The following is a 57671-nucleotide window of genomic DNA, read 5'->3' as shown; positions in this document are numbered from 1 at the left end:
GTTACCGATGTTGTTGCTGTGCGGTGATACCTTTATTACCCGATTGCCGGACCCGGTGTTGCAGCAGATGGAGAACTTTGGGGATCCGACCTTTGGCGTGAATGATGCGTTCAAACCTGTCGTGCGCTATTGGGATCGCATTACCCATCCGGCACAGGTGATCCAGTCGCTGCCCGCTGCCATTGCCACCATGCTAGACCCAGCTGATTGTGGCCCGGCGTTTCTGGGCCTGCCGCAGGATGTGCAAGGGTGGACCTACGACTATCCGGCTGTGTTCTTTGAGAAAAAGGTTCACCGCATCCGCCGAATTAGCCCTGATGCAGACGAGGTTGCCGATGCTGCCGCGCTGTTAAAAACGGCCAAGCGCCCGATGATCATAGCAGGTGGCGGGGTGCAGTATTCGCGAGCGGTGTCTGAGCTGACTGAATTTGCAGAGAAACATCAGATCCCGGTGGTTGAGACCATAGCGGGACGGGCCAATATGCTGGCCACTCATCCTTTGAATATCGGGCCGATTGGAGTCACCGGGTCAAACAGCGCCAATGAGATCGCTGCGAAAGCGGATGTGATCGTAGCTGTGGGGACGCGGTTGCAGGACTTTACCACCGGATCCTGGACGGCATTTGCCAAAGACGCTCGGTTCATTTCCATCAACGCGGCCCGCCATGATGCGGGTAAACATATGTCGCTACCCGTTGTCGGGGATGCCGAGGTATCGCTGGGTGCGCTGGCTGCGGCTGTTGCGGATTATGAAACGCCGAGAGACTGGAGCTCGTTGGCTCAGAAGCACCGCAGGGCATGGGATGCCTACGTCGCTGAAAACGTGGCACATGGAAATCGCCCAGCTTCTTATGCACAGGCGATTGGCGTTGTGAATGATCTGTGTGATCCACGCGACCGAGTGGTTGCAGCGGCAGGGGGGCTGCCTGCCGAGGTCACAGCCAACTGGCGCACGCTGGATATCGGCACTGTGGATGTCGAGTTTGGCTTTTCTTGCATGGGCTATGAAATCGCTGGTGCCTGGGGCGCACGGATCGCGCAAATGCAGCAGGATCCAGATCAGGATACCATCGTGTTTGTCGGAGACGGATCCTACATGATGCTGAATTCAGACATCTATTCTTCGGTTCTCAGTCAGAAGAAATTGATCATCCTGGTGCTGGATAACGGTGGATTTGCCGTCATCAATAAACTGCAGAACAACACTGGCAACGAAAGCTTCAATAACCTGCTGTCGGACTGCCCGACAATTACCGCTCCCTTTTCGGTGGATTTTGAGGCGCACTCGGCCTCGCAAGGCGCTATCGCGGAAGCCGTGTCGAACCCGGCTGAGCTGGGTGAGGCGTTCAAGCGGGCAAAAGCCAGCGACAAAACTCATGTCATTGTTATGAAAGTCGATCCCTACGAAGGCTGGACCGCGGAGGGGCACGCTTGGTGGGAGGTCGGCACGCCGCACATCACCAACAGCGACCGTGTGCGTGAGGCGCATGTTGATTGGGAAACGAGCCGTGATTTGCAGCGAAAGGGCGTATAATGAAACGATTTACCGCAAAAACAGCTGATCCAGCTGAAATTATCCAAGAGTTGCTGCATGGCGGCGGTGCGGTTGGGATCTCTGGCTTGTTCAGTCCCGAGGAGATTGCCGAGGCAAGGGCCATTGTCATGGCTCATTCGGAGCAGTCGACGGAAAAGGCCACCCATTTCCAAGGAGCGGCAGAGCAAGAGGGAAAGCTGAACCTGCAGCGTCGGGTTTGGAATCTGTTGGCCAAAGGTGAGGTGTTCTCGCGCATGGCAACACATCCTGTGCTGATGGAGATCTTGCGGGGGTTTCTGGGAACCGAATTCATCATGGGGTCGATTGCGGCCAATCGCATTCTGCCCGGAGGGCCGGGGCAAGAGCCGCATGTGGATTATCCCTATTGGGATTTCCATCAACCTGAAACGCATCCGGTTGGGTTCAACGGCTCGTTTCCAATGAATGCGCAAGTGTCTGTCCTGTTGGATCCTTTCACCATAGAAAGTGGGGCCACAGGGTATGTGCCGGGTAGCCAACGAGAGCTGCGATACCCAACTGGCGAGGATGATTTCCATGGTCGCTGTGAGCGTATGACCGGCGAGCCGGGTGATGTTGCATTGTTTTACGGCGTGACCTGGCACTGCGCGATGCCAAACAATGCAGACCATGATCGCAGCGCGATCCTGATCCAGTATCTGCCCAAATGGGTGAAACCAATGGAGGACATGCCTGCTGCGCTACCTCAGTCTTTTGTGGATGATGCCAGCCCGGACCTGCGCCAATTGCTGGGGCTGAATTATCCCTATCCAGAAGTTCTGGACGCGGCCAAAGCGGGCAATACGGAGGGGCGAAAGTGATCCTGGAGGGTATCAATAAGCGCAACTTTCTGGTTGTTGGGCGGGTGGGCATGGACTTGTCACCTGATCCGGCAGGGACCAGCATTCAAGATGCCAGTAATATGGCTGTTGGTATGGGGGGAAGCAGCGCCAATATCGCGGCTGGATTGGTGAAACTAGGCTGCAAGTCGGCGCTGGTCACTTCGGTGTCCGATGATGCGGTGGGCTGGTATTGTGAAGGGCAGTTGGATCACTACGGCGTCGATAGGCGTTATGTGAAGCGTATTAGTGGCGAATACCGAACCTCTTTGGCGGTCTATGAAACGCGTGTTGATAACCACCAAAGCGTCATTTACCGCAACAATGCAGCGGATTTTCAGATGACCGTCGAAGATGTCGAGGCCGTGGATTACAGCCAGTTTGGCGCGTTGATCACTGCTGGCACTGTGTTTGCCGCTGAACCGTCCAGATCAGCAGCTTTCCGTGCCTTTGAATTGGCACGTGAAGCTGGTTTGCCGATCATCTTTGATGTGGACTATCGCCCCTATAGCTGGCCATCGGCGCAGGTCGCCGAAGAGGTGTTGTCACGTGCTGGCGCCATGTCAGATGTGATTGTCGGCAATGACGAGGAATTTGGCTTTATGGCCGGGGACATCAGTCGTGGGCTGGGCAAGGCGCGAGCGCTTGCCAATTCCAGCGCTGCAATTGTTGTCTACAAAATGGGTCCCGAAGGTGCGGTGACCTTTGCAAATCAGCAGGAAATTCGCACTGGCATCTTTCCTGTCACAGCTTTGAAACCAACCGGTGCCGGTGACAGCTTTATGGCTGGGTTCCTCGCTGCGCTCGCCGAGGGCCGCGAAATGCGGGACGCCGTTTTGCGGGGGTCTGCCTGCGCATCACTTGTGGTGGCGCGCCCGGGGTGCGCCCCAGCCATGCCTGTTACCGCCGAGCTTGAGGACTTCCTGTCTTCACACCCCGGCCCAACAGAATTCTTATAAAGGACCGGACCATGCATATCGCCCCTCATAATAACAACAATCAGCCTATTGTTGACGTGGATAACCCGACTGTTCCGTTGAACTATTTCAATATCGTCAAACTGAAAAAGGGCGACGCGTTTGAATATCAGGTGCCGGGCTATGAGACATGTGTCGCCCCAGCGACAGGTTCGGTGGATGTCGATGTTGAGGGCGTAAGCTACCCCTGTTTGGGCAGTCGGGGCATTGATGTCTGGGATGGTGAACCCGAAGGCGTCTATGTCCCGGTGGGGGCCAAGGTCACCATTGTGTGCGTTTCAGAAAAGACCGAAGTTTTCATCGCCGGTGCCCGATACGACAAGGTTCTGGATCCGTTTGACGTGCGTGCAGATGACATTGATCTGGTGCAATACGGCAGTGACGACACCAAGACCCACCGCAAGATCAAGCACATTCTGGGGCAAAAGCAGCACGACAAAGTCGGGCGCCTGCTGGTCAGCGAGTTGTATACAGTGGGGCAGGGTGGTTGGTCGGGCTTCCCGTCGCACAAGCACGACACGGATCGTCTGCCGGATGAAACCCGCCACGATGAAACCTACAACTTTCGCTTTCGTCCCAATCACGGGTCCGGCCTGCAGATGCTTCAGCGCGAAGATAACAAGCCGGGTGATGCCTATCACATCATGGATGGGTCAACGATCATGATCGACAAGGGATATCACCCCTGCGCCGTGCTTCCGGGGTATGAGATGTATTACTTCACCATTCTGGGCGGGCTGAGCCAACGGTCGCTGGTTCAGTACTTCCAGCCAACTCATGCTGCCCAGATTGAGACAATTCCCGGCATCAAAGACATGATTGCGAAGTTCAAATGACGCTGGCCACCCTTGCCGAGGTTTTGCAGCCTGCTTTGAAAGGTAACTATGCTGTTGCTGGTCTGGTGACCCTGGGTTGGGAGGACATGCGCGCCTATGTAGCCGCCGCCGAAGCTGAGAATGTGCCAGTTATTTTGCAGGCCGGGCCGTCCTGTCGCGACCATACCCCGTTGCCTGTGTTGGGTAAGATGTTCCGGTATCTGGCAGAGCAGGCGTCTGTTCCAGTGGTCGCACATTTGGATCATGGCTACACCGCCGAGGACTGCCGGTTGGCGATTGATAGTGGGTTCACGTCGGTCATGTTTGACGGGTCTCGCACTCCGTTGGCTCAGAATATCGAAAATACAGCAGCTATCGTCGAAATGGCGCATGCGGCTGGTGTATCCTGCGAAGGTGAAATCGGTTTTGTTGGGTATTCCGGCGGTGCAGGATCTGCCGGAACGGATCCCGATGAAGCAGCCATATTTGCGCGCGACACCGGTATTGATGCCATGGCGATCTCGGTTGGGAATATTCACCTGCAACAGGACAAAGAAGGCGGATTAGACGAAAATCGTATTCGCGCCATCGAAGCCGTTACATCAGTTCCGCTGGTGATCCACGGCGGGTCAGGTGTCCCTGTTTCTCAGCGTAGGATGTTGGCGCAGGGATCTAAGGTCTGCAAATTCAACATCGGCACTGAGCTACGCATGGCTTTTGGCGCTGCCATGCGTGACGCAGTGAACCGAGATACGTCGCGGTTTGATCGGGTCGCAATATTGAAAGAGACACACGACCCGCTGGTTGTCGCCACTCGACGCGTCTTGCAGGGGTTCAAGGGGGCATGAACCTATGAAACTAGTGCACGCCGCTCTTTCCTAGTGCCATCAGCTTTGCTCAGCAATGGCCCCAGATTTTGCAGCACGTTGAGATCAGTTTGAATAGACCTGACCATTCTATGGAACTGGGAAGGGGCGAACCTCGCAGTTCTGCATGTCGAATCCTGCTAGTGACCGGAACGTATTGCCATGGCCGACAATCGCTAACGGCCTGTTTGTGTGTTGAACAAGGGAATCCCGGAATTTCTGGATGCGTTGGTCAAACATCTCCACGGGTTCCTCGGGTACTCCATATTTATTCTGTGGGCCGGTGTGCCACCAAATATCATCTAGGTGGTCAAACGTGAGTTCGGGAAAGTCGCTCGCCAATTCGGCCGGTGCGCGCCCAATGTCACAGGCGTGGTCCAATCGTTCCCGGTGCGCGGGGGTGACCTGAATTGGTGCAATTCCATCGAAAATCAGCTTGGCGGTTTGAATCGCGCGGGTCAGGGGGGACGCCAGCACAGTTTGTATGCCAAGGTCTTGGATCTGTTCACGGGCCGCAAGCGCCTGCTGCTTGCCCAAATCAGTTAGCCGGGCATCGATGATCATGGGGTCTGGGGCTCCAGGCTCTAGATTCAAGGCATTAAACTCAGATTGTCCGTGCCGAATGAGATAGATGGTCATAAACACTTCCCGCAGTTTGATTTTTTGTTGGATTTTCCATGCACACGATTGCAAAGTGAGGATGGCTTTACTAGGCTCAATGTTTGTAAGCTAACAAAAAGTCAATTTTGACATCTGGGAGGATGGTTATGTTGAAGGTGCGTTCAAAGTTATTGTTGGGAGCTCTGTCTTTGGTGGCGTCGGGAACGATGGCTCAGGCAGATGGGAAATTGTCACTGTACTGTAGTGCGCAAGAAGACTGGTGCCAGTTGATGGCGCGCAGCTTTGAGGATGCGACAGGCATTGACGTGAACATGTCACGCAAAAGCTCGGGCGAGACATTCGCGCAGGTCAAAGCGGAATCAGTCAATCCAAAGGGCGATGTATGGTGGGGTGGTACTGGTGATCCACACCTGCAGGCCGCCGAGGAAAACCTGACCGAAGCCTATGTATCGCCGATGCGCGATCAGTTGCATGACTGGGCGATTTCACAGGCGACTTCGGCCAATGATAAGACCATTGGTATCTATTCCGGTGCTCTGGGCTATGGCTATAATGCCGACATTCTGGCCGCAAATAACCTGCCAGCTCCGGCTTGCTGGAAGGACTTGTTGAAGCCTGAGTACAAAGGTCACGTGCAGATGGCGAACCCAAATTCGTCAGGTACAGCCTACACCACTCTGGCAACCATGGTTCAGTTGTTTGGTGAGGACGACGGCTTTGACTTCATGAAGGGTCTGCACACCAATGTGAACCAATACACCAAGTCCGGTTCTGCTCCGATCAAGGCTGCGGCACGTGGGGAGAACACCATTGGTATCGTGTTCATGCATGACGCAGTGAAACAGGCTGTTTCGGGCTTCCCGATCACTGTTGTCGCCCCATGTGAAGGCACTGGATACGAGATCGGTTCGATGTCGATCATCTCGGGTGCGCGCAACATGGAGAACGCCAAAAAGTTCTATGACTGGGCGCTGTCCGCTGAAGCACAGAACCTAGCGTTGGAAGTGAATGCGTTCCAAGTTCCGTCGAATAAAGGTGCTAATACCTCCGAGTCAGCACCGGATATGTCTTCTATCACTCTGATTGATTATGACTTCTCCAAGTTCGGCTCAAGTGATGAGCGTAAGCGACTGCTGCAGAAGTGGGACAACGACGTCTCTGTGTTGCCTCAGTAAGAACAGGCACCAAATAAATTGAAAATTTCGAGCAGTGAAAACAAGACCCTCCCGGTATTGATCTTTTGGATCCTCGCCGGGTGGGTGGGGTTTGCCGTCCTGCCCTGGTATGGGGTAGAAGACGGTTTCTTTTCGTTTGACTGGGTGTTTGATGGCTATCCGATGGATCGCGATTATGCCCCAGCAGCGTTTCTATTGGCACAAGGTAAGAACCTGTGGCTGGCGCCGATGGTGTTTGCCTTGTTGGCCCCACTTCTGGTTCTGCGGCTTAAAAAGTCCGACCCGCGCTATGGCGCAATATTGTTGGCAGTTGGTGCCGCCGGATTGGCATGGCTGATGGCCCAAGGGCTGGCAATCGGCATCCGGGGCTGGACCACTGACTGGCTGGGTTTGGCGTTTGGACCGTTAGATAGCCGCCAATATGGCATGGGCTATGGTGCGTTGCTGACCGCCTCGGCGTTTCTGTTCCTGTTCACACAGGGGTTGGCTGCGCGCGGGGCAATCAACGGCGATGTCTTTGTTGTCAGCGCAATCACCGGTGTGATTGCCATTGTAGCAATCTTTGTATTTTTTCCAATTGCCAAGCTAATGACTGCCGCCTTCATCGGTGACGATGGCAGCATTTCCATACTGTCGTTCCTTGCCAAGTTTGGGGATAGACGGATTTGGGGGCTGGGATGCTTTAGCGGCGGACGCTGCGGTGCGGCCTGGAATTCGTTCTTTCTGGCCATCATCGTTGCAACGATCACCACGACCATGGGCCTTGTCTTTGCATTGGTAGTGACGCGATCAGGCTTCAAGTATAAACGGCTTTTGCGGGCGTTGACCGTTTTGCCAATCATCACGCCTCCCTTTGTAATTGGTCTGGCCATCATATTGTTGTTTGGGCTTTCGGGTTCGATCACGGGCTTTTTTGCAGATGTTTTTGGCGTTCAACCTACGCGTTGGGTTTATGGTCTGCCGGGAATCGTCATCGCGCAATCTCTAGCCTATACGCCGATCGCCTTTCTGGTTCTGATTGGTGTGGTCGAGGGCGTGAGCCCCTCGATGGAAGAGGCTGCGCAAACCTTGCGGGCCAGTCGTTGGGAAGTGTTCAAAACCGTTTCGCTGCCGCTGATGCGCCCCGGTTTAGCTAATGCGTTTTTGCTGGGCTTCATCGAAAGCATGGCTGATTTTGGAAACCCGCTGGTTCTGGGCGGCAATTACGATGTGCTGTCGACCGAGATCTTCTTTGCCATTGTTGGCGCTCAGTATGACCAAGGTCGTGCGGCCATTTTGGCGATTGTTCTGCTGTCGTTCACATTGGGAGCATTCTATGCCCAGCGGTTCTGGTTAGGGCGCAAGTCCTATACAACCGTGTCTGGGAAAGGCGACTCTGGCGTCCACCCGGCGATGCCTCGTGGCTTGGCTATCCCGACATTTGCGATTGCAACGATCTGGGGCCTGTTCACAGTCGTCATCTATGGCATGATCTTCTACGGCAGCGTTGTCGAAGTCTGGGGCATGAACCATGAGCTCACTTTCAAGCACTATGTCACAGCATTCTCGTTCCGGTTCGAAGACAGCGGAATCCGGTGGAGCGGCTCGGCTTGGGATAGTTTCTGGACCACGATCAAGATTGCTACCATTGCCGCGCCATTGACCGCTGCCATTGGGTTGATCACTGCCTATCTGCTGACGCGACAGAATTTTGCCGGGCGCAACGCTTTTGAATTTGGCACCATGCTAAGTTTTGCCATTCCTGGCACGGTAATCGGCGTTAGCTACATTCTGGCGTTCAACGTGCCTCCGGTTGAAATCACCGGAACGGGCGTGATCCTGGTGGTCTGTTTCATCTTCCGCAACATGCCGGTTGGTGTGCGTGCGGGGATTGCATCGATGTCACAGCTCGACAAATCGCTTGATGAAAGCTCGCTCACCCTAGGGGCAAACAGCTGGCAGACCTTCCGTGGTGTGGTTCTACCATTGCTGCGGCCGGCCATTTTGGCGGCGCTTGTCTATAGTTTTGTGCGTGCGATGACAGCGATTTCGGCGGTGATTTTCCTAGTGAGTGCCGAATACGACATGGCGACCAGCTACATCATCGGACGTGTTGAAAACAACGATTACGGCCTGGCCATTGCCTATTCGACAACCTTGATTTTCGTAATGCTGTCGGCGGTTCTGCTGCTGCAGTTGCTGGTTGGCAAAATACGGATTGGGCGTCGCGGCGCTGGACGAGAGAAAGAATGACTATGACTGAAACCATGAATAATAAAGCGGCTTCGGTGAGCTTTCGAAACGTCACCAAGGTCTATGGCAAGGACGTTGTTGCCGTAGACAATATCGATCTTGAGATCGAGCCGGGAAAACTTGTGACGCTGCTGGGGCCTTCGGGCTGCGGCAAGACCACGACGCTGCGGATGATTGCCGGGCTGGAAATGTCCACCAAGGGCTCAATCACCATTGGTGGCGTGGATGTCACCCGGTTGCCAGCCACAGACCGGGACGTTTCGATGGTGTTCCAGTCTTATGCGCTGTTTCCGCATATGACGGTGATCGAGAACGTGTCCTATGGCCTGAAGTTCTCTGGGCACCCAAAATCCGACATCCGCAATGCTGCGCTTGAGGGATTGGGGCTGGTTGGGCTGGCTGATTTCGCAGACCGTTTGCCCAGCGAGCTGTCCGGCGGGCAGCAGCAGCGGGTCGCCGTAGCGCGGGCGCTAGTGCTAAAGCCGCAGGTGTTGTTGTTTGACGAACCGCTGTCGAACCTTGATGCCAAGTTGCGCCGACAGGTTCGCGAGGAAATTCGGGAAATTCAACAGAACCTTGGTCTGACGGTGGTTTACGTGACCCACGATCAGGAAGAGGCACTGGCTGTTTCGGATACCATCGTGGTGATGCGCAACGCGGGGATTGCCCAGATCGGTACCCCACGCGAACTCTATGATGCACCAGCCGATCGGTTTGTCGCAGATTTCATTGGCGAGGCCAATCTGGTGGAATGTGCCATTACTTCGGTTGAGGGCGATACGGCGGAGGTGGATATCGCTGGCTATCGCTACCGGCTGGACACACGCGGGCTGGATGTAGGGCCTGCTACTATGGCCGTTCGTCCTGGCCGCATTGTGCTCAACCGGGATGCCGCGGGCGACGGTCTTGAGGTGACAGTGTCCAAGGCAACCTATGTCGGCTCGCGGATGGAATACACGCTGGCAACCCCGGTAGGAGAGCTGTTTGCGGTGATGGATGATGTCTATGACCCGCTGGACGTAGGGCAGGTAGTACAGCTGCAATTTGCTGATATTGGGCCTGTGTTACTGCCCGAGGCGTAATAGTCTGAGGCCCGGCTAATGCCGGGCCGCGCCTGACCTTCCCCCCGGGAAGGCGCGATTGACTTTACTTATTTATCTTGATGCTCGCCCCTGATGCAACAGATGCTTCTGCTGCCTCCGCAATGGCCAGTGCTGCCAGCCCATCTGCCCCTGAGGGAGAGGGCGCCTTGCTGTTTTTCACCACTTCAATGAATTCCGCAATTTCAGCTGCATAGGCGGCGACATAGCGGGTCATGAAAAAGTCGTGCAAGGGCGGGGCGGTGTAGCCAGCGCTTGTGGCAACTTCGATATTCACTGGGCGCTCGTTTTGGGCCGAAACCGATCCCTTAGAGCCGTGCACCTCGACCCGCTGGTCATAGCCATAGGTGGCGCGGCGCGAGTTGTTGATGATCGCCTGCTTGCCGCTGGCGGTGGTCAGAATCGCGGCGGCGGTGTCGAAATCGCCAAGCTCTTTGACCTTGGGATCCACTAGGCAGGATCCAGTCGCCATGACAGTTTCGACCTCTTCGCCCAGCAGGAACCGGGCCATGTCAAAATCGTGGATGGTCATGTCGCGGAAGATGCCGCCTGAAACAGGGATGTAGTCGTAAGGCGGCAGGCCCGGATCGCGGGATGTGATGACAACCTGTTCTACATCTCCAATAGTTCCGGCCTCGATCTCAGCCTTGAGCGCGGCAAAGCTGGGGTCAAAACGGCGGTTAAATCCGACCATCAAGGCGGTGCCATTTGTCGCGACGGTTTGCAGGCAGGCCTTCACCCTTTCTACATTCAGATCGATGGGCTTTTCGCAAAAGATCGCCTTGCCTGCGTTTGAATACTTCTGGATCAGATCTGCGTGGGTATCGGTTGGCGTGCAGATGATCACGGCGTCGATGTCACTGGCCGCGGCAATCTCGTCCAGAGAGGCAACACGGGCACCATATTGTTGTGCCACTGCATTGGCAGCGTCGGCCATGGCGTCAGTTACGGCGACTAGCTGCGCGTCGGGATTTGAGGTCACAGCCTTGGCATGGACTTTACCGATACGGCCTGCGCCGAGCAGTGCGAATTTCACGGACATGTGGATCTCCAAGGCTGAGGTGAAACAAGAATCTGCTTCACTATGGAATTTATATTCCATACGTTAGTGTAAATGGAACGTGGTCATGTCAAGGGCGCAGCGCGCAATGAGTGAAAAAACAGCACCAGCTTCGATCGAAGAATTTGACGCGCGGTTGCGTGAGATATCCGGCACATTGCCCAAGCGGCTTCAGCAATGTGCCGAGTTTGTCTCGGCCAATACCGATCGCATCGCAGTGTCAACCGTGGCCGAGCTTGCAGCCGCTGCCGATGTGCAGCCGTCAGCCCTTATGCGGTTTTGCAAGATGCTAGGGTTCAAAGGGTATTCAGGTCTGCAACGATTGTTCCGGGATGCCTATTCGCAGCAATGGCCGGATTATTCGACACGGCTTGCCACGCTACGCGCCCAGTCTGACAGTGCGCCATCCGCTTTGTTGGCTGAGTTTGTGGAAACAGGGCGGCTTGCGCTAGAGGACCTTGTTGGCAATGTGGACCCAGCGGTATTGGATCAGGCTGTAGCGGTGCTGGCGAAGGCACGTCTGGTACATGTGGCGGGGTACAGACGGGCGTTTCCAGTGGCCAGTTACCTGTCCTATGCTTTTGAAAAGATGGAATGCCCGTCGATGCTGCATGACGGGACGGGGCAGTTGAACCAACGCCATAGCATCAGTCCTGATGATGCAGTTATCGCGGTTTCCTTTGCACCTTATACGGCTCAGACTGTGTCTTTGGTCGATCATGCAAATGACTTGGGGTGCCCGGTTGTTGTGTTGACAGACACGGCCATGAGCCCATTCGACGGCGACAATGTCAGTGTCATCACGGTCAAAGATGCAGACGTGGCGGGGTTTAGGTCGCTGACGTCTACAATGTCTTTGGCGATGACAATTGCTGTGTCCGTGGGCAGAATGCGCGGGGTGTGAAAGAAAAATATTGAATATGTCGAAAATGGAATTAATATTCCATTGTGCGCCGCGGATTCTCCCGTGATAGGCGTGCCTAAGCGACGGATGATGAAGCGATGAAAACCCTAGATCTTATCACAATCGGCCGATCCTCGGTGGATCTGTACGGCGCGCAAGTGGGGGGACGGCTTGAAGATATGCGGTCGTTCGACAAGTATATCGGCGGCTCTCCAACCAATATCGCGGCAGGCACTGCGCGTTTGGGGTTGAAATCAGCGCTGATCACCCGGGTTGGCGATGAGCACATGGGGCGGTTCATTCGCGAAGAGCTACAGCGCGAGAATGTTGATGTTACTGCAGTCAAAACTGACCCCGAGCGTCTGACTGCGCTGGTTCTACTGGGCATCCGCGACAAAGAGCAATTTCCGCTGATCTTCTATCGTGAGAACTGCGCCGACATGGCGATTGCCGAAGACGACATTGATCCTGATTTTATCGCCTCGGCGCGGTGTGTCTGTGCAACGGGAACGCATCTGAGCAACCCAAAAGTCGAAGCCGCCACCAAGAAGGCCATTCACTTGGCCCGTGAAAACGGCGCGCTAACAGCGTTGGATATTGATTACCGGCCCAATCTGTGGGGTGTTGCTGGGCACGGAGAGGGCGAAAGCCGCTTTGTGGAATCCGAAGCAGTGACCGCCAAGCTGCAGTCGACGGTGGGCCTGTTTGATCTGATCGTTGGCACCGAAGAAGAGTTTCATATCGCAGGCGGCACAACCGATACCCTTGCAGCCCTGCGCGCCGTGCGGGCAGTGAGCGACGCTGTGTTGGTTTGCAAACGTGGCCCGATGGGTGCGGTTGCCTTTGAAGGGGATATTCCTGATGCGCTGGACGATGGTCTATCAGGCGAAGGCTTTCCGATTGAAGTATTCAACGTGCTAGGTGCGGGTGATGGGTTCATGTCAGGCCTCCTCAAGGGCTGGCTGACAGGTGAAGACTGGCCCACATCGCTGAAATTCGCCAATGCCTGCGGCGCCTTTGCAGTCAGTCGCCATGGCTGTACACCCGCCTATCCCAGCGAGGCAGAGCTGGAATTTTTCCTGCAGCGCGGCGTGGATACACCAGCGCTGCGCAAAGATGCCGAGCTGAACCAGATCCATTGGGCCACCACCCGTCATGGTCAGCGTGATGACATGAAGGTCTTTGCCTTTGACCACCGGATCCAACTAGAGGACATGGCAGATGCAGCTGGAGTTGATCATGCCAAGATTGGAGCGTTCAAAACGCTGTGTCTGAAGGCGGCAACGCAGGTTGCGGATGGGCGTGATGGCTATGGCATTCTGTGTGACAGACGACTTGGACAAGATGCACTGTTTCAGGCCGTAGGGCAGGGGCTGTGGATTGGTCGGCCGGTAGAACTTCCCGGGTCGCGCCCCTTGCGGACCGAGGCTGAGATTGGTCCAGACTTTGGTGGCCTATCCGAATGGCCTTCCGATCATGTAGTCAAGGTCCTGTGCTTTTATCACCCGGATGATACCGATGCTGTACGGGCTGATCAGGAAGACACCGTGCGCCGCTTGTTCCATGCCTGCCGTCGCAACCGACTGGAGTTTTTGCTAGAGGTGATCCCATCCAAAGCGGGTGAGGTTTCAGATCAGACAACGGCAGATGTGATCCAGCGGTTCTATGATCTTGGCGTTTATCCTGACTGGTGGAAGCTGGAACCTCTCAAGACACCAAAGGCTTGGGACCTGACGGTTTCCGCTATTGAAGGCAATGATCCGCACTGCCGGGGTGTTGTGGTGCTGGGGCTGGATGCGCCGTCGGCCGAGCTGGCAGCGAGTTTTGAATTGGCGGCTCGGCATGATCTTGTCAAAGGGTTCGCCGTGGGCCGCACAATATTTGGCGATACCGCGCGCAGTTGGCTTGCTGATCAGGTTACTGACCAGCAGGCGGTAGACCAGATGGCACGGAACTATGCTGCCCTGTGCGAGGTGTGGGACCACGCACGCGGTAATACAAAGGGATCTGAGGTATGAGTACCATTCGACTGACCGCCGCGCAGGCCATGGTCAAATACATCGAAAACCAGCTGAACGAAGATGGTGACCGGTTTATCGAAGGCATCTGGGCGATCTTTGGTCACGGCAATGTCGCTGGATTGGGTGAGGCCCTGCAAGAGGCTAAAGACCGCCTGCCAACCTATCGTGGCCATAATGAACAGACGATGGCCCACACCGCGATTGCCTATGCAAAACAGTTGCGGCGTCGGCGTGCTATGGCTGTGACCTCGTCCATTGGGCCTGGGGCTACAAATTTACTGACGGCGGCCGCTCTGGCCCACGTGAACCGGTTGCCGGTTTTACTAGTACCTGGCGATGTGTTTGCCAGCCGTGGGCCAGATCCGGTTCTGCAGCAGATCGAAAGCTTTGAGGACGGGACGGTATCGGCCAATGACGGGTTCCGTCCTTACAGCCGCTATTTTGATCGGATCACGCGCCCCGAGCAGCTGCTGACGGCTCTGCCGCGTGCGTTTCGAGCAATGACCGATCCAGCGGATTGCGGTCCGGCGACCTTGTCGTTCTGTCAGGACGTGCAGGCCGAAGCCTATGATTGGCCAGTGTCATTCTTTGAGCCGAAGACCTGGACTATACGACGACCGGTGATTGATCATATCGAATTGGACGCAGCGGTTACGGCCATTCAACAGGCCAAGAACCCGGTGATCATCGCGGGTGGTGGCGTTCATTACTCTGGTGCCTGCGAGGCGCTGCGGGCATTTGCCAATATCCACAACATTCCCGTCGTGGAAACGCAGGCCGGAAAATCGGCGTTGGCTTGGGATGATCCCATGGCCTATGGCGCGGTGGGTGTGACTGGCGCGGGTTGTGCGAATGCACTGTGCGAAGCTGCGGACGTGGTGATTGGCGTTGGTACAAGGTTTCAGGACTTTACCACCGGCAGCTGGGCTTTGTTCAAGAACCCCGATTGCAAGCTGCTGGCGCTGAACATTCAGCCTTATGACACGATCAAACATGGAGCCCTGTCCTTGGTGGGCGATGCTCTCTTTGGCCTTGTGGCGCTGTCAGAAGGTTTGGGAGAATACGGCGGTCCTGAACTTGCAACTTCACTGAAGGATGATTGGTATCGAGGTGTTGACCAGGTGACTGGTGCGCCCCTATCCAGCGATAGCCTGCCCACAGACATGCAGGTGATTGGAGCGGTGCAGCGGGCCTCAAACGACAATACGACGGTCATGAGCGCGGCCGGCACCATGCCCGGAGAGCTGCACAAGCTTTGGAAGGCCTCAGGCCCCGGGGCCTATCATATGGAATATGGCTATTCCTGCATGGGGTACGAAGTTGCCGGCGCTATGGGCATCAAGCTGGCCGACGCCTCGCGTGATGTGATCTGCATGGTAGGGGATGGGTCTTATATGATGGCCAACTCTGAATTGGCGACGGCCGTGTCCATGGGCGTTGATTTCACCATCGTACTAACCGACAATCGTGGCTTTGGCTGCATCAACCGGTTGCAGATGGGCACCGGTGGGGCCGAGTTCAACAACATGCTAGACCACACCCGGCATCAGGTTCCGTCAGCCATCGACTTTGTCAAACACGCTGACTCCATGGGAGGCAAAGCGCAAAAGGTCGGCACCATTGCTGAGCTTGAAGCGGCATTGGCCGAACGAGATCAACCAGGGGTCAAGGTGATTGTCATCGATACAGATCCATACCCATCGACCCAAGAGGGCGGTTATTGGTGGGATGTTGCGGTGCCCGAGGTGTCGCAGCGAGAAGAGGTCAACGCGGCCCGTGCGAGCTATGAGGCAGCGATTATGGAAAGAAACGAGCAATGATAAAATTTGGCACTAACCCAATTGCCTGGTCCAATGATGATGACCAGACGCTGGGAGCAGACATCTCGTTGGAACAATGCCTAAGCGAGACTGCCGAGATCGGGTTTGACGGGATCGAAAAGGGGCACAAGCTGCCAACAGATCATGCTGTTCTTAAGGGCACTCTGTCAGACAAGGGGCTTGTTCTGGTTTCGGGCTGGCACTCGCTGAACCTGCTGACACATTCGGTCGAGGACGAAAAGCGCGCGATCCAGCCACATCTGAACTTGCTAAAGTCGCAGGGCTGCCAGGTGGTGATCGTCTGTGAAACCTCAAACGCCATTCATGGCGATGAAGATACGCCGATTTCAAAAAGCCCGGTTTTGGCGGATGAGGCTTGGCAGAAGTTTGGCTCGGATGTCGAAGAGATCGCCGAGTTCTGCGCCGCGCAGGGTCTGACGTTGGTCTATCATCACCATATGGGCACCATCGTGGAAACGCCCGATGAAATTGACCGTTTCATGGAAGTCACCGGTCCAGCGACCAAGCTTTTGTTTGATACCGGGCATTGCTACTTTGGAGGTGGCAACCCGGACAAGGTGATGGCCAAACATGTCGACAGGGTAGCGCATATCCATGCCAAGAACGTCCGTCCGGCCGTCATGGTAGACGTCAAGGTTGAGGGGCTATCCTTCTTAGAAGGCGTGCGCCGTGGCGTGTTTACTGTTCCCGGAGATGATGAGGGCGGCGTAGAGTTTGTGCCGGTCCTGAAATCTGCCGCTCAGGTTGGATACGAAGGCTGGCTGGTGATTGAAGCAGAGCAAGATCCGGCGGTTCGCAACCCGTTTGAGTATCAGTCTTTGGGGCTGAAGTCGTTGAAGGAAATGGCTGTGGAAGCCGGGTTTGGAGGAGAGACTAATGGCTGATCTGTTACGTAAGCCAGTTGCTACGACTGGCAAAGTGCACGATATCTCTCCTGAAGATGCGGGTTGGACTTATGTCGGGTTCCAACTTCACCGCATGAAAGCTGGCGACAAAGTGTCCGAGGTTACGGGCGGTCGCGAGGCAATTCTGGTGCTGGTGGAAGGCAAGGCTGCGATCACGGCTTCGGGCCAGGATTTCGGTGAGATGGGCGATCGGATGTCTGTGTTTGAACGCACGCCACCTCATTGCCTGTATGTGCCAAATGACAGTGACTGGTCTGCAACTGCCACGACCGAGTGCACCCTTGCTGTGTGTACCGCACCGGGGGCAGGCAATCATCAGGCTCAAAAACTCGGCCCCGAGGGGATTGAAACCACTCCACGCGGCAAGGGTGCAAACACACGCTACATCAACAACATCGCCATGGAAGGCCGTGATGTGGCCGACAGCTTGCTGGTCACCGAGGTGTTCACACCGCAGGGGAACTGGTCATCATATCCGTCGCATCGCCATGACGAAGATAACTTCCCTGAAATGACCTATCTGGAAGAGACCTATTACCACCGCCTGAACCCAGAAAGCGGGTTTGGGGTGCAGCGTGTCTATACCGAGGATGGTGAGCTGGATGAGACCATGGCGGTGAAAAATGGTGATGTGGTTTTGGTGCCCAAGGGGCATCACCCCTGCGGTGCACCATATGGCTATGAAATGTATTATCTCAATGTGATGGCAGGCCCGCTACGGAAGTGGCGATTCCAAAACGACCCTGATCACGATTGGATTTATCAGCGTGATGCAACCTAACATAGAACGTTAGGAGTGAATTCAGCTGGTGCAACGCTGTGCACCAGCGCGCTTGTATGAAGATCGTGGAACTGAGTTTCGTTTATTTTTGAGGTTATGACAAAGAATATAGAAGTGCGTCTAATGTTGCACAGGTGTGCAAAAATTCTTGACACAAAGTCAAGCACAAGGCGAAGATGGATAAACCGGCCCAGCAGCACCGAATCTGGTCTGTTGGCGCAAACGGGAGGGGCGCAGGTGCAAAGTGCCTGTGTGAGGGAGTGAATGATAAAAGAGCAAGTATCACCCGAAGAAGTAGGGCGCTGGATGCGTCTGCGCTACCGGCTTAAGATTGGCTGGCGCGAGCCGACGGCAGCGATTGGCTTATTCCTAGTTCTGCTGTTCGGTTATCTGATCGTCGTGCCTATCGCGAGTCTACTGTTTGACTCGGTACAGGTTCAATTTGGTGATGTCCGCCGCGCAAAGGCTGATCTGGGCGAGCTGACCTGGTACTATTTTGACCGAGCGCTGTTCTCACCGGTGTCAAAAATCCTGTTCTGGGAACCTCTGCGTCATACGCTGAGCGTTTCATTCGGCGCTATCCTGGTGTCGCTGTCAGTCGGGGGGGTATTGGCCTGGCTACTTAGCCGGACTGATATGTTCGGGCGTCGCTGGTTTGCGACAGCCCTGATCGTTCCCTACATGCTGCCCTCGTGGACCTTTGCGCTGGCTTGGCGCACCTTGTTCAAGAACCGTACTGTTGGCGGACAAGCTGGCTGGTTCGAAAACATGGGCTGGACGCCCCCAGATTGGTTGGCCTACGGGCAATTGCCAATCACCATCATTCTGGCACTGCACTATACGCCCTTTGTTATTTTGTTGTTCGGCAATGCGCTGCGCCGCTTTGACTCGCAGTTAGAGGATTCTGCCCGAATCCTTGGGGCAGGGCCTCGTACCGTTGCGTGGCAAATCATACTGCCACTGATGCTGCCTGCGCTGATGTCGGCCACAGTTCTGATTTTTGCTAAATGTCTGGGTGAATTCGGCGTGTCTTATGTGCTGGGCTTGCCGGTGAACTATGATGTGCTTGCCACTTCGCTGTATCGCAGTATTGCCTCGCGGCAAACCGGCGTGGCGGCGGTTCTGGCTGGCGCAATCATGTTGATTGGTATTGTCTCCCTGTTGATTGACGCCCGTTTGGTTCGAGAGTCCCGCAAGTTTGTCACCGTTGGTGGCAAAGGATCCATGAACCGCCAGACGGCACTCGGGAAGTTCCGGATGCCAGCAACTGCGCTGGCTGGCCTGATCTTCTTCCTGAGCGTTGGCCTGCCGCTGATGACCCTGCTGTTGTCGACAATCATGCAAGTGCCCGGTCAGTTTGCCCTGTCAAACTTCACGCTGGACTACTGGATTGGCTCTAACCTTGAAACCGTCGGCCTGAGTAGCGGCATCTTGCTATCGTCAGAACTTTGGTCTGCCATGTGGAACACGCTGCGCATTGTCGGTTTTGCCTCGATCTGCTCGGGCATCATGGGAATTCTGGTCGGCTATGTCGTAGTGCGTTCACCCATCAAGGGGGTGTCAATCTTCCTGCGCCAGGTGACGTTCTTTCCCTACCTAGTTCCGGGCATCGCCTTCGCCGCCGCCTATCTGTCGTTGTTCGCGGTAGAACGCGGACCGATCCCGGCACTGTATGGAACTGCGGCGATCCTGATCTTGGCGCTTATGGCGGACCAGATGCCCTATGCCTCGCGCGCCGGTATCTCTGCTATGATGCAACTGGGTAAAGACCCGGAGGAGGCTGCGCAGGTGGCTGGGGCAGGATGGTTCCGCCGTATGGTGACCATTGTGATCCCGATCCAAAAGGGTGCGCTGGTGGCCGGTGTGCTGTTGCCCTTCATCTCGGGCATTCGCGGGCTCAGTCTGTTTGTTATCCTTGCGATCCCAAGCACTGATGTTCTGACGACCTTCTCGCTGCGCTTGCTCGACTACAACTACACCCAAGCTGCAAACGCCGTTGTTCTAATGATCTCGGCCATAGCCTACTTCGGCACCCTAGCTGCCCAAAGGCTGACCAAAACAAACCTCGCTGATGGATTGGGAGGCTGACATGCCAAATATCACGCTGAAACACGTCAACAAAAGCTATGACAAGAACGCCACCAACGCGGTGTCAGACCTGAACCTGGAAATCGGGGATGGAGAGTTCATGTGCCTGCTGGGGCCTTCTGGCTGCGGCAAGACCACGACACTGCGGATGATTGCAGGGTTGGAGAACCTGACCGGCGGTGAGATCGCGGTTGGTGACCGCGTCATCGATTCCATCGGTAAGGGCGTGTTTGTACCGCCAGAACAGCGAGGCATGGGATTGGTGTTCCAGTCCTACGCGTTGTGGCCGCACCTGACGATCGAGAAGAACACCGACTTTGGTCTGCGTCTGCGCAAGGTTCCCAAGGCGGAGCGCGAAGAGCGGGTCAACCTTGTGATGAAAAAGCTGGGGATCGAGCAATATCGCGACCGTTATCCGTCGCAACTGTCCGGGGGGCAGCAACAACGTGTGGCGCTGGCCCGAATGTTGGCGGTGAACCCAGAGGTGTTGTTGCTGGACGAACCTCTGTCCAATCTAGATGCGCGCCTGCGCTTGGAAATGCGGACCGAGCTAAAGCGTATTCACGGTGAGTTTGGCACCACAATTGTCTTTGTAACCCACGACCAGTGGGAGGCGATGACGCTGGCGACCAGCATTGCGGTGATGCATGACGGCACCCTGCAACAGGTCGGCACGCCCAATGATATCTACGACCGCCCCGCCAACCGTTTTGTGGCTGAATTTGTTGGTAGTCCGCCGATCAACATCATTGACCAGTCGCCTGGCAATTCGCGTATTACAGATGCTTCACGGCAGTATCTAAAAGAGTATTTCCCTGCGATTTCCGGTGCAGATTCACTCGGCCTTCGCCCCGAGAACATCAAGCTTGCCAGTCAAATCTCGGACGTTCCGGCAGATCATTTTGCCGAAGAGGCGTTTGTAGCTGCCATCCTGCCAACTGGCGGCAGCTGGATCATCGAAGTGATGGTCGATGATCACAAGCTGTTCCTGACAGTAAACGAACCCCCGCAGGTAAGCGTGGGCCAACAGGTCTGGTTCCATACCTCGCCTGCATTCATGCATTTGTTCGATAGCGATGACCAACGGTTGACCGCTGCGGATGATGTTATCGCTGAATTCTGTGCAGCAGGGGAGAGCTGCGCGCCTTCAGCGGCAAAAGCGTCATAACCAAAGGTGATGACGACTAAAAAACAGTGGAGGAGACTGAAATGACACTATCAATTAAAATCCCGTCATGGGCGAGTAAGGCCAAGGCGACCTGTGCGGCGGCGGGACTTGTTGTCGGTGGTGCAATGTCGCCAGCGATGGCAGAAGATTTCGACCTTGAGGCGCTGATTGCAGCCGCCAAAGGCGAGGGTCCAATCACGATCTACGCCAGCACCGGCAAAATCAAGAAAGCCGCTAAGGCCTTTACCGAGATGTATGGCATTGAGGCTGTTGGCAGCAAGGTTAAGGGCGCTGCTCAGATCGACCTGGTGGTGCGCGAAGCACAGTCTGGTAACACAGTGGGTGACGTGATCATTTCCAGCGACGCTGGCGCGACTTTGGCGCAGCTACTGGGATCGGATATGGTCAGCAGCTGGACACCGCCAGATTTGGCCGGTGACATTGATGAACTGTCTCAGGATCCGCTGGTAGTTTGGCGTGACCCATCGGTCTGGAGCTTTAACAGCGAAAACACTGATACTTGCCCAGTCGCCAATATTTGGGAACTGACCGGTGATGACTGGAACCGCCGCGTTGCCATGCCGGATCCGTTGCACAAGCCTTCCATTCCTGACTGGTTCAACCAGATGGAAATGCATTTTGATGATGACGTTGCCGCAGCCTACAAGGCGCATTTTGGCAGCGATCTTGATACCAGCAGCAAGTCTGCAACCGCCCAATGGGTCGAAGCCCTTGCTGGCAACGCTCCGCTGTTGACCGACAGCGACGGGGATGTGGCTGATGCCGTTGGCACGCCGGGTCAGGCTGAACCATTCTTTGGCATCATGTCGTCAGCCAAGTACCGCGATACGGTTGATGGTGGTCTGACCATGTCGATCTGTCAGGATATCCAGCCTTACATGGGCTTTTACAAGCCGGGCTTTGGCCTGATCTCAAACGGTAGCAAAAGCCCAAATGCTGCCAAGCTGTTCCTGCACTTCATGATGACCGAAGCGGGCGTTGGACCGATGGTTCGTGACGGTAAAATGTCAGGCAACAGCGCGATTGCTCCACACCCCGAGGAGCCATCGGGTGTTGTTCAGCTGCGTGATCGTCTGACACCACACGTGGCTGAAACAGGCGCTGACGATTTTGACATGCGTCAGGATTGGCAGGACCTGTGGCGTATCAGCTATAACCGCTAACTTACTTGGCCCGGGAGTGTCCCGGGCCAAAACACTCTCTCGAAGAAAAGTACCATAATGTCAGCACCCCAAGTTGATCCCAAGTATTCGACGCATTTGCGCAGCATCGCGCAAAAGGTGGCCCATTCTGTTCATGAACCGCTGATCAAGGCGTTTCGGTCCAGCATGGACCTGTCCTACAAGGCAGATCGCCGCGATATCGTGACCGAGCATGACAAAGCCGCCGAAGTGGTTATTGTCGATCAGTTGCTGACGATGGTGCCGGACTCGCAAGTGGTCGGTGAAGAGGGCGGAGCGCAGGGGCAAGGTGACCTAAAGTGGTTTGTTGACCCGATAGATGGCACCGCCAATTTTGCCTGCGGGCTACCATCATGGTGTGTGTCCATTGGCGCGGTTCTGGATGATGAAATCATCGCGGGCGCGATCTGGGACCCGATGGGCGGCAACATGTTCAGCGCCGACACCTCGGGGGCCTATCTGGGTGATAATCTTCTGAAAACCCAAGCTATGCCGGATCAGGCCGACGCCACTTTGCTGGCCAGTTACCCATCGGCACGCGACTTAGCGGCCGATGGTAAAGACGTGGCTCTGGACCGGTTTGGGCGCCTGATGGAGGACTTCTCAGGTGTGCGCCGCAATGGCAGCGCTGCACTGGGAATTGCTCATGTAGCTGTGGGCTGGGCAGACGGGGCGATTGGGGTTGGTATCAACCCCTGGGACGTTGCGGCGGCGATAATGATCTTGGAGAAATCCGGAGGCATATACCACCCCATTAATTGGGACGCTGAAAAACGCTCCCGCCCAGCATTTGAAGCCCCTGGCTATGCTGCGATTGGTGCCGGTGGGAATTACCCGACGCTTTTGACCATCGCGGACGAAATTGAAAACAATCGATCAAGCGCTAAACGCTGATCGACTAAGATAATAGGTTTTAGAATGAAGAGTTCCGCCCAAGTTCGTATGTCAGATGTCGATCTAGATGCGCGCGCCGAAGCCTGCCGTAAGTTGATAAAAGCGGCGGGAGCGCTTGCTGGTAAGGCGTTCGATGAGCGACCGGCCGGCGCCTTTGAAATGAAGGGCCCACAGGATTTTCTGACCGAAACTGATCTGGCTGTTGAAAAACTCATTCGAAGCGAGATTGAAGCTCAGTTTCCATCTGATGGTTTCTTAGGTGAGGAAACCGGCGGTGTGGTTGAAGGCGACTATTGGGTTGTCGATCCAATAGACGGCACTGCTAATTTTGCACGCGGTATTCCTCATTACTGTGTGGCAATTGCCTTTGTGTCAGCTGGCGAAGTTCAGATCGGCGCGATCTATAACCCCTCGTTTGACGAGTTATATTTTGCGCGTAAAGGCCAGGGTGCCTACCGCAATGAAAGCAAAATCTCGGTTTCTCGGATTGCCCGGGCCGATGAATCCAGCATAGAAATTGGTTGGTCTAACCGTCTGCCAAACCAGCAGTACTATGACATCATCCATCAGCTGTTCGATGACGGTGCAAATGTGCGCAGGGCCTCATCTGGGGCGCTGGGTTTGGCCTATGTCGCCGAAGGTCGGTCTGACGGTTATGCCGAATTGCATATGAATGCCTGGGATTGTCTCGCCGGATTTTTGCTGGTGCAGGAAGCAGGTGGCGTAATCGGTGGGTTTCCGGAAACAGCCGAATTGTACCAGGGGGGCAAGGTTTTAGCCGCAACGCCAGGAATTTCTGACTTGCTGGCCAAGGCCAGCGGTATCCCGGTCATTAAATAACTAGGGTTTGGCCCCCATCCGTACCGACTGACGCCAAACCGGTTCAGTCGGAAAGCGGGTGGGTCCTTCGCCCAAGTCGGGGTCAAGTCGAGAACTAAGCAGGTCGCGAATGTGGACCGCAATATCCTCAACCGGTTGGCGGAAGGTCGTCAAATTATATGAAGACCAGCTAGACTGATCAATGTCATCAAAGCCAATCACACAAAGGTCTTCGGGAATGCGGCGCCCAAATTCATGACGTGCGACATCCATGAAGCCACAGGCCAGAAGATCGGTTAGACAAAAGGCTCCATCCGGGGGATTGCTGCCACTGAATAACTGGCGTGCTGTTTCGGCGCCAGTTTCATAGGATGTCATACCTACGGTTTTTAGGGTGGCTTCAATGCCGTGGTCTTTTGCTTCTTGCAGGAACGCCTGTTCGCGCGCGACCAGACTGGGTGTTCCTGCCTTGGAGGACACGGCTACAATATTGTGACAGCCTGCGCGATGCAGCATGTGAAACGCCTCGCGGGCGGCAACGCGGTTGGTCACAACGATGCTTTCGACACCGGATTGCATTTTGTCGCGATTAACAACGATGACCCGCTGCCCATTGTTCAGACATGTTTGGATAAGCGCGTCATCAGGTTGCCCCGACAGGACAAGGGTGGCATCCGCGCGATAGCGTATGGTCTGCGCCAGCGCATCGCGCACCTCACTATCACCCGATGAGTTCACCACCATCGTCACCTTGTGGATAGCCTGAAGCTCGCGGGTTAGGGCATCGATAAATCGCGATTGATAGGGGGTGTAGATATCGGCCCCAACGATACAGACAATATTGCTCTGCTCGTTTATCAATCCGCGTGCCAGTTCGTTGACGTGATACCCAAGACTATCTGCGGCTTTGATGACTTTGCTACGGGTGGTCGGCGAAACCGATGCGCCCTTGGTGAAAGTGCGTGACACAGCCGAACGAGAAACCCCAGCCAGATCAGCGACTTGTTGAGCGCTAACAAATGACGTCCCGGTTTTCTTTTTCATTCGCCTGCCTTTCACGAGGTTCTACATGGTATGCTGCGGGAAGAGTTTTTATTCAACAAATTTAGAATGATCCGTTGATACCTGCGGTATAATTTCATCAAAAATCGGTTACGTAAAAGCATCATTGCACACCTGTGCAAAAAATGAAACACTCACTGAAAGCTATATCCCAGGCGCGAGTGACCAATAGGGAAAATAAAAGGATGCATGATGACTAAGAAGACTCCTGTATATGATCGGCCGGATATCAGCCTGATTGCCGAAGGCGTCGGCCCGGACAAGGTTGCCCTATATATCGGTGGCGCCGATGGAGCGCGCAATGTCGACTTGTTGGCGAAAACCGGCATCACCACAGTCGTCAATTGTGCAGTCAATTTGGATATCAACTATGTCTCTGACCCGTTGTTGGCCGAAGAGGGCGCCAAATGCGCATCAGGCCCAGCACCGGTGCGCACCTATAAGATCGGCATGGTCGATGGCGCAGGTAATCCGGAAAAACTGATCCTAGCCGGATACTACATTTTAGAGGGTGCATTGGAGCAGACCTGGCCCGATAAACCGTCGTACCCACGTCGCGAGCGGGGCAATATCTTGGTGCATTGTAGGGGAGGGCGGAGCCGTTCGGTTGCTGTTGTCGCGTTGTATTTGCACCAAAACCACCCCGAAACCTATCCAACACTCTATGATGCGATCCGCGTAATTCGTGATAGGCGCGAGTTGCGTCCGGACGAGTGGCACGAAACGCCAAAACCCATGCTCACCGAAGCCGCATTGCGTGCCTCTAAGGCCATTGAGCTACTGGATGCTGCCAAGGCGGATATTGCTGCGGTGACCTACGATGCCGCCCAAGATGTGTAGCGATAGATTTAGGGCGGGTATCAATTCAGATGCCCGCCTTTTCGCCGACTTCGCCGTTTGACGCCAACGTTGTTCCAAGTTGGTTCCTGCATTCGCTAGGTAATGTCAAAGCGGTGGTGAATCCCAGTCAAATTACATTAGAAATCAAGTCGGACTACCTGTTGAGGGCTTTCCAACCCTTTTAGCTCAAGCTCTGCGGTATTCTCGTTATCACAATCAAGCTTGGCTTCAGACGCGGCTTCGATGCTAACCAAGGCTTGTCCGGCGTCTGCAGCGGCAGACAATCGAGCGACGAGATTTACATTCTGGCCAAAAACACCGACGCCTTGCATATTTCCACCGGCTGCCGTCACCGTGCATATGTAAACCGACCCTGTATGCACCCCAATCCCAACGGAGAGTGTTTGATCCGTGCCCACGATCTTTAGGGATTGTTTCAGAATTTCGCGCGCCGTTGCTATGCCTTTTTCAGCGTGGTCTTGCCCCGTGAACCCCGGCGGGAAAACCGCAACAACTGAATCGCCTTGGAACTCGAGGATGAAACCGTTGTTTGCCGCGATGATCTCGCTGGTGATTTCACGCATCTGATTGACAGTATCGGCGTACAGCTTTGGTGAAATCTTGCCCGACAGGTCAACCGAACCCCGAATGTCGAGGATGAGCACGGTCATAAGAACCTCAGCCCCGCCGGGAAATGCCTGCAGGAATGAATCGCATTTGTTGCAATAATGGGGGTTGCGATCCGAAGGCATGGTGCCTGAAAGGCGCACAAAGAAGCCGCCGAAACCAGCAAATGGTGCATAGCACAATTTGCAGCGGGGGTCGTTTGGCCAACTCAGGAAGCGTCTCTGCTTCTTGACAAGAACTGGGTGTCCTTCGCCGAACACCTGTTTCCAAAGCTCTTCATGCCCTGTCTGTTTGTCTGCATCATTCATCCTTGAACCCGTCCTTTATATTCGAGGATAGCCTCGCATCTGCCCAGTATTCCTTGGGGGTGGCTGGCATGAACATCATTTGGTCAGGACTGTTCGACGTGGTCACTGACGGATCGAGTTCTGGTATCGTCGATGGGCTGCTAGCGACTTGTGGGCCAAAGACATATGTGTACCCAGCTACGACCTCATAGGGCTGTCCTATTCCGCGATACAGGACTTCGATCTTGCCATCATGTTTGAAAGGGCGGACCTGTGGTATATCTGGCTTTTTCTTCTTTGTTGCATTTCGCAACTTGATTGCCGGAACGCTCACTGAGACGCCGGCCTTCAGCAACGGCGCATCCAGCCAGTTTGGGGCGTGTTTGAGCGTCATAATATGATCATAGTCGGGACCAAATGCAGGAGCGTCAAACGGGCCACTTGCCAGATGCGCGGTTTGCCAATGTGTCATATGCGCTTCATTGCCGTCTCCCCAGACATAGTAATTGGCAAATTTCGGCAAAATTTCCTGGTGGTTGAATGGGCGAAATTGAACGACACGTTTGACTGTCACCTCAAATTCAACGTCATTTAGGGGTTTGACAATCGAAGGAGCCCAGGGAAAGAAATGTTCGTTCTCTTCCTCCTCTGGTAACAATTTGTCCAACGGGAACAGGCCCATGAATATATTCGCCCGAAAACTGGCTATCGACCCGCCGCCGATCTCGGGCACCATAAATAAATCGGACTCAGCATTGCACAGAACAAATGCCATCTCGGGCCAGGTTTGTCTCAGATCACGATAGATCTTCCTCACCTCTTCAGGAAGCTCCAGCTCCAAAATCATCTGATATTTGTGTTCTTCATGATGATATTGCGTCATATGGACGCCAAAAATCGTGTCACGTCCAACCAAAACCAGAGCGTGCTGGTGGCGCATGTTGGTCACAAATTTTGGCTTGTTCAAATTGAGCGCAGTGTTTGAATAGTCATCATTCTCGTGACAGGCCCCATGCTCCATGAACTCACTCCTTTTTCAGCGCAGAAACAAACTTATCCAGGTTCGCCCAGTCCGTGACGCCTGATTACCTTTTGGGCGGCTTTCTCAGCGGCCCGAGATAGTACTTTCATCAATTCTGGCAGCATGTTTCCGTTCTCGGATTTTTTGTTGTGCATGGTTTCGGTCAGCCATGGATTCTGCGTTGTTGAAATCAGATAGACCAAACCCATTCCTTTGCTAGGTGTGACGCCACAACGCTGTGCGTAGTGATCAACAAAATCCTGGCCAAACGTGTCGGGAGAAAACTCTGATGACGTTACAAACATCTCTGCGTTGGGAACATGTCCGCCGTTATAGGACTGTATGCTAAGTTGCTGAAATATATCCAGGTTCATGTCATTCATCAGCTGCAAGTCAGAATTTTCACCTTCGGCAGTTCTGAAATTGAACGCATAGGTCACGATACTCTGATCTGACCCGGACTCGCGGAATAGTTCGAACACCTCTGGACGGCTTTCGAAAACACTCAGCAGTTGCGAATTGGATCGTGGCGCGACAGATCTAGCAAGGATGTGTTTTTGTTCTTCGATCTCAAACGGCGTACCGCCAGCCTTTTCCGCCGGCAGTCTTTGCAGCGGAGTGACCGTAACAGTTGGATGCTCAGCCGCGAGCTGAAAGAGTGAGGCGTACAGCCGTTTACTGTTGAAAATGCAACGTCCCAACAGCCGACCATATCCCGATTGATCAGTGCGGATGACACTATGGGACAACCAGACAGCCGCCGCAGCAGCCCCTGGTTTCGATCCTTCAATGCCATAGACACCAGTCGTTGGGTCTACCCCGCCGTGATAAACTACAGGTGCGGTGAACGCGATGAGATCTCTAGTTGCGCCATTCCTATAGCACAGCGCACCGGCTGGGTATGGGATGAAACCAGCCTTGTGAGGGTCAACAGTGATGGTATCAGCGTGTTGCAAGGCTCTGTACTGGCGTCGCACATAGTCACTCATGTGCATCCCCACTGCCAGCCCGTCATAGGTAAACAAGTCTTGCTTTGCATCCGATCCAGCGGGGACAAGGTTCGTTAGATTGTGACTTGATGGCGAACCCGCAGAGTCTTCAGGATTGGCCAAGGGTTCGCGCAACATCGAAGCGAAATACCCGCCCCAAGCCGCATCCGCATGAACCGAAAATTCCATCCCTAGCTGACGATACTCTTCCCGGATTTTCAGGATGTCATGCAGCGGGTCAACGGCACTTTCCTCGGTGGTGCCGATGACAGCAACAACTTGCATGACTGGTTGTCGTTCAGCCAAGCATTTGTCCAACTGCCTGCGTAGCGCAACCATATCCATCCGGGCATCCAGATCCACCGCGACAACCCGCATCGACTGACGCCCCAGACCAACCAAGGCCATGCCCTTGGGCCAGGAATAATGCGCAGGTGAGGGGGCCATGATGACGGGGGCGGGGACGTCCGGCAAAAATCTGCGGTGGAATTCCACCAATCCAAGTGACTGCACCGAATAGTTGCCAAGGACCTCTGTCAGAGCCTCCGGGCTGATGCCCATTGTTTTGCATATCCGAGGCGCAAGGCCGACAACTTCGTCAAGTGGTAGGTTCAGCAACTGCCAGTTATCCAGCGCCAGAAACCGGCTGCGTTTGCCATCAAGGAGTTGAACGGTAAGGTTCGATGCACACGCCAGTGAAGGCTCGTTGCGCAGGGCTTCTGCGAATGCAATGGGCAAGTACTTGGCATTTCGCGCCGCCCAGATGCTTTCTGCGTTGGCAACTGATCCATCACAGCAGATATGGCCCCATGGCTTCAGCGCACCATCGGCCACTTCATCCTGCGTTGGAAGAGAATAACCAAGCATGCGACACAGGTCGTCACAGACCTTGATCTCCAGCATCGTGGTAACCGGCGAAGCTTCTGCCGCGACATTGTTTTGGTTAAAGAGCAATGCCGCGATGTACCCAATCACGCCCGGAAGAGACACGTCCCAGTACATGTGTGATTGGTTTCGATAACTGGCCAACGGGATAGAGCCCTTGAGGTGACCCAGTAACTCATTCAGGCGGTTCTCCAAAAGCGCCTGTGACTGATCAAACGCTTCTCTTTTCTCGCCAGCCATTTCGTTAAGGTCGAAAATAGGCGGGTCATTTTTGGCATATTCTTGGCGGTAGGAGTAATTGCCATGCAGCGCCATTTCCACCAATCGGGACATCCATGTGCTGTTCTCAGCATTTGGTCCCAGAAACCAGGTTTCCGGTACATTTGACCCAGGTCGGTTCAAACCTAGTTCCCCGGACCTGTCACGAAGGTGAAACTGTCCTAATTCCTTTAAAAGAGCATCATTCAAGGGGGCGCGGGTCATAAAACTCTACCAGAAGTATAGTTAAAACAAGTAGCGCGGATGACGGTAGTGAAATTATTACGACTTGTCTAGGTCGTTAGAATACCATCAAAAAGCGACTTGGTTTTGAATGACAATCCTCCTTTAAATCAATGATAATACTCTAGTTTCCCAAAATTAAAACCCGTCATTGTCAATGGTGAAGGGCGTGGAGCAACCCTATCTTGTCCAGCCCAGGACTGCACCCAATGCGACCAAACACAGACCGCAGCTTAAATCGGCGCGGCTTTTCATCTGAGGCTTCGCCAGCAGGAAGTGGGCAAAGCCAGCAAGAAAAGCGTAGCCGACAAGGCAAGCTATGCCGACACAAGCTGCCGTAACCATCAGGACGGATGACTGCGCAAACAGGCTCCTGTCAGGATCAATAAAGCTTGGCAGCAAAGCGACATAAAAGGCCATTGCTTTAGGGTTGCTTAGACCTGTTGCAAACCCCAATGCAGCGGCGCGATCTGGCCGGGCCGCTTTCGGGTCGGCCGATGTAAAAGAGATCGCAATTTTCTGCAGGCCCAAGGCAAAAACGCAAACCACCCCGGTCCACTTCAACACAGAAAACGTCTGCGGATAGCTCGCCAAGAGCAAGGATATCCCGAACATAGAGCCGACAAGCAATATGGTGTCGCCGGCAACGTCACCAAGCGCGCACTTAATTGCTGCAGGGCGCCCATTGGTCAATGCCTGAGAGGTCACCATGAACACACTGGGGCCGGGGATAACAGTTATCGCAAAGTAGGTGGCAACAAAGGAGATCCATATATCGAAGGGCATAGTTTGGTCCAATCAGGGGAAGCAGGTGCAACCTGCACGTCTGAACGAACTATGAATGGCGCCCGGCACCGGATATGTAATCTACTTTACAAAGCCCCCCATTCGGTTTCATAGGCCACTTTTTTTATACCCTCGTGGTCCAGTATTCTGATGTGTCCTCGGCCAGTCTCAATCAGCCCGCGGCTTTTCCAAACAGCCAGAATATTTGCCACCGCCTCGCGGGTCGCACCAGAATGTTCAGCTAATTCCACCTGACTAAAGAACAGTCTGTCACGTTGATCTGGCAGTTTTCCGGACAGATGAAGAATGCGCCTAGCCAAGCGCATGTTGAGGGGAAGAAAAGTAAATGTTTCCAACTGCGAACTGACCCACTGAAACCGCTTGATCGCCAGCTTCATAAGCTCAATTGCCACGTCAGGCTTCCGGCGCATCAAATCAAATAGATCTTCGGTTTGAAATTTCGCAATAACGCTGCTTTCAAGCGCTGAGACTGAAGCGGTGCGCAGACCGCCATCGCTCAGGGCGTTCTCACCAAACAGCTCGCCAGGGCGCAGAATATTGAGTGACAGTTTCTTGCCCGCTTCGGACACGGCACTGACCTCGAGCGTACCTGCCTGGACAACGTAAACCGCGTTGGCCTCATCTCCTTGGTGAAAAAGGAACTGGTTGGCCTTGAGGCAAACCTCTGTTTGGACCTCTGCGAGTTCATGCTGCACTTGGTTTGAGAGACTGGTGAAAAAACCGCCTTGCTCCGGTGCTTGCTTTACGTCCGGGTCGAACATCTAGCACTTCCCGCCAAATGAATGAGAAATGACCCAATAGTTCCACATAGTTCTTCCACTCCGTTTTCGTTCATACTCTGCCCCGTTTATTTTGTACTGTGTAATCTATTTTACATACCGCGCCTCTCAGATGGCAAATATCAACGTTACATTTGCTTGGTCGTTCCTGATGAGGCTTGGGCAAATGGGTCTTGGTTTGGCGCACATGCAGGGGTTTCCCAGTTGAATAGGTTGTATTTGTTGGCACCTACATGCGGTCAGGCCAAGACCAGAATTCAAAAAGACAAATGCGATATGCGGCGTTGAAGAAGCCATTGTATGGGCGCTGCGATTGCGTTGCCAAAATTTGGGCCACAACTGATGCTGGAAATATCCCCACTCAATACTTCGCTACTTGTTCACGCAGGGTTGGCTTTCTACATCGTTGGGTTAATCACCCGAGATGATCTCTGGCTTAGGATTTACATACTGGTCGGATCTGGGTGCTATATTGTCTACTATTTTCTGATTAGCTCTGGGCCGTTGTGGGATGCAATCGCTGCCACTTCAGTTATTGCAGCTGTTAACATCGTAATGATCTTTAGGCTTCTTTGGGAAAGATCACTATTTGGCCTCTCCCCAAAATATGTGGTGAGCATGGAGGATTTCCCCAGCCTTAATCCTGGCCAAGTACGCGCCCTTATCAGATTGGCCGTACAAAAAGAGGCGGCTGAAGATCTGCATCTGACGATTAAGAACGAAGTTCCCAAACATCTGTTTTATTTGCTTTCCGGGGAAACTGTCCTTTCGGTTGAAGAGGGGGAATATGCTCTCGAAGCTCGCAAGTTTGTTGGTGAAATTTCTTTTCTACGTGATCAGCCTGCGTCGGCAGACGTTATCTCAAGGAAGGGTAGTATCTACTTGTCTTGGGATCGAGCCAGCCTAAAGAAAGCACTCAATAAATCCCCACGTTTATCGAATTCACTGATTGCCCATTTTAATGCCGAAATGGCCGAAAAACTTGCCAGGGCTGTTCCAGAGGCCAGCAGTCTCCGCAACAGGTAGAAAAGACCGCCCTGCGACTATGGTGGGCAAAGCCAACGAGTAAATGATGATTGGGTGGGTGCGCCGTTGATGCGCAAGACGTGCTTTCGATGCCTTGACGTGAAATAAATTTCACCATTTGATATTTTTTGAACAGTTCGTTGACCGAACTTATTTTGCCTCCTACCAATCAGGTGTGAAGTTTCTTGCGGTATCTGAAATAAATACCGCAACCCGGCACATTCGTGCCATTGTGAAAAGGATCTTCAATTCAGATGCTCTAGGGAGGAGTAAGAAGATGAAGCATAAAGTTACTGGAATTCTGGCGTCTCTCGCCATGACGGCCTCGGTTATTTCCGTTTCTTCGGCACAGGCCGAAGGCGGACTGCGCTGTGAACCGGGAGAGACATATATCATGAACGTGATGGTCTCGGGTCACCCATATTGGGTTCCGGTCTATCAGGGGTTCAAACAGGCGGCCGAGGCCTTTGGCTGCGAGACTGTGTTCTCAGGTACTCCGGATTACGACATCACCAAACAAATCGCCTCGTTTGAGCAGGATATGGTCAAACAGCCGGCTGGCATTTTGGTTCACCCAATGCAGTCGGACCCGTTTATCGAACCGATTGACCGCGCAATCGACAATGGTACCGAAGTGGCAACATTTGCTGCGGATTCACCCAAGTCAAAGCGGACAGCCTATATCACGTCGGACAACCTGGCCGAGGCCAAGTTCGCCGCTGAAGAGATCGTAAGCCAGATTGGCGACAGTGCTGAATTTGCGGTTTTGGAAAATCCGGGTCAGTCGAACCACGATCTGCGCGTTACTGCGCTGCTGTCCTATATGGAAAAGCACTATCCAAACATGAAGCTGGTCGGTCGTCAGGCCACCAATCAGGATAGCACCGCTGCCTACCGCGCCACCGCATCTATCTTGCAAGCCAACCCAAATCTGGGCGCTTTGTGGATCCCCGAGGCAGGCTCGGCTGAAGGTGCGGTTGCCGCTATTCTGGAAGCCAAGGCAGATGTGTTGGTGATGCATGCGGATATTACGCCAACCACGCTGGAGCATATCAAGGCGGGCAACATCCATATGGCGTTGAACCCGAACCAAGCCATGCAGGGGTTCATGGGTTTCATGTCCACTTTCCTGGCAGCGCATTCCGAAGTCTTTGATCCGTTCAATGACTATAAAGTTTCGGGTTACAACCCGATGCAGATCCCCTTTGTTGACAACGGCTTCTCCGTCATCACCAAAGCAAATGCAGACAGCTTTGACCTGAATGTCTACATGGACGGTCGCGATCCTAGCTGATTGCCACTCTGACCATCCTTGGCGGGCCGCTTGCCCAAATATGCTGCGGCCTGCCAATTTCTGCAACCCAACCAGACTGAACCCCGACCATGCCAGATGACGTGATCCTCAGAATTTCAAATGTCAGCAAATCCTTCGGCGCCATTCGCGCGCTTAGGGGTGTTGATTTTGAACTGCGTCGTGGTGAGATCCATGCATTGGCCGGTGAAAATGGGGCAGGGAAGTCCACCCTGATGAATGTCATCGACGGCATTCTAAAACCGGACAGCGGAGAGATTGTCTGGGATGGGAAACCTGTCCGGATCAGTTCTCCGACCAAGGCGCAGAAGCTGGGCATCGGATTTGTGCATCAAGAGATTGCGCTATGCCCGGATGTGTCTGTGGCCGAAAACATATACATGTCGACCACCAATATTAGTCGGTCGTTCCTGATGGATTACAAAGGTCTGGAAGCCAAGGCACGCAATGTGTTCCGGCAGTTGAGCGACATTGATCCATCTGTTCTGGTGCGAGACCTGTCGATTTCGAACCAGCAGTTGGTTGAGATCGCCAAGGCGCTGACGCTGGATTGTAAGGTTTTGATCCTTGATGAGCCCACTGCGGCGCTGACCGAGAAAGAGGCGCAGGTGCTGTTTGGTATCATGCGGCGGCTGGCCGACAGTGGCATAGCTATCATCTACATCTCGCACCGTATGGTCGAGATTTTTGACAACTGTGATCGGGTAACGGTGTTCCGCGATGGTCAGTACATCACCACGTGCAATGTCGATGAAATTGAACCCGCCGATGTGGTGAACGCCATGGTTGGCCGGGTGATCGAGAACCTGTACCCGGACAAGCAGGCGCTGGCAGATAAATCAGAAGACATAATCCTCGATGTGCAGGGGCTGACGGATAACAAACGATTCAGCGATGTCTCGTTCCAGCTGAAAAAGGGTGAGATCCTCGGCATTGCCGGGTTGATCGGCTCTGGGCGCAGCGAGATCGTCAAAGGCATTTGCCGGTTGGACGGGGATGTTTCCGGAGACGTTAGCCTGAATGGCGAGCCGCTTGATCTGAAACATTATCAAGACAGTATTGCCGCTGGGATGGTCTATCTGTCCGAAGATCGCAAAGGCGATGGTATCTTTCTGGATATGCCGATCTCTAACAATGTGTCCGCCCTGAAACTGGAACAGGTGGCCAGTCCGTTGGGGCTGATCAATCGCGAGTTAGAGGACGGGCAAGCCGAAAGACTGGGCAACAAGCTGAACCTGAAATGCGGTCAGCTGTCAGACTCAGTTTCGTCGCTGTCGGGTGGCAATCAGCAAAAGGTCGCAATTGCCAAGATGCTGTCGGTGAACCCCAAACTCATCTTTTTGGATGAACCCACGCGCGGCGTTGACGTCGGCGCCAAGGCTGAAATCCACCGCATCCTGCGCGATCTGGCCCGTAGTGGCGTGGGCATCGTGGTGATCTCGTCTGAACTGCCTGAACTGATCGGGGTTAGCGACCGGGTATTGGTGGTCCGCGAGGGACGCATCGGCGGGGTGGTCGAGGGCGACATGATTACCGAAGAAAACATTATGCATCTGGCTTCGGGCCTGGATGCCCAAGAACTGATGGCCTGAGGGAGAGCAAGGTGGACAACTCGATGGAAATAGCAGCTCCGGCACCCGCAGAGCCAACGACCAGTACGTTGCACAAACTGCTGCGGATGCGCGAAACCGGGTTGATTGCGATCATTCTGGTGATGTTTGTGATTATGTCCTTTGCATCGCCCTATTTCCTGACCTGGGTGAATATGCGGGCCATGGTTATGGCCTTTGCGGTCGAGGGCATTGTGGTGGTTGGTATGACCATCTTGCTGATTTCGGGTGGGATCGATCTGTCAGTTGGATCTGTCACAGCGCTGTCGATGGTGATCGCCGGTTGGCTGTTCTTGCAGGGGATTGACCCCTGGGTGGCCTCGGCCATCGCGATAGCCGCCTGTACAGCCATTGGGGCCTTTATGGGGTTCTTTGTCACCCGGGTTGGGCTGCATCACTTCATTGTATCGTTAGCGATCATGGTGATCGCACGGGGGGCCTGTTTGCTGGGCACTGGCGGACGACCGCTGGGGCTGTACACGCTGCCGCCAGAATTCAAATTCATTGGTCAGGGCACAATCGGACCAATCCCGCTGGTGATTATCATCTTCCTGGTGGTGGTTCTGGTGTTTGATTTCATGCTGCGCCGCACCACTGTATTTCGCAAAGTTTTCTATACCGGCAGCAATGAAAAGGCGGCAGCCTATTCAGGTATCCGCACCAAAAAGGTGATCTTTCTGACCACCACCCTGTGTTCGGCATTAGCTGGGTTTGCGGGCATCATTTACATGGCGCGGTTTGGGTCAGCGCAGCCCACCTTTGGGTTGGGGATGGAACTGAACGTGATCGCTGCAGCGGTAATTGGCGGCGCCAGCCTGACCGGCGGCTCCGGCACCATCTTTGGCGCCATCCTCGGCGTGGTGCTGCTCTCGGTGGTGTCCAGCTCGCTCGCACTGTTGGATGTGTCGGTCTACTGGCAGGACATCATTCGCGGTTCAATCTTATTAGCGGCGGTGTCGGTTGACCACTACCTGCACAAGAAACGCGGATAGGGGAGGGCAGAGGCATGTCAGAACGTATCCCAGATTTCGAACTCTCGCGGCAGATCCACACTGTATTGGTGTTGCATTTCGTAGAAGGCCTAAAGCAGTCAGAGATTGCAAAACGGCTGAACTTGTCAACGTCCAAGGTGAACCGGTTGATTGCGCAGGGGCGCAAGCAGGGCATGGTCAAGATCGATGTCACAAGCCCGTTTCAGCGGTTGGCAGATCTGGAAAACCGCTTGGTTGGGGCAACTGCGCTTAATGGCGCGATGGTGACACCAACAGTGTCGGGCAATCCGAACACCACGCTTCAGCAAGTTGGTCGGGCGGCTGCAAACATGCTGCTTGAAACCATCCGTGATGGGGATGTTATTGCGATCACCGGCGGCAAGGCGGTGAGTGCTGTGGTTGAAAACCTGTCACCTGAGAACAAGATAGACGTGACTGTCGTGCCGCTGACCGGCGGGGTGCAGGGTAAATTTTATACGGATGTGAACCATCTCGCGACGCAGATGGCCGAACGGCTGGGCGGTACGCCGATGCTGATCCACGCGCCGCTGTTTGCCGAAAGCCGCAATCAGCGCGACATGCTGAAAAGCATGGCCTCGACCAAAGAGGTGTTCGACCTGGCGCGCCGCGCCAATGTGGCGCTGGTTGGGGTTGGGTCGGTCGAACCACGCGGGTCCAGTTACTACGATCTGAACCCAGTACCCGAGGCAGACCGCAAGATGCTGGTCGGCATGGGCGTCGCGGCTGAATTCATGGCGCATCTGATCGGCGAAAACGGGCGTCTTGCTGAGTATGAGCTGAACTCGCGTCTGGTGGCACTGGACCCGAGCGAGCTGGAAGCCTGCCGCACCGTGATCGGCATTGCCGCCGGGGAACAGAAAACACGGCCCATACGGGCAGTCCTGAACGGAAATTTCCTGGATTCACTGGTCCTGGACGAAGAGACCGTCAACGCGGTGCTAGAGACTATGGAAAGGTCAAAACATGTCGCATGAAATGCTAACACGCCCAATTGGGGCATCCGGGATCGAAGCCTCGGTGATTGGTCTGGGCACATGGGCCATTGGCGGCTGGATGTGGGGCGGCACTGACGAAGCGCAGTCGATTGAGGCTATTCAAACGGCCGTAGATGAAGGTGTCACCCTGATCGACACTGCGCCTGCTTATGGTCAGGGACTGGCCGAAGAGATCGTCGGCAAGGCCTTGGTTGGGCGTCGAGACAAGGTCGTTTTGGCGACTAAATGTGGGCTGGTCTGGCATAGTCAAAAGGGCAACCATTTCTTTGACTATGACGGTCAACCAGTGCACCGCTATCTGGGCAAGGATGCGATTATCTATGAAGTCGAGCAAAGCCTTACACGGCTGAAAACCGATTATATCGATCACTACATCACCCACTGGCAGGACCCGACCACGCCCATCGCCGAAACGATGGAGGCGCTGGAAACGCTAAAGCAACAGGGCAAAATCCGCTCGATTGGGGCCAGCAACACCAGTGCTGATGATGTTGCTGCCTATGTGGCGGCGGGACAGCTGGATGCCATCCAAGAAGAATACAGCATGGTCAAACGCGACATCGAAACCTCGCTGTTGCCGCTTTGTGCGGAACACGGTGTTTCGGCGCTAAGCTACTCGTCTCTGGCACTGGGGCTGCTAAGTGGCAAGGTTGGGCCAGACAGGGAATTCTCGGGCGATGATCAGCGCAAGGACAACCCGCGATTTTCAATGGCAAACCGGCAAAAGATTGCGGCACTGATGGTGGAAATCGCACCTGTTGCCGATGCCCATAACGCAACCTTGGCGCAGACGGTGATTGCCTGGACTGTCCAGCAACCTGGTATCACCTTTTCGCTCTGCGGTGCCCGCAACGCGGACCAAGCCCGCGAGAATGCCGCCGCTGGTCGCATCAGACTTTCACAACAGGACATCGAGCTTATTACTACCGCCGCCGGGATACATTTGACCAACCTCGACGGCTAACCAGAACTAAAAATCGACAACAAGAAGGCGTCAGAGGACAACTCTGGCGAACGGAGAAGTTATGTCTGCGCAACGACACAACAGCTTTCAGCGCATCCGCGATAACGGTGCCTTTGACGTCATCGTCATTGGCGGCGGTATCAATGGGCTGGGCGTCTACCGCGAGCTGGCCCTACAAGGGCTGCGGGTGCTGCTGGTCGAGCGCAACGATTTCTGTTCAGGCTGTAGCGCGGCCCCGTCGCGAATGATCCACGGCGGGCTGCGGTATCTGGAAAATGGTGAATTTGATCTGGTACGCGAGTCGCTGGCGGAACGGGACGCACTGTTGCGCAACGCGCCGCATATGGTGCGGCCGCTGCCAACCACGATCCCGATCACTTCGTTGTTTTCTGGGTTGTTTAATGCGGCGACCAGCTTTTTTGGCGGCTCGGGCAAACCCTCGAACCGTGGCGCATTGCCGATCAAGGCCGGTTTGACCCTATATGATTTGGTGACCCGAAAACGCCGGATCTTGCCCAAACATAAGTTTCGCAGCGCTAAATCAACCTGGAGGCAGTGGCCAAACCTGACACGCAAGCTGTTGTTCTCGGCGACCTATTACGACGCCTGGATTTCACATCCCGAGCGGCTAGGAGTGGAGTTGATCACAGACACCGAAACTCTAGCTCCAGAGTCAGTTGCGATAAACTACGCTGAAATGAATTCGCAGGATGGCGAATTTTTGGTAACCGATCGCGAAACAGATGAACAATTCCCGGTGACAACGCGGGCGGTGGTGAATGCCTCGGGTGCGTGGCTGGACGAGGTGATTGCGCAGCTATCCCCAGAGGAAGCCAAACCAACACCGCTGGTGTCCGGCACTAAGGGGTCGCATCTGATCTTGGACAACCCGGCGCTGCTAAAGGCGCTGGATGGCCACATGATGTATTTCGAAAATACCGATGGCCGAGTTTGTATTGTGTTCCCCTATCTGGGCAAGGTGCTGGCCGGCTCAACTGATATCCGGGTGACTGCTGCATCACGGACCCGCTGCGAGCCCGAGGAAATGGACTATATCCTGACGTCACTGCGTTTGGTCTTTCCTAATTTGCCGGTAAGCGAGGACGAGGTTGTGTTTAGCTACAGTGGTATTCGACCACTACCGTCGAGTGATCATGATTTCACCGGTCGCATTTCGCGCGGGCACTTTACCCAAAAGATCGAAGGCACTGTGCCGCAGTTCTGTATGGTGGGGGGCAAGTGGACGACCTTTCGCGCCTTTGCGCAACAGACAACGGACGAGGTGCTGGCTGAGTTGGGTAAGCCTCGCAAGCGGGATACAATTGACCTGTCCATCGGCGGTGGGGCTGATTACCCGGCAGGCGATGGCGCGATGGTGCGGGCGCTGATGCATGAGTTTTCGCTGACGGCAGACCGGGCCGAGCATCTGGTGCAGGCTTATGGAACCCGATCACGTGAGCTTATGCGGGTTAGCGTTGCCGGTGGGGATGATCAGACGCTGGCGCCGGATTGCCCCTATACAGCCGCAGAAATCAGGTTTCTGGTACAACGGGAACATGTTGTGCACCTGTCTGACATCGTGCTTCGGCGCACCGATCTGGCCATTACGGGCCGGTTAAGCCTGCCACTGATTGATGTCATCGCTGACCTGATGGCGCAGGAACTGGACTGGAGCCAAGATCAGTTTGTGGCCGAACGGACATCATTGTTGAATGAGTTGGAAAAATTCCACGGTGTCTTGCTGTCAGAGCAAGAGCCGAATGCAAAATCAAGGAGAATGGAATGCGTGTAAGCACCAAAGCCCGCATGAATCGGATGTTCACCAATGGTGGCTGTCTGGATGTCGCGATTGATCACGGGGTCTGTAATGAACCCAGCTTTATGGTCGGGCTAGAAGACATGGGCGGTGTTGTGAACACCCTGATCGACGCTCGCCCTGATGCAATTCAGATGGCCTATGGTCAGGCTGATTTGCTGCAAGCCCGGCCCGAGAAAGATAAACCGGCGCTGGTGATGCGGATCGACATGGGCAATCCCTATAACGACCAACGCCATCGGGTGATGTGGTCGCTGCTGCAAAACGCGGAAGAGCCGATTATCGGCGCGTTGGAAATGGATGCGGCTGCGGTGGTGGTCAACCTGTTCATGCTGCCGGACGAGCCCGAGCTGTTCCGCCAATGTGTCGAGAACATCTCAAAGGTGCGGGCTGCCTGTGAAAAATACGGCATGCCGTTGATGATCGAGCCACTGGTGATGCTGCCCAATGACATTCGTGGTGGCTATCAGGTGGATGGCAACGCCGACAAGATTGTCACGCTGACCCGGCTGGCCAGTGAAATGGGTGCGGACATCATTAAGGCGGATCCAACCGAACACGCAGAGGATTTCCATCGCGTGGTCGAGGCTGCCCGGGTGCCGGTCCTGGTACGGGGCGGCGGCAAGGAAAACCTGAAGACTGTGCTGATGAAATCAGCGGCACTGATGGGGCAGGGCGCCAAGGGCATGGTCTATGGTCGCAATATCTATCAGCATGACAACCCAAAGGCCGTGGTCGCGGCATTGATGGCGATGATCCACAATGGCGCCAGCGGCGAAGAAGCATGGGATATTTACAATCGTGAGTGATCAACAGACATATCTGCTGGGGCTGGATGCGGGCAACACTGTGATCAAGGCAGTGTTGTTTGATCTGCAGGGACGTCAGGTGGCGATGCATGCGTTGGATGGGCAATCCTCGACGCCGCAGCCGGGATATGTCGAGCGTGACCTGAACGAGTTGTGGGCCAATGCCAAAACAGCAATCCGTAACTGTATTGATGCGGCTGGTATCGCACCAAGCCAGATTGCGGCGGTTGGCTGTGCCGGTCATGGCAACGGGCTGTATCTGGTGGATCGCGATGGTGAGCCGCTGATTGGCATTCAGTCACTGGATACCCGTGCGGCGGATCTGGCGGCGGAACTGGCCGAGGCACACGGTGACGCAATGCATGAGATTTGCCTGCAAAAACCCTGGCCTTCGCAAACGCCTGTGTTGCTGGCATGGATCAAACGGCACCGCCCAGAAATCTATGCGCAGGTTGGATCTGTGATGTTGTGCAAGGACTTCATCAACTTCAAACTGACAGGTCTTCGCACAAGCGACATTTCGGACATGTCAGGTTGTGGGCTGCTGCGGATGCCAGATTGCATTTATGATGATGAGTTGCTGGCGCTCTATGGGCTTGAGGACGCCCGGGGTATGTTACCTTGGTTGTTTGATCCCGCGGATGTTGCGGGCACAATTAGCGCCCAATCTGCCGAGGCCACAGGATTGGCCGATGGTACACCTGTGGTGGGTGGGTATTTTGACGTAGTCTCTAGTGCGATGGGATCCGGCGTGGTTGAGGCAGGACAGGCCTCGATCATCTGTGGCACCTGGAGCATCAATCAGGTGTTTTCATCCACACCTGTGGTTGATCCGGGCGTGTTCATGGTTGCCGGTTTTGGCCGTGCCCGATTTGTGAATATTGAGGCCAGCGCCACCTCGGCAGCCAATTTGGAGTGGTACGTCCGAGAGTTCATAGAACGCGGCGAACACCATGACGACCCGTTTGGATACTGCAACGGAAGGGTGGCAGAGGTCACACCTGCGGCAGACGATCCGTATTTCCACCCTTTCCTATATGGATCGGGGCAGGGGGCAGAATATCGCGCTGGTTTCTATGGCATTGCCGGTTGGCATGGCGAAAGTCACATGCTGCGCGCACTGTATGAGGGCGTGATGTTCGAGCATCGCCGCCATATTGAAGTGCTGCGCAGTGCTGGCGTTGAATTCAACTCGGCGGTGCTGTCCGGCGGTGGGTCCCGCAGTCCGGTCTGGCCACAGATGTTTGCCGACGGGCTGGGTGTGCCTGTGACCGTTGCCGAAGCACAAGAGACCGGTGCCCTAGGGGCTGCCATCGGCGCGGGTTTGGGGGCTGGGCTGTTTGCTGACTACGAGGCCGGCATCGCGGCAATGACCCGTAGTCGTGCCTCGTTCACGCCGGATACCGAGATGCAGTCCCATTATGACAAACGCTACAGCCGCTATCTGCAGTTGAGCGAAGCCATGAGACCACTGTGGGCCCAGCACTGACACTAACCAGTCCTGATACCAAGTTTTACAAATAAGGAGTACAGCCATGCGCGCTGTTGGATTTTTGAATTCGCTACCAATCGAAGAAGCCGAAAGCCTGTTCGATGTGGAACTACCGGACCCTAAACCAGAGGTGAATGATCTGCTGGTCGAGATTGAGGCTGTCTCGGTCAATCCAGCAGATGCCAAACGGCGCATTCGCACCGCTGTAGACACTCCACACGAGACCCCGTTTATCCTTGGCTATGATGCGGTGGGCATCGTGGTTGAATGCGGAGCTAACGTGACCGGTTTCAAGCCGGGCGACCGGGTGTGGTACGCAGGTGATGCCAATCGACCCGGTTCCTACGCGTCGTTACAATGTGTCGATCACCGCATCGCCGCCCATGCCCCGAAAAATGTATCGCCCGAGGCGGCAGCGTCCTTGCCACTGGTTTCGCTAACCGCGTGGGAAATCCTGTTTGAACGGTTGCAGGTGCCGCAGGGCGAAACTCCGTTTTCACTGCTGATCATTGGCGGTGCTGGCGGTGTTGGATCAATCACCGCGCAGATCGCCCGCAAATTGACCAATGCAACAGTGATCGCCACAGCCTCGCGGCCTGAAACGGCCAAGTGGTGCCGTCAGATGGGCGCCCATCATGTGGTAAACCACCGCGATCTGGTAAAGGATATGAAGCAGGCCGGGCTTCATCAAGCAGACTATATCGTGCAATACGCCGACACCGCCCAGCACTGGGATGCCATGTGCGAGTTGATCGCGCCTCAGGGCCGGATCGGGACCATTGTCGAGACTTCGGAAAAGCTGGATATTTCGGCGCTGCAAGGAAAATCAGCTGCCCTGATGTGGGAGCTGATGTTCACACGCTCGCTGTTTGGGACGCCGGACATGTACAAGCAAGGCCATATCCTGGCGCACATGGCGCGGATGGTTGATGATGGGACTATTGCCACAACTGAGACCAAGGTTCTGCATGGGTTGTCTTCGGACACCTTGAAAGAGGCCCATCAGATCATCGAAGGTGCTGCTATGATCGGCAAACTCGTGATCAAATACTAACCTCAAGACTCGGATCAATGGCTATGGCGCAGGCGCAGCCCCTTGATGGGGAATATGACTATATTATCGTAGGGGCTGGCACTGCTGGCTGCGTGTTGGCCAACCGGCTAAGCGAAGATCCCACCACTCGGGTTCTGTTGCTAGAGGCTGGGGGCAAGGATAACTACCACTGGGTGCATATCCCGGTGGGGTATCTGTACTGCATTGGCAACCCGCGCACCGACTGGATGATGAAAACGGCGCCTGAACCGGGGTTGAACGGTCGCAGCTTGGTTTATCCGCGTGGCAAGGTGCTGGGCGGCTGTTCGTCTGTGAACGGCATGATCTATATGCGCGGTCAGTCCACGGATTATGACCATTGGCGTCAGCTGGGGAATGTTGGCTGGGCCTGGGACGACGTGCTGCCCTATTTCCTTAAGTCCGAGGATCACCACGGCGGCAGCACTGATCTGCACAGGTCTGGTGGGGAATGGAAGGTTTCAAAGCAGCGGCTTGAGTGGGACATTTTGCGGGCGGTGCAAGAGGGGGCTCAGGAATTTGGTGTCATGCCGCGAGAAGATTTCAACGACGGCAGCAACGAGGGCAGCGGCTTTTTTGAGGTCAACCAAAACAATGGCGTGCGCTGGAATACCGCCAAAGGGTTTCTGCGTCCGGCAATGAACCGGCCTAACCTACGTGTGATCACCAAGGCCGAGACTGAGCGGCTGGTGATCGAAAATCGCCGCGTAACTGGCGTTCTTTTCCGCCACAAGGGCAAATTGCAGCAAGCCAACGCCAGTGTTGAGGTGTTGTTGGCCGCTGGTGCAATCAATTCGCCCAAGATATTGGAACTGTCAGGTATCGGAAACCCGGAACTGCTACGGGGGCTGGGGCTGGATGTGGAACATAACTTGCCCGCGGTCGGAGAGAACCTGCAAGACCATCTGCAAATTCGGACCGTGTTCAAGGTGAAGAACGCCAAGACGTTGAACACCATGGCCAACAGTCTGTTTGGCAAGGCGAAGATTGCGATGCAATACGCGCTGAACCAAAGTGGGCCAATGTCGATGGCGCCCAGCCAGTTTGGTATGTTCACCAAATCAGATCCGTCGCTAGAGATGCCGGATCTAGAATACCACGTCCAACCGCTGTCCACCGATAGGTTAGGTGACCCGTTGCATCCGTTTCCGGCAATTACAGTATCTGTGTGTAATCTGCGCCCTGAAAGCGTCGGCGACTGTCATATTAACAGCGCCGAAAGTAGCAAGCAGCCAAATATCCGTCTGAACTACCTGTCAGCAGAAAAAGACCGGCGCATAGCGGTGCAGTCGATCAAGCAAGCGCGTCAAATTATGACGGCCAAGGCGCTAAGCCCTCACATGCCACAAGAGATCCTGCCCGGCCCAGAGACCCAGACAGACGAGGAAATTCTGCAGCAAGCAGGAAATATCGCCACCACCATTTTCCACCCTGTTGGCACCTGCAGAATGGGCAGTGATGAGCAGTCTGTGGTTGACCCGCAGTTGCGCCTGCGTGGGCTTGAAGGGCTACGAGTTGTTGATGCTTCTGTGATGCCTAAAATCGTTTCGGGCAATACGGCGTCACCCGTGGTGATGATCGCCGAAAAAGCCGCTGATATGATCCGAAGGGGTGCGCACTGAACGGATTCAGGAGCGGATCTGTACATCGGTGAGGTCAGGGTGTTCCTGCTCAAGGGGGGCGGGGCGGTTGCTGATTAAGCGCGAATTCGCAACGTGTTCTTGTTGCCATTTTTTTGATGGAAGTTAAATGGCCCGGTTAAATTCGTCTTTATTTTCAGTTTTTTAATACGCGGCGCTGTTCTGCTTTGGGGGGCGCTATGGTCAAAAGGGTTTGCCTGTCTTGACTGTCAGACCTATATGGTTGGGCGTGTTTGCGTCTAATCCGCTGAACTCAAACGAAAAACACTTGGATTTTTGCCGAGGTGTTGACGCAGTTAAGGCGTGTCTGGATGCCTGGCGAAAATGCTCGCCACCTGGTCAATCGTAAAATTATGTTGCTGTTCCAATGGGAAACAGCCGAAGTAGTCGACAAGTCATATTTGAAATTGTAAATTTCACAGACACATTTTGATAGTGGTTTGTACGGAGCAGGCGAAATCATGGGCGTCTTCAATAGGCAGAACCTAAGACTTAGTCTGAGCCAGATTATGTGGTTGCTGTTCTTTGCGATGTTCGTCCCGCTTGTCGTGCTTATCTTGAATGTTGAGCGGGCCACCAGCCGTAGTCTGGAACAGGCGCGGCAGGTGCGGGACGATGATGTTCCAGGCGCGATTTTATACCTTCAGATCCTGGACGAGATCGGAGATCTTCAAGCCAACGTTCTTGATTATTTGTCTGGTGAGAGTGACGAACTTGCGGATTTTGAAGCAAACCTCGAAGAATTTAAGGGGTTTCTTGGGTCGCTGAAACCATTGGAAACACGCCCGGTTGAGCTCTCTCAGCTGACCCAGGTTGAGGCGTTGGTCTATGAATATGAAACCCGAACCCGGGCCGACATTTTTGCCGTTTACTCACCTGATATCGAACGCTCAGCAGCACAACTTGCCGATCGGATTGAAAACACATCGGGGAAGATTCTGCGCGAAGAGCTGCGGGCGATCAGCGAACGGACCTATCAAAAGCTTATCGACCAGAGCAACTCAGGCAATCTGGAACGAAATACACTGACAGCATTCAATCAGTATCGGGAACTCAGCGATATCGCGCCGCAAATGATCAACTCGATTTCAGAGTATGTATTCGGCGAACCCGAAGAAGAGGAGATCTTCTTTGAAAACTCGGTACGCTTTGGCCAGATGCTGCAGTCCGCAATCGTTCAGGAAGCGGACAAGGGCGAACAGCTTGCGTTGCGGCGGATTGGCCAGTTGCACGACACGATCCATAGAGGCGCCGAGGATATTTTTTCCAGCTACTCGTCTGAGGCGAAACTGGATGCACTCAAGGCAGCAGATAATCTGGAACACATCGTTATGTCCCGAACCGAAGGGTTGCTGGACAACGCGACCCAAGAGGAAACAGAGGAGGCGGCCTCGGAATTGAACCAGTTGACAAAATCAATGGTCACATTTCGAAACTGGTTCCGATTTGCTGCGGTGATCATGACACTTGGCTTTGGCGCGTTCTTCTTTTTCATCTCGCGTCAGGTCTCCGGATCGTTCCGCGTTGCAGTTGATGTCGCCAACACGATTGCGTCAGGCCGCGGCGCCGAAGATGCTGCCATTACCGAAGGCCCACGCGAGGTCGTGGAATTGCATTCCGCATTGGCATCGATGTCACAGCGTATTGAGGAACAGCGCGAAGCGGTTCAGTCTGCGAATTTGGCGCAATCCGCGAACCTGGCAAAGTCCCAATTCCTGCGATCGATGTCGCATGAAATTCGAACACCTTTGAATTCTATCCTAGGGTTTGCGGATGTCTTGTTTCGCGACAAATCCCTGTCGATGGAAAACAAGACACATGTGGATCGTATTCGGCGGAGTGGCAGGCATTTGCTGTCTCTTATCAATGATGTACTTGATATGTCAAAAATTGAATCAGGCCATTTGGAACTGGAAAGCACGGCAATTCCAATTGAAGAGCTAACGAGTGATCTTGACTCTATCATGGGCTTCAAGGCCGACGAAAAAGGTCTTGGGTTTGATGTGAAGGTTCAACCTGATGTTCCTGATTTTATTGACGCGGATTATGGTAAGCTGCGGCAGATTTTGATCAACCTGATTGGCAATTCTGTGAAGTTTACACAGAAAGGGCGGGTAACACTGACCGTCAAGACAACGACAAGAGCAAGTGGCCATCAGGAAATCGTATTTGATGTGATCGACACCGGCCCCGGAGTTCCGAAAAAGGACCAAGAGAGGGTATTTCGGATTTTTGAACAGGCCAAAGGGCTCCATCAAACTGAAGGTTCAGGATTGGGGCTGGCGATCAGTAAGGAATCTGCCTTGCTGATGCGGGGTGATCTCACCCTGGTTGAATCGTCCACGGCGGGTAGCCATTTCCGGCTGGTGATCCCACTAGTCGAGCCGGGGAGAGTGCAGCCAAATTCGCTGAAAAGGGCACCCAAGAGACCAGCCATCAACATAGCAAAGGGAGACGATCCCAAGATCCTTATAGTGGATGATGTTAGCAGCAACCGCCAACTGATCGCGGCTTTGCTGACTGAAAAACCATATCAGCTGATAGAAGCGGTTGATGGGGTGGATGCAGTTGAAAAATTCAAAGCTGAAAAACCTGATCTGGTGTTGATGGATATCCGAATGCCCAAGATGGATGGGTTCGATGCGACTATCCAGATCCTGAACTTACCCGAAGGCCGAGATGCGCAGATCGTTGCGGTTACCGCTAATGCATTTGATGAGGACAAAGAGCGAGCATTGTCGGTTGGGATGACTGATTTTATCCGGAAGCCACTGGATGAAACATCATTGTTCGCGGCAATTGACCGAAATCTTGGCGTGGCTGGGGATAACGGTACTAGGTGGTCGGAAATCGATAGAATGCGTCTTTTGACCATTTCCAATGCGTTAGAGACTCTTTCGGTTAGCCAGCTTGAGGAGGCCGTGCAGAAGCTTGTTGATGTTGACCCTTCTATTGTTGCTATGATCAGAAGTAGAGCCGCGGGCTTTGAACACGAACAAATGTTAAAAGAGATTGCTGAGATTCTGGATGCCAACACCTGATCGCCCTAATAGCGTTCTCGCAATAGACGACAATGTCGATAGCCTGGCCCTGCTTGTCCCTATTCTTAGGAACCTGGGTTATGAAACCCGCGCAGGTACAAGTGCCGAGATGGCCATGAAGGCGATCAAGGCTTCGCCACCGGATATTATTTTGCTGGATGTCGTGATGCCCAGAATGAATGGTATTGATTTCTGCAAAAAACTAAAGGCGATGGATGAATACCGGAACATTCCGATCATTTTTTTAAGTGGACGTATCACGCCCGAGGACAAGGTGGCTGCCTTTTCCGCTGGGGCCAGTGATTATATTGAAAAACCGTACAATTCTGAGGAGGTGGCAGCGAGGATCAGGGTGCACCTGGCTTTAGAAAGCCTGCGCAAAGAGCAGGCGCTACAGGCGGAAACACTTGAAAAACTGTTACGTGACCGTCTGGCTGCCGACAAGCATCGGGAAGATCAGACAACCATGCTGGTCCATGACCTGAGATCTCCACTGCAGGGGATTGGCAGCGTTTTGGAAATCGTTGAATCCAGTATTGATGCCGCTTCTGACCCTGACCTGCCCGATATGATCCAAACGGCTATCGAAAACGTAAAACACATTGCTGGCTATACCAACGATATGCTGGAGCTTAGCAGAATTGAGACGGGGCAAATGCCCGTCTATAAACGGTCTGTCGAGGCGCAGAAAATTTTCCGACAGGCTAAGGAAATTCTGAATCATAATCCGATTTTACAATTTGAACCGACGGATCTGGTGGTGGAGGCTGATATGCAACTAACCACCCGGGTTCTGGCCAACCTTTGCTTTAACGCTCTCAAATATGCTGGAAATAGTAAGCAAATAGAAATTCAGGCGCAGGCAGACGGGGACGACCAAGTCTTGTTTACGGTCCGCGATCATGGTCCCGGAATCCCTATCAACGAACACGAAAAAGTTTTTGGGCGTTTCTATCAGCTGAACAAGGTCAGGCAGCAGGACGCATCCTCTACTGGTTTAGGGTTGGCGTTTTGCAAGAAAGCAATTGAGGCGCAGGGTGGAAAGATCATTGCGCAGAACCACCCAGAACAGGGCGCTGTTTTTAGTTTCTGGCTGGGGCGGGCAGGTTGAAACGATACTCTCTCTCTGCCCGGTGTTTCCAGTAAGGGAATAGGCTGAAATTCTGTTTTCTCTTTAGTGCCAATGATAGAGGGTGTTGTTTCCGCATGAAATTAGCCGGAATTGGGATAGCATCTGGCAAGAAATTGACACTGGACTTTCAAAATAATCCAGCCCAACATGCCCGCGATGGGCCCATTAATTGATGGGAATGAACATTCATTGATATTCTGGCGAGAGCCAATTTCATCTTGGAGATTTTGGATGGCAGACGACGCACCAGCCGCAGATGAAGTACGCAAACAAATTGCGCTAACCAAGAAAAAGCCCTTGGCCTTTGCGCTTGCCCTTGGGAAAAAACCCGAGGGTACGGTGCTCTTGATGCACCGCACTAAAGCCGCAGAAGCATTGCTGAAACAGGCGCGCAAAATTGGGGAAACCCCCAAGCTCGCCTTTGGCGAGATATCGACCGAAGGCACGCAGACGACGTTCAAGTGCGAAAAAGATCCCAACGGGCCAATGGCCAAGCAGCTGAAGCAGTACTTCAGATCAATCAACGTGAAGAGGTCTGTTATTTTTCTTGGTCCTGATGGCGAAGTGTTGGACTCGGATATAGATGATGATGTCGCTGAAGACGTCGAAACATCTGATAAGCCAAATCCGCAGCAAGAGGCATGGGAAAGCCGCAAGGCCGAGTTGGCGCCCGCGCTGGCCAAGATGCTAAAGGCTGGGCAGGGCGATATCAGCAAGGTCCGTGCCGTTTGGTCCTTTGCTCAGGAAAAATCAGCCGAGGGCGATTTCGCCCGTGCGCTAAAGGCCGCTGACATGCTGGAGGGGTTGATTGCACAGGCTGGTCAGACTGAAGCGACCGCAACACCGCAAGCCAAGGCGCCGGGGCGCAAGGCGCTGGCGCAGTCAAAGCTGCTTTGGACCCAGTCCGTTGGCAAGATGCGTAAGGAACTTGAACGCCTCAAGGCCGAGATCATCAAGGCCGAGACCGAGGACGAGGATAACGAGCCGGAAGATCTGAAAGATCTGCAAGCCAAGATTGCGGATATTCAAACCTATCTCGATCCATTTGACGGTCGTCTGGAAATTGCTCTTACGGATGCGGTTGATGCCCCAGATGTTGAACAGCAGGCGCAGAAACTGGAAAAATGCCGCGGAATTCTGAACGATTTTTCAAACCACCTGAAAGACCCGTTCTTCGATGCTGTTGATACTGAAAACGGCTATGTCGATGTCGCCATTTCGTCGACTGCAAGAACATCGATTTCGGCAATCCAGAAAATCTTGAGTTGAACGGTCCCTGCCAATCGGCTTGAGGCAAAGGAGAATGACAGTGGCTGACAAGAAAAAGAGAAGAGGGTTTCTATCTCTCTTTAAACACACCAAGAAAACTTCGGTCGACGTCTATCAAAAATATGCGCCGCCTGCATTGGAGGCGGTGAATGCGCTGCCCAATGGTTCTGTGCAAAAGGGTGAGCTGAAGACGCGCCTTTCGGTGATCTTCAACGAGGCCAAAGCTGACACCAATCCAAAGAAGGCGTTGAAGCAGGTCATCATTGATGCAAAGGCTGCGCTTAAGGCAATTGAAAGCCAACCTGTCGAAACAACAGTTTCTGGCCCGGTTCAGGACGAAACCGCCGAAGAAATGCGCCGCAAAGTCGACAACATGTACTCGTTCGGTCAGGGCGCAAAGATGTACCAGTTTCACCTTGATAGCGTGAACCCGGAGCTGGATCGTTTGGATGCGGCGCTGGGTGATCTGAGAAACGAGATTATCAAGCGGGATGCGGATTTAACCGGTGTTGTCACAACTCAGGACATTCTGGTCGCGTCATTTCGCAGTGAGACCAAACGCGCGCTGAACCGCGACCTTAAAGGAACTGCGGAGGAGCTCGACGCTCGGGTCAAAAAAGATGATATTACGAAGAAAGAACTGGCGGATGGGCTGATTGGCCTAAAACAAAGTCTGGATGCCCATCTTGATAAGGTGAAACAGGATGTCGCCGGGTTGATCGACGGGATCAATGACATCGTCAGCCAGCCAAGCAAGCTGCGCGATCTGGCGATTGAAGCAAAGCAAAATCAGGATGCTGAGAAGCTGCTGCAAGAGTACTATGCCAAGGTAAAAGAGGTTGGTGCTGCGCTTGCTCAGATCGAAGGCTGGGCCGTGCCAGAGGCCAAGATGCTTCGCGCTGCTTTTGCTGAGGCCTCGGGCGATAGCCCTAAGGATCCTAGGGCTGCGATGGGTGGTTTGGACGCGCTGTTAAAAGAGATAAATGACGCCGCCAAAGCCCAGACTGACGACTACAATCAAGAAGCAGATAAGCTGAAAGCCCGACTTGATGCGGTGCAGAAAAAGATCGGCGATCTTGTGCTCGACATCCAGTTTGAGGCCAACAGTGACTGGGAAAAAGGTTTTCGAGCTCAGGTCAAAACCGAAGTGGAAGTGATCAACGCTTTGATGGCCAACGGGGCAAACAAGACTGCGTTGTCCGGAGCCGAGGCAATGGTGGCCTCACTGGAACAACGTGCGTTGGATCTTGAGGACAACCTGCGTGAGGTCATCGATCTGGGCGAGGTACAGTACCAGTGCAAAAGATCGCTGAAGAGCAAGAATAACAAAAAGTTCTGCCCGGAGCTACACGAGGCTTTGAGCACCGAATACGAAGAGGTCGAAAAAGCGGCGCTGAAGAAGCCAGCCAGCTTAGCGATCACCGACTTCAACACTATGTTGGGCAAACTCCACACCAACTCAGATTCACTAGATAAGCTGACGGAAAAGCGCATCGTTTGGCTGAAACAGTTCAAGAAATCTGCGGACAAGACCGAAGCAGCATTTGCTGTTTTGCTGAAGGCGATGAAATCTGTGGTGCCCGATGAGGCTCCGGGGTTCTTCAAAACCTACGTCGGGCCTCTGGCCGATGATCTTGCCCAAGCACGCGAGTATGCGGGGATGGAGTCTGAGGCAAATATGAAAGCTGCGGACGATGAGCTGAAGAAAATTGTCACTCAAATCGTCAACATGTCCGGGGCACTGAAAAAGAACGCCGAGGATCGCACACCGGAAGAAAACCAAATGTGCCTAGATGCGATGAATGGGCAGACTAAAGGTTTAGACACCATCAAGAAAAAGAAAGAGGACTTGCTGGAGTTTAGGCGCAAGTACGAAGCGTTCATGGAACTGCATGAAGAACTCTACTTCCGGTATGGGTTCGGCTCCCACATCCACAAAGAATTCAAAGCTATCGAAGACATGGCCAAGAGTTCCAGAGATGTCATGAAGTCAACAGAAGATCTGGAGCGCTCAGTCAAAGTTCTTGAGGCAGCAGAGAACAAGATGAACCGCGTCATAGAGGAAGCAAGGCTGGGTCGGAAGAAATTGGCTGGTATTGCGAGTACTTGGAATGGCGCGCTCATCAAGCTGGATGAAGGGATCGCCCAGATTCAGGCTGAGGCACTTAAGAAAGTAACGGGCCATGACGATCTGGAAGAGGCGGCGGGTAAAATCGAAAAAACGCTGGAGAACGCCACCAGGTTCATTGATGAGCATCTATTTGATGACGCCGAAAAAACCTATGCCAATTCGAGTGCCACGGCTGAGCAACTGAAGCGCACCCGCGAAGAGACGCTGAACAAGATACGTTTGATGAAAGAATTCATCGCAAACGATCCATTGATCCGCGCCGCGCAAGCCAATCCATTTGGGGTGAAGAACGTGATCAGTCCCGTTTTCGCCACTCTACGTGATCTGGAATATAAAGTCCTGATTTCCGCCTAAGGGGAAAGAACAAGCGATGACCGATACATCCGTAAATCCGCCCGAATTGGAAGACGCTCCGGAACCCGTTCTGTCAGAGCGCCAGCAAGAGTGGCTGGAAACACTTTCAGGGCTCAAACTCGCGTCTGATCTCGCCAGAGAACGCAGCGACAATCACAAAGAGGGCCTTGAGCTCATTCAGAGTGAGCTTGATTTGGATGCTTTGAAAGAGGGCATGAGCTTTGAAGTTGAAAAGGTTCCAAGCGGAGCTTGGGAAAATTTTAAAGACAAGATCGGAATGCTGGACACGCTGAAATCGGTCAACCCTGGTGGCGATCCGATGAAAGAAATCGACAGTTGGCATGACTTGCCGGGCACAAAGGGAATGAAGCCCGAAGAAATTCAGGCCGTCATGATGACCTTCAAGGAAATCATCAAAGTACAGGGTAAGCTGGAGAATATGCCAGCCTATCAAAAGCTTGATGAAAACGGGGAAACAGTCGTCGATGATCTGAAGATACGCGAAGATCTGTGGATGCCGCTGGTTCGCGAGGGGGTGATCCCCGAGAACGTCGTGCCTGACCGATTTTCCGAAGTTGCGTCGACCTTCTCTGGCGCATCTGAGGCCTATGACGCACGACTTCAGGAATATTCCAAGGATCTGACCGGTCCGAAAAAAATAATGGAAATACTTGATGTTGGTGTCAGCGTTACCTCCAGCCTGCTGAAAGTCGGCAGCGCGGCTGCGACCGGAGTTGCGGGCGGCATTGCGGCGGCGCAGGGCGTGGACAGTATCCAGAAAAGCTCAGAAGCGCGCGAAGCGATCAAGGTGAAAAATGTGCTGGACCTGACGTTGATTTGCGTCACCAGCACTCACACTATTGCCAAAGAAGTCGCCGATGCGAAGGACGTCCACAACATCGTGGATGCGTTCAACGCCATGCTGACGGGAATTCTAAAGGCGACGGTTGGCTCGGACACGGCAAATCTGGTCAACACGATCATTACCTGTTCGTCACGCGGAACCCGCGCAGCCAAGCATTTGGCCAAAGGCGATGTCGCAGCGGCGCTTGATGATATCGCTGATGCAGTTGCGGCTGGGATCACGCAAAACAACAAAGACGATAAATACATGGCGCAACACATCCGCGGTGGCATCAAGGCGTTGGCGGCTGTGGCAAAAGGTGTCCAGACCAAAGACCCACGCGAAGCTGTTGCTGCAGCGATTGGGGCTGCCGCAGTTCACGCCAATGCTGTCGGATCTCAGATAAAGTCGGACGCCAAGGATGCGGCGACGGAAAAGGTTAAGGCTGACAGCTCTTTGACTGAGGAAGAGAGAAAAGCGCAGCTTGCCTACATTAGTACGAATACCAGTACTAATCCTTCGGGGTTGGACAGTGTTGAAAAAGGCCTGAGCACTGGCATCACGATGAAGAGCCTGGATGAAATGGTTTCAGCTGGGTTTGACAAGGACGCCGCCGAAGCACAGAAAAAGGCCTATGACGAAGAGCAGCAGCAGGCGATGGCTGACTTCCGGAATGAGCCGGACCCGGTTTTCGAGGAGCTGCTGGTCAACGGCTTTACCGATACAGACGCCGACATCAGTGGCGACGAAGAAAAAGAGCTGCGTAGCCTTGAGCGTCAAGCCGCGCAGATCGAAAAGCTGATCGCGATCTGCAAGAAAGATCAGATGACATATGATCTGACCAAGCAAATTGTGACAGGTGGCGCCGGGTTTGTTGCGTCATTGCTGCCAGCTGCGGGTATCGTCGCTGTGGGGACACAGCTGATTTTCTCGATCATCGAAGCCGTCAAACACTCTGAACAACTGGCCATCTGGGCCGAGAATATGGCGGGGGCCAAGGCTGCCAAGTCGGTACAGGCTGACGCCATCATGAACCGCTATGGCTTGCAAACGACACAGACCATTAAGGCTGATATCGTCGTGGCCCTAAAAGCTGTTGATCTGGTTGGCCAGATTGTCAAAACCGCCGGTGGCCCGGCTGCGCCTGCGGGTATTGCTGTTTCGGCGGCTGCCCAAGGTGCCGAAGGTATTATGGAAATTGCGCTGACCATTAAAACCGAAGTTGAAATGGCGAACGCCTGGAAGGTGTACAAAAAGGCGCTGAAAACTCCCCAAGACCGGAAACTGGCCCGTCAAGCGTTGCAGAAGAACCCAACGCTATCCAAATACGCGATGGCTTACGGCGCCTGCAGAGAGCGTAACCCAATCGCGATGAATGCGCTGAAATCCTGCGGGCTGAACGCGCGGACAATGGCGGATCCTGGCACCAATATCTCTAAGGTCGTGACCTATCTTGAGACGGTCTACCGTGAAGACCCTGTATTGTTGCGGGCCGTGGTGGTGACCGAAAAATGGCACCCAGGCAAACCAGAGCTGACGGTAATGAGCTGGGGTAGCTTCTACATCGCTGCGACCACGTCGAAAGACATCGAGGTGAAGGTTAAAGCGGCCGACGTGAGCAAGATTTCGGCGGCTATGGCTGTCTTTGAAAAGGATCACTCGGCGAAAGAGGCCTATTTTGACGACGGTTGGATGCCAGACGAAGACGATACTGACCCAGAAATTGTCGAATCCACCCGCAAGGCCGCCGAGGCACTGGTGGCGGCTCTTGGCTCGTACAATCCAGTTGGTGTAGATGACCAGCCACACGAGAATATGGCCGATGTTGTCGATGCATTCGAACAGCAGGCTAAGGATGTTGTTGAGGCCTGTGGTGACATCAAGAAAGAGATAGCCGGGGCCTTGGCTGATGCAGAAGAGCTGGCCAAAATCATGGGTTTAGCCCCTGAAGATGATGATGAGTTTATCTAAGGTGATTTGCCGGATCTGGTAGAAGCCCTAAGGCTCGATATCGACGAATAAGAAGGTGGGGGCAATGTGGTGAACATTGCCTCCCTTCCTACATCTCTGCAAGTTTCCATTAAACGGATGGGGCGAACCCCAAGATCAGCTGGCGCAGGCCCAATGCGGCGCCGATCATGATACATATCAGTGTAAGGGGGGCGCTGTAGGATAGGACAGAGAAGGCAGACAGCCCCTGACCAACGCTGCAGCCAACCGCAACAACCGCACCAACGCCCATCAAAGCAGCACCAAGGATTTGACGGCGCAGCTCACGCGGGTCATCGCAGGATTCCCACCTGAAATGACCCTTGTACAGGCTGCCAATCAGGGCGCCGATCAAGACGCCTACGACCGATCCAGTGCCAAAGCTGATCGAATTGCCGGATGATGTCATCAGGTACAGCATTGTCTCGCCAATTGGGGCCGAGAAAGTGTGGCTGACGACGGGCGTGGCGTCAAACCCATTGCTGGCGACCCAATAGGTTCCGGCCCAACCTGAAACGATCGCCAGACCGGCAACCGCGCCCCAAATCACATGACTGGGCGATTGCCGCAGCCCCTTGTTTGCTAGCGTCAGCAGCAGAATAACTGCGCCGATTGCTATGCCTGTGATCTCCATGCTGGCCCCGGCCACTGGTGCCGCCAGATGTGCGAAGGTGGGAAAATTAGTGGCTTGCTCTGATGCACCAAACACCCAGATGCGCAGCGAGGACAGTGGGCCACCTAACGTGACATATGCGGAAATGCCCATCACCATGACAATCAACAGCGAGCGCAGATCGCCACCACCAGCCCGCGCCAAAGCGCCGTAACCGCAGTTGCCGGCAAGGGCCATGCCATAACCAAATAGCAACCCGCCAAAAATGCTCTCTAAGGGGTTCCATTGTCGCGACAGATAGAGTGTTTCGCTCAGGTCAAGCAGACCCGCAGCCGACAGGCCAAATGTGCCCATGACCGAAAGCCCAATGGCAATACCCCACATGCGCAGGCGCAGCGTGTTTTCCCCGTAGAACAGATCTTCGATGGCGCCCAAGGTGCAGAACCGGCCGATACGCGCCGCAAAACCAAGCAGCAGGCCACCGACAAGGCCCACAAGGGCCACAGCTACGGGTTCAGAGATCAGATCAAGCATCGCCGCGTTCCACTACACTTTGTGCGAATGCATTCGGCCAGTTCACTCGTCGTCGCGACAAAACAGATCGTAGACAACTTCCATGATCTTTTTCGGCCGGTCGTCTGTCAGGCTGTAGTAAATCACTTTGCCATCACGTCTTGGCGTCACCAGTCCCTCTAGCCGAAGCCGGGACAATTGCTGGGAAACAGCAGCCTGCCGCGATGACAAAAGGTTTTCAAGTTCGGTCACCGATTTTTCGCCAGAGGCGAGATGACATAAAATCATCAAACGTCCCTCATGGCTGATTGCCTTGAGGAAATAAGAGGCTTTCATGGCATTGTCTGCCATCTTGTCCATGTCTTCGGCACACATGTT

45 protein-coding genes (2 of these 45 cut by a window edge) are annotated in these 57671 nt (G+C 54.1%); 35 read left to right on the top strand and 10 right to left on the bottom strand.

Annotated features, from left to right (window positions below; translation table 11 throughout):
• The 5 genes in view from iolD (DL239_RS02440) to DL239_RS02420 are tightly spaced (at most 11 nt apart) and all read left to right on the top strand, a layout consistent with a single transcriptional unit that may run on beyond the window.
• Positions 1 to 1534, top strand: the 3' portion of a protein-coding gene (gene iolD / locus DL239_RS02440; RefSeq protein ID WP_167681866.1) for a 3D-(3,5/4)-trihydroxycyclohexane-1,2-dione acylhydrolase (decyclizing). It extends 338 nt beyond the left edge of the window; only the last 1534 of its 1872 coding nucleotides appear in the window; the start codon falls outside the window, past its left edge; its stop codon occupies positions 1532 to 1534.
• On the top strand, positions 1534 to 2373 hold the full coding sequence (locus DL239_RS02435; protein WP_167681864.1) for a phytanoyl-CoA dioxygenase family protein: 840 nt from the start codon (positions 1534 to 1536) through the stop codon (positions 2371 to 2373). Before iolD (DL239_RS02440) ends, DL239_RS02435 begins: the two co-directional genes overlap by 1 nt.
• Positions 2370 to 3350: a 5-dehydro-2-deoxygluconokinase gene (gene iolC / locus DL239_RS02430; protein ID WP_369410527.1), complete on the top strand. Its 981-nt coding sequence runs from the start codon at positions 2370 to 2372 to the stop codon at positions 3348 to 3350. Before DL239_RS02435 ends, iolC begins: the two co-directional genes overlap by 4 nt.
• An 11-nt stretch (positions 3351 to 3361) precedes the next feature.
• A complete protein-coding gene (locus DL239_RS02425; protein WP_167681862.1) occupies positions 3362 to 4204 on the top strand; it encodes a 5-deoxy-glucuronate isomerase in 843 nt (280 codons plus the stop codon).
• A complete protein-coding gene (locus tag DL239_RS02420; protein WP_167681860.1) occupies positions 4201 to 5031 on the top strand; it encodes a class II fructose-bisphosphate aldolase in 831 nt (276 codons plus the stop codon). The genes DL239_RS02425 and DL239_RS02420 overlap by 4 nt, the downstream gene beginning before the upstream one ends.
• 108 nt (positions 5032 to 5139) lie before the next feature.
• Here the strand turns inward: DL239_RS02420 and DL239_RS02415 are convergent, their stop codons facing one another.
• Complete coding sequence (locus tag DL239_RS02415; RefSeq protein ID WP_167681858.1) at positions 5140 to 5688, bottom strand: histidine phosphatase family protein; 549 nt, start codon at positions 5686 to 5688, stop codon at positions 5140 to 5142.
• Positions 5689 to 5816: 128 nt separating this feature from the next.
• Here DL239_RS02415 and DL239_RS02410 point away from each other — a divergent pair, with 128 nt between their 5' ends.
• From DL239_RS02410 to DL239_RS02400, 3 genes are read left to right on the top strand one after another with little or no spacing between them, the layout of a single operon-like run.
• Positions 5817 to 6845, top strand: a complete 1029-nt coding sequence (locus DL239_RS02410; RefSeq protein ID WP_206188307.1) for an ABC transporter substrate-binding protein — start codon at positions 5817 to 5819, stop codon at positions 6843 to 6845.
• A gap of 57 nt (positions 6846 to 6902) precedes the next feature.
• Positions 6903 to 9077 carry an ABC transporter permease gene (locus DL239_RS02405; protein ID WP_240931661.1) on the top strand — a complete coding sequence of 725 codons (2175 nt, stop codon included), beginning with the start codon at positions 6903 to 6905 and terminating at the stop codon, positions 9075 to 9077.
• A gap of 2 nt (positions 9078 to 9079) precedes the next feature.
• Positions 9080 to 10159 carry an ABC transporter ATP-binding protein gene (locus DL239_RS02400; RefSeq protein ID WP_167681978.1) on the top strand — a complete coding sequence of 360 codons (1080 nt, stop codon included), beginning with the start codon at positions 9080 to 9082 and terminating at the stop codon, positions 10157 to 10159.
• A 64-nt stretch (positions 10160 to 10223) separates the two neighbouring features.
• On the opposite strand, the gene iolG is transcribed toward DL239_RS02400, so the two are convergent.
• A complete protein-coding gene (gene iolG, locus DL239_RS02395; RefSeq protein WP_167681853.1) occupies positions 10224 to 11219 on the bottom strand; it encodes an inositol 2-dehydrogenase in 996 nt (331 codons plus the stop codon).
• Positions 11220 to 11325: 106 nt separating this feature from the next.
• Here iolG and DL239_RS02390 point away from each other — a divergent pair, with 106 nt between their 5' ends.
• From DL239_RS02390 to DL239_RS02345, 10 genes are all read left to right on the top strand, one after another.
• A complete protein-coding gene (locus DL239_RS02390) occupies positions 11326 to 12141 on the top strand; it encodes a MurR/RpiR family transcriptional regulator (protein ID WP_167681851.1) in 816 nt (271 codons plus the stop codon).
• 98 nt (positions 12142 to 12239) lie between these two features.
• The gene (locus tag DL239_RS02385) at positions 12240 to 14159 is read left to right on the top strand and encodes a bifunctional 5-dehydro-2-deoxygluconokinase/5-dehydro-2-deoxyphosphogluconate aldolase (RefSeq protein ID WP_167681849.1); all 1920 of its coding nucleotides are present in this window, start codon (positions 12240 to 12242) and stop codon (positions 14157 to 14159) included.
• On the top strand, positions 14156 to 15982 hold the full coding sequence (gene iolD / locus DL239_RS02380; RefSeq protein ID WP_167681847.1) for a 3D-(3,5/4)-trihydroxycyclohexane-1,2-dione acylhydrolase (decyclizing): 1827 nt from the start codon (positions 14156 to 14158) through the stop codon (positions 15980 to 15982). Before DL239_RS02385 ends, iolD (DL239_RS02380) begins: the two co-directional genes overlap by 4 nt.
• On the top strand, positions 15979 to 16887 hold the full coding sequence (gene iolE / locus DL239_RS02375) for a myo-inosose-2 dehydratase (protein ID WP_167681845.1): 909 nt from the start codon (positions 15979 to 15981) through the stop codon (positions 16885 to 16887). Before iolD (DL239_RS02380) ends, iolE begins: the two co-directional genes overlap by 4 nt.
• Positions 16880 to 17689, top strand: coding sequence for a 5-deoxy-glucuronate isomerase (iolB, locus tag DL239_RS02370; protein WP_167681843.1), 810 nt, complete (start codon positions 16880 to 16882; stop codon positions 17687 to 17689). The genes iolE and iolB overlap by 8 nt, the downstream gene beginning before the upstream one ends.
• Positions 17690 to 17953: 264 nt before the next feature.
• On the top strand, positions 17954 to 19777 hold the full coding sequence (locus DL239_RS02365; RefSeq protein ID WP_167681841.1) for an ABC transporter permease: 1824 nt from the start codon (positions 17954 to 17956) through the stop codon (positions 19775 to 19777).
• Between the two features lies 1 nt (position 19778).
• Positions 19779 to 20945, top strand: coding sequence for an ABC transporter ATP-binding protein (locus DL239_RS02360; RefSeq protein ID WP_167681839.1), 1167 nt, complete (start codon positions 19779 to 19781; stop codon positions 20943 to 20945).
• 41 nt (positions 20946 to 20986) lie between these two features.
• Positions 20987 to 22129: an ABC transporter substrate-binding protein gene (locus tag DL239_RS02355; protein ID WP_167681837.1), complete on the top strand. Its 1143-nt coding sequence runs from the start codon at positions 20987 to 20989 to the stop codon at positions 22127 to 22129.
• A gap of 57 nt (positions 22130 to 22186) precedes the next feature.
• The gene (locus DL239_RS02350; protein WP_167681835.1) at positions 22187 to 23041 is read left to right on the top strand and encodes an inositol monophosphatase family protein; all 855 of its coding nucleotides are present in this window, start codon (positions 22187 to 22189) and stop codon (positions 23039 to 23041) included.
• Positions 23042 to 23065: 24 nt separating this feature from the next.
• Positions 23066 to 23881: an inositol monophosphatase family protein gene (locus DL239_RS02345; RefSeq protein ID WP_206188306.1), complete on the top strand. Its 816-nt coding sequence runs from the start codon at positions 23066 to 23068 to the stop codon at positions 23879 to 23881.
• On the opposite strand, the gene DL239_RS02340 is transcribed toward DL239_RS02345, so the two are convergent.
• Positions 23882 to 24904, bottom strand: coding sequence for a LacI family DNA-binding transcriptional regulator (locus DL239_RS02340; RefSeq protein ID WP_167681833.1), 1023 nt, complete (start codon positions 24902 to 24904; stop codon positions 23882 to 23884).
• 210 nt (positions 24905 to 25114) lie between these two features.
• On the opposite strand from DL239_RS02340, the gene DL239_RS02335 reads away from it, so the two are divergent.
• Positions 25115 to 25762 carry a dual specificity protein phosphatase family protein gene (locus tag DL239_RS02335; RefSeq protein WP_167681831.1) on the top strand — a complete coding sequence of 216 codons (648 nt, stop codon included), beginning with the start codon at positions 25115 to 25117 and terminating at the stop codon, positions 25760 to 25762.
• Between the two features lie 137 nt (positions 25763 to 25899).
• On the opposite strand, the gene DL239_RS02330 is transcribed toward DL239_RS02335, so the two are convergent.
• The 5 genes from DL239_RS02330 to DL239_RS02310 form a co-directional block, all read right to left on the bottom strand.
• The gene (locus DL239_RS02330) at positions 25900 to 26697 is read right to left on the bottom strand and encodes an adenylate/guanylate cyclase domain-containing protein (protein ID WP_167681829.1); all 798 of its coding nucleotides are present in this window, start codon (positions 26695 to 26697) and stop codon (positions 25900 to 25902) included.
• Positions 26690 to 27697 (bottom strand): hypothetical protein, encoded by a 1008-nt coding sequence (locus tag DL239_RS02325; protein WP_167681827.1) that lies wholly within the window; start codon positions 27695 to 27697, stop codon positions 26690 to 26692. Before DL239_RS02325 ends, DL239_RS02330 begins: the two co-directional genes overlap by 8 nt.
• 32 nt (positions 27698 to 27729) lie before the next feature.
• Complete coding sequence (locus DL239_RS02320; RefSeq protein WP_206188304.1) at positions 27730 to 29904, bottom strand: pyridoxal phosphate-dependent decarboxylase family protein; 2175 nt, start codon at positions 29902 to 29904, stop codon at positions 27730 to 27732.
• 348 nt (positions 29905 to 30252) lie between these two features.
• The gene (locus tag DL239_RS02315; protein WP_167681824.1) at positions 30253 to 30858 is read right to left on the bottom strand and encodes a LysE family translocator; all 606 of its coding nucleotides are present in this window, start codon (positions 30856 to 30858) and stop codon (positions 30253 to 30255) included.
• Between the two features lie 86 nt (positions 30859 to 30944).
• Positions 30945 to 31640 carry a Crp/Fnr family transcriptional regulator gene (locus DL239_RS02310; protein ID WP_167681822.1) on the bottom strand — a complete coding sequence of 232 codons (696 nt, stop codon included), beginning with the start codon at positions 31638 to 31640 and terminating at the stop codon, positions 30945 to 30947.
• 318 nt (positions 31641 to 31958) lie between these two features.
• On the opposite strand from DL239_RS02310, the gene DL239_RS02305 reads away from it, so the two are divergent.
• The 16 genes from DL239_RS02305 to DL239_RS02230 all read left to right on the top strand — a co-directional run bounded on the left by DL239_RS02305 (position 31959) and on the right by DL239_RS02230 (position 56149).
• Positions 31959 to 32684 (top strand): cyclic nucleotide-binding domain-containing protein, encoded by a 726-nt coding sequence (locus tag DL239_RS02305; protein ID WP_167681820.1) that lies wholly within the window; start codon positions 31959 to 31961, stop codon positions 32682 to 32684.
• Positions 32685 to 32961: 277 nt separating this feature from the next.
• Entirely contained in the window at positions 32962 to 33978 is a 1017-nt protein-coding gene (locus DL239_RS02300) for a substrate-binding domain-containing protein (RefSeq protein WP_167681818.1), read from the top strand.
• Positions 33979 to 34067: 89 nt separating this feature from the next.
• A complete protein-coding gene (locus DL239_RS02295; protein ID WP_167681816.1) occupies positions 34068 to 35588 on the top strand; it encodes a sugar ABC transporter ATP-binding protein in 1521 nt (506 codons plus the stop codon).
• Between the two features lie 11 nt (positions 35589 to 35599).
• Positions 35600 to 36598 (top strand): ABC transporter permease, encoded by a 999-nt coding sequence (locus DL239_RS02290; protein ID WP_369410526.1) that lies wholly within the window; start codon positions 35600 to 35602, stop codon positions 36596 to 36598.
• 14 nt (positions 36599 to 36612) lie between these two features.
• Positions 36613 to 37593 carry a sugar-binding transcriptional regulator gene (locus DL239_RS02285; protein WP_167681814.1) on the top strand — a complete coding sequence of 327 codons (981 nt, stop codon included), beginning with the start codon at positions 36613 to 36615 and terminating at the stop codon, positions 37591 to 37593.
• Positions 37583 to 38578, top strand: a complete 996-nt coding sequence (locus DL239_RS02280) for an aldo/keto reductase (protein ID WP_167681812.1) — start codon at positions 37583 to 37585, stop codon at positions 38576 to 38578. The genes DL239_RS02285 and DL239_RS02280 overlap by 11 nt, the downstream gene beginning before the upstream one ends.
• A gap of 61 nt (positions 38579 to 38639) precedes the next feature.
• Complete coding sequence (locus DL239_RS02275) at positions 38640 to 40370, top strand: glycerol-3-phosphate dehydrogenase/oxidase (protein ID WP_167681810.1); 1731 nt, start codon at positions 38640 to 38642, stop codon at positions 40368 to 40370.
• The gene (locus DL239_RS02270; RefSeq protein ID WP_167681808.1) at positions 40361 to 41203 is read left to right on the top strand and encodes a class I fructose-bisphosphate aldolase; all 843 of its coding nucleotides are present in this window, start codon (positions 40361 to 40363) and stop codon (positions 41201 to 41203) included. The genes DL239_RS02275 and DL239_RS02270 overlap by 10 nt, the downstream gene beginning before the upstream one ends.
• Positions 41196 to 42692 (top strand): FGGY-family carbohydrate kinase, encoded by a 1497-nt coding sequence (locus DL239_RS02265; protein ID WP_369410525.1) that lies wholly within the window; start codon positions 41196 to 41198, stop codon positions 42690 to 42692. The genes DL239_RS02270 and DL239_RS02265 overlap by 8 nt, the downstream gene beginning before the upstream one ends.
• Before the next feature lie 46 nt (positions 42693 to 42738).
• Positions 42739 to 43749: a zinc-binding alcohol dehydrogenase family protein gene (locus tag DL239_RS02260; protein ID WP_167681804.1), complete on the top strand. Its 1011-nt coding sequence runs from the start codon at positions 42739 to 42741 to the stop codon at positions 43747 to 43749.
• Between the two features lie 23 nt (positions 43750 to 43772).
• Positions 43773 to 45389, top strand: coding sequence for a GMC family oxidoreductase (locus DL239_RS02255; protein WP_167681972.1), 1617 nt, complete (start codon positions 43773 to 43775; stop codon positions 45387 to 45389).
• Between the two features lie 479 nt (positions 45390 to 45868).
• Positions 45869 to 48448 carry a response regulator gene (locus DL239_RS02250; RefSeq protein WP_167681802.1) on the top strand — a complete coding sequence of 860 codons (2580 nt, stop codon included), beginning with the start codon at positions 45869 to 45871 and terminating at the stop codon, positions 48446 to 48448.
• Complete coding sequence (locus DL239_RS02245) at positions 48435 to 49559, top strand: hybrid sensor histidine kinase/response regulator (protein ID WP_167681800.1); 1125 nt, start codon at positions 48435 to 48437, stop codon at positions 49557 to 49559. The genes DL239_RS02250 and DL239_RS02245 overlap by 14 nt, the downstream gene beginning before the upstream one ends.
• A 252-nt stretch (positions 49560 to 49811) precedes the next feature.
• Entirely contained in the window at positions 49812 to 50849 is a 1038-nt protein-coding gene (locus DL239_RS02240; RefSeq protein ID WP_167681798.1) for a hypothetical protein, read from the top strand.
• A gap of 40 nt (positions 50850 to 50889) precedes the next feature.
• Positions 50890 to 53334, top strand: coding sequence for a synaptonemal complex protein 1 (locus DL239_RS02235; RefSeq protein ID WP_167681796.1), 2445 nt, complete (start codon positions 50890 to 50892; stop codon positions 53332 to 53334).
• A 16-nt stretch (positions 53335 to 53350) separates the two neighbouring features.
• Entirely contained in the window at positions 53351 to 56149 is a 2799-nt protein-coding gene (locus tag DL239_RS02230) for a hypothetical protein (protein ID WP_167681794.1), read from the top strand.
• 109 nt (positions 56150 to 56258) lie between these two features.
• Here DL239_RS02230 and DL239_RS02225 read toward each other — a convergent pair whose 3' ends face one another.
• Together DL239_RS02225 and DL239_RS02220 are read right to left on the bottom strand one after the other, a co-directional pair.
• Positions 56259 to 57314, bottom strand: coding sequence for a YeeE/YedE family protein (locus tag DL239_RS02225; protein WP_167681792.1), 1056 nt, complete (start codon positions 57312 to 57314; stop codon positions 56259 to 56261).
• 42 nt (positions 57315 to 57356) lie between these two features.
• A protein-coding gene (locus tag DL239_RS02220) for an ArsR/SmtB family transcription factor (protein WP_167681970.1) crosses the window boundary here: on the bottom strand, positions 57357 to 57671 show its 3' portion. The gene runs 24 nt beyond the window's last position; the window shows 315 of its 339 coding nt (coding positions 25-339); the start codon falls outside the window, past its right edge; it ends in the stop codon at positions 57357 to 57359.

Origin of the sequence: Parasedimentitalea denitrificans, from assembly GCF_011813015.1 — a bacterium.
In the GTDB taxonomy this organism is placed as follows: Bacteria; Pseudomonadota; Alphaproteobacteria; order Rhodobacterales; family Rhodobacteraceae; genus Parasedimentitalea; species Parasedimentitalea denitrificans.
The sequence above is the reverse complement of the archived record's forward strand: the minus strand, read 5'-3'. Positions and strand labels throughout refer to the sequence as shown.

Excerpts from the sequence above, each read along its gene's own strand:
- DL239_RS02435 (WP_167681864.1), top strand. The coding sequence starts at position 1,534 with ATGAAACGATTTACCGCAAAAACAGCTGATCCAGCTGAAATTATCCAA.
- DL239_RS02425 (WP_167681862.1), top strand. The coding sequence starts at position 3,362 with ATGCATATCGCCCCTCATAATAACAACAATCAGCCTATTGTTGACGTG.
- DL239_RS02420 (WP_167681860.1), top strand. The coding sequence starts at position 4,201 with ATGACGCTGGCCACCCTTGCCGAGGTTTTGCAGCCTGCTTTGAAAGGT.
- DL239_RS02415 (WP_167681858.1), bottom strand. The coding sequence starts at position 5,688 with ATGACCATCTATCTCATTCGGCACGGACAATCTGAGTTTAATGCCTTG.
- DL239_RS02410 (WP_206188307.1), top strand. The coding sequence starts at position 5,817 with ATGTTGAAGGTGCGTTCAAAGTTATTGTTGGGAGCTCTGTCTTTGGTG.
- DL239_RS02400 (WP_167681978.1), top strand. The coding sequence starts at position 9,080 with ATGACTGAAACCATGAATAATAAAGCGGCTTCGGTGAGCTTTCGAAAC.
- iolG (WP_167681853.1), bottom strand. The coding sequence starts at position 11,219 with ATGTCCGTGAAATTCGCACTGCTCGGCGCAGGCCGTATCGGTAAAGTC.
- DL239_RS02390 (WP_167681851.1), top strand. The coding sequence starts at position 11,326 with ATGAGTGAAAAAACAGCACCAGCTTCGATCGAAGAATTTGACGCGCGG.
- DL239_RS02385 (WP_167681849.1), top strand. The coding sequence starts at position 12,240 with ATGAAAACCCTAGATCTTATCACAATCGGCCGATCCTCGGTGGATCTG.
- iolD (WP_167681847.1), top strand. The coding sequence starts at position 14,156 with ATGAGTACCATTCGACTGACCGCCGCGCAGGCCATGGTCAAATACATC.
- iolE (WP_167681845.1), top strand. The coding sequence starts at position 15,979 with ATGATAAAATTTGGCACTAACCCAATTGCCTGGTCCAATGATGATGAC.
- iolB (WP_167681843.1), top strand. The coding sequence starts at position 16,880 with ATGGCTGATCTGTTACGTAAGCCAGTTGCTACGACTGGCAAAGTGCAC.
- DL239_RS02365 (WP_167681841.1), top strand. The coding sequence starts at position 17,954 with ATGATAAAAGAGCAAGTATCACCCGAAGAAGTAGGGCGCTGGATGCGT.
- DL239_RS02360 (WP_167681839.1), top strand. The coding sequence starts at position 19,779 with ATGCCAAATATCACGCTGAAACACGTCAACAAAAGCTATGACAAGAAC.
- DL239_RS02355 (WP_167681837.1), top strand. The coding sequence starts at position 20,987 with ATGACACTATCAATTAAAATCCCGTCATGGGCGAGTAAGGCCAAGGCG.
- DL239_RS02350 (WP_167681835.1), top strand. The coding sequence starts at position 22,187 with ATGTCAGCACCCCAAGTTGATCCCAAGTATTCGACGCATTTGCGCAGC.
- DL239_RS02345 (WP_206188306.1), top strand. The coding sequence starts at position 23,066 with ATGAAGAGTTCCGCCCAAGTTCGTATGTCAGATGTCGATCTAGATGCG.
- DL239_RS02340 (WP_167681833.1), bottom strand. The coding sequence starts at position 24,904 with ATGAAAAAGAAAACCGGGACGTCATTTGTTAGCGCTCAACAAGTCGCT.
- DL239_RS02335 (WP_167681831.1), top strand. The coding sequence starts at position 25,115 with ATGACTAAGAAGACTCCTGTATATGATCGGCCGGATATCAGCCTGATT.
- DL239_RS02330 (WP_167681829.1), bottom strand. The coding sequence starts at position 26,697 with ATGAATGATGCAGACAAACAGACAGGGCATGAAGAGCTTTGGAAACAG.
- DL239_RS02325 (WP_167681827.1), bottom strand. The coding sequence starts at position 27,697 with ATGGAGCATGGGGCCTGTCACGAGAATGATGACTATTCAAACACTGCG.
- DL239_RS02320 (WP_206188304.1), bottom strand. The coding sequence starts at position 29,904 with ATGTCCCGATTGGTGGAAATGGCGCTGCATGGCAATTACTCCTACCGC.
- DL239_RS02315 (WP_167681824.1), bottom strand. The coding sequence starts at position 30,858 with ATGCCCTTCGATATATGGATCTCCTTTGTTGCCACCTACTTTGCGATA.
- DL239_RS02310 (WP_167681822.1), bottom strand. The coding sequence starts at position 31,640 with ATGTTCGACCCGGACGTAAAGCAAGCACCGGAGCAAGGCGGTTTTTTC.
- DL239_RS02305 (WP_167681820.1), top strand. The coding sequence starts at position 31,959 with ATGGGCGCTGCGATTGCGTTGCCAAAATTTGGGCCACAACTGATGCTG.
- DL239_RS02300 (WP_167681818.1), top strand. The coding sequence starts at position 32,962 with ATGAAGCATAAAGTTACTGGAATTCTGGCGTCTCTCGCCATGACGGCC.
- DL239_RS02295 (WP_167681816.1), top strand. The coding sequence starts at position 34,068 with ATGCCAGATGACGTGATCCTCAGAATTTCAAATGTCAGCAAATCCTTC.
- DL239_RS02285 (WP_167681814.1), top strand. The coding sequence starts at position 36,613 with ATGTCAGAACGTATCCCAGATTTCGAACTCTCGCGGCAGATCCACACT.
- DL239_RS02280 (WP_167681812.1), top strand. The coding sequence starts at position 37,583 with ATGTCGCATGAAATGCTAACACGCCCAATTGGGGCATCCGGGATCGAA.
- DL239_RS02275 (WP_167681810.1), top strand. The coding sequence starts at position 38,640 with ATGTCTGCGCAACGACACAACAGCTTTCAGCGCATCCGCGATAACGGT.
- DL239_RS02270 (WP_167681808.1), top strand. The coding sequence starts at position 40,361 with ATGCGTGTAAGCACCAAAGCCCGCATGAATCGGATGTTCACCAATGGT.
- DL239_RS02260 (WP_167681804.1), top strand. The coding sequence starts at position 42,739 with ATGCGCGCTGTTGGATTTTTGAATTCGCTACCAATCGAAGAAGCCGAA.
- DL239_RS02255 (WP_167681972.1), top strand. The coding sequence starts at position 43,773 with ATGGCGCAGGCGCAGCCCCTTGATGGGGAATATGACTATATTATCGTA.
- DL239_RS02250 (WP_167681802.1), top strand. The coding sequence starts at position 45,869 with ATGGGCGTCTTCAATAGGCAGAACCTAAGACTTAGTCTGAGCCAGATT.
- DL239_RS02245 (WP_167681800.1), top strand. The coding sequence starts at position 48,435 with ATGCCAACACCTGATCGCCCTAATAGCGTTCTCGCAATAGACGACAAT.
- DL239_RS02240 (WP_167681798.1), top strand. The coding sequence starts at position 49,812 with ATGGCAGACGACGCACCAGCCGCAGATGAAGTACGCAAACAAATTGCG.
- DL239_RS02230 (WP_167681794.1), top strand. The coding sequence starts at position 53,351 with ATGACCGATACATCCGTAAATCCGCCCGAATTGGAAGACGCTCCGGAA.
- DL239_RS02225 (WP_167681792.1), bottom strand. The coding sequence starts at position 57,314 with ATGCTTGATCTGATCTCTGAACCCGTAGCTGTGGCCCTTGTGGGCCTT.